Source organism: Pseudomonas laurentiana (assembly GCF_014648275.1).
GTDB classification, from domain to species: Bacteria; Pseudomonadota; Gammaproteobacteria; order Pseudomonadales; family Pseudomonadaceae; genus Aquipseudomonas; species Aquipseudomonas laurentiana.
Genome location: NZ_BMQU01000018.1, coordinates 1 through 56,744 on the forward strand (window position 1 = coordinate 1; position 56,744 = coordinate 56,744).

Genomic DNA, 56,744 nt, shown 5'->3' on the forward strand with positions numbered 1-56,744 from the left:
GACGTACGTGTTCAAGCTCTGCCTGACTGGCTTCCTGATTCATGTTGCATCCTTGTCTAATTCCCTGTCCTTTTTGCAGGGGCAATAACCGGGCGCTCGCGTATCGCGAAACACCCCGAGTACAAAGGACTCGAACGCTAGCAGATGCACTTCTGGAGGGATGTAGGACGCTTCCGAAAGTTGTTACAAAGCCGGTGTCGGCAGCGCCGTCTCACATTGCCGGGCGAGAGTCGGAAGGGGAGCAAGCGCCAAGGTTACCGTCTGGGCAATGATTGAATGCGAGGCTCAAGCTGTTGCCGGGGGATGAGCTTGTACCCTGTCCGGTTGTTACCGGTATCCACTGAGGATGGGGTTTGCCGGTCACTGGCGCGGTCATCTTTGCCATAGTCATGGCAGGACGATCCACCCAATACAATGGCAAGGGCAATCATGACGAGCGGTAACGTAGGCTTGAGCATGGACAATCTCCCGCTCGATGAGATCAGAGGGCTGAGTCGCCGGGGCAGAGCATCGCCTGCCCCTTGTTGTCACTGAGCACGCCAGCACCCGCAGGTGCTCATCCCTGCAGAGTAGCGTACCCAGTGCGGTGTATCGGGAGAGGAAGACGAACCGACAAGGCGCTCAAGCGGCCTGTGCAGGATGATGTTTCCTAGAGCGGCTCCACGAGCCATTCGTTGGCCTTCGCGCTCGACGCTTAAAGCCTTTACATGACTATTTTGGGGCTGGCTATAGTGCGAATCGCTGAAAATCAATCATTCAGGCGAGAGCCTCGACAGGGCATTGCAGCTTTTACAGTACAGCGAAACCACATAGTAACCCTGTCGAAGCAGCACGACGCTATGCCATGCTGCCTTTCCCATGTGCAGGTGTGATGCCAATAGGACTACTTCAGGCGAACCTGCTCCGGCAGCATGCGCTTGAGGGTGTTGTCGCGGTTGACGTAGTGGTGGAACAACCCTGCCACGGCATGCAAGCCAATCAACCAGTAACCCGCGGAGCCTGCCAGTTCGTGCCACTCCTTGATTTCACCTGCCAGATCAGGGTTCTTGCCAATCAGGGGGGGCAATTCCAGGCCGAAGAACGGGATGGGTTTACCGGCAGCGCTCAACACCAGCCAGCCGGCCAGCGGTGCGCCGATCATCAATGCATACAGGGCCAGGTGCATGAGATGGGAGAGTGCCGTCTGCCATTGCGGCGGTCTCGGGGTGATTTTCGGTGTTGGGGCAATCAGGCGGCTGAGCAGGCGTATCCAGACCAGTGCAAAGATGCCAAGGCCCAGCATGAAGTGCCATTGTTTGAGCAACTCACGAGGCTCGCTGCCCTTGGGAAAGTTGCCTTTGAGTTCTATACAGGCGTATACGCCAACCATTAGCACCAGCATCAGCCAGTGCAGGGCAATGGTGAGGCGACCATAACGCTGTTCATTGTTGTTCCGCGTCATAACGATTCCCTAGTCTTGCGCGATTGTGGATGGATTCGCCGCAGACGGTAATCGGATGAGCTTAAGCATAGCTTAAGGCCAGGGGTGATCGGGTGGCGGCGGGAGGCCTCAACCCTAGCGCGGCATGTAGCGCAGTTGCCAGCGCCGAGGAATTTTCAACGAGATCAAGCCGAGGCTGAGTGTCAGTAACGCGCTGAACAGCATGGCGCCCAGGCCAAAGGTCGTTTCCAGCAGAGCGCCGATGACTGCGCCGACGAACATGCCGGTCCAGGGTACCAACTGCACGCGCCAACCGTGTCGACGCTCACCGAGCACCCGGCGGCCCAGGCCTCGGCCGAATCGCGACAGAGCGCCAGTGACATAGGTCAGCCCGATGGGGAGACCGTTCACTTCCTCGACGACGGTGTTCACCAGGCCCATGGCAACCACCGCGATGACCAGCCCCAGCAGTTGCAGGGACGCTGGCAAGAGGGCCGTCAGGCAGAGCAGGGCGGCAATCGTCAGCAGCAGTGGCCAGGGCCGACGACCGCTAAGGCGGGCGGCGATGACACCCAAGGCATTACCCAGCACGAAGGCCACGATCAGCAGCACGATACGCAGTGCCGGGCCAAACTGCTGTTCGCCCAGTGAAACGGCGAGGCGGGTCGTGTTGCCACTCATGAAGGAGACAAAGTCACCGGTGGCCATGAACCCGATGGCGTCTGTCATCCCGGCGAGTACCGACAGGCAGGCGACGAAATAGAGGCCCACACGGCCGCGCAACTTCGCTGCATGAACCGTTCGGGCTGATTTAAAGGTTGAACCTGGCAGCATTGTTCCCCCGAGTGAGCCTTGCGGATGAGTTGTGCCACGCAGATTACAAGGCACGTTTGCTAGATTGCGTGGCCATTTACACCTCTAGAGGGATCTAAGATGTTGATGCTCAAGCATGATGACCATGCCGATGTGCTGGAGCCTGGCACTGTTCATCGCACCGCTCGGGCTGGCCTACCTGTATTTCTACCACAGCCGCGCAGCCCAGGCGTAAGACCTTGGTCTATTGATTCGGCTCACCGAGCCGGTACGTCCCCCGTGCATGCCGCCCGTGGAACTTAAGCGGTAAATAATGATCGATTGGCTGGCTGATCATCTGCACGCGGGGAACACATGTTCAAAAAAATAGCGGCTTCCCTACTGGTGGCCGGGTCCATCCTGCTGGCGGGCTGTGGCAAAAGCATCGAGTTTCGCAATACCGAAATCGTCAATGGCGCCGTCTACGAAAAGGGTGCCAACCAGCCTTTGACCGGTGAAGTCACCAACTTTCCTGAGCGTTTGCTGGCCTTTCAGGTCGGGCACAATGACCTGTTCGATACGTTGAACCGGCTGTTGAGCCTGATCGGGAATACAACCGATGGCGTGCTCGGGCAAAACCTGCTGTGCACCATTACGGTCGACAAAGGCCGGCTTGATGGCCCGGTGACCTGTTTCACGCCGCGGTCCACGGTTGTGCGTTATCAGGCCCGGTATGCTGGCGGTACCTTCGAGGGCGAGACCACGGTTTTCAGCCAGGACGGTAAACGCACCCTTGCCATAGGTCATCTGAAGGGCGGCTTGCTCGACGGTGAATTGGAAGTGCTCCACCCGGAGACCGGCAAACCGCTGTACCGCGCGGACTACAAGGCCAACCAGACCGAAGGCACGATTGAGAGTTTCAGTGCCAAGACCGGCAAGCGGGTGCTGTCTGCAGGTTCGGTGGCGGGCAAGTATGACGGTCAGATGCAGCGTTACAGCGAGCAGGGCGAACTGATTTATCGCGGCACTTATGCCAGCGGGGTAAAGGTCGGCCTGCATGAAGAGTTCTACCCCGACAGCGGCAAGCCATCGGTTTCGGCCGAATGGGCCAACGGTCAGCTCAATGGCGTGGTCAAGCAGTGGAATGCCCAAGGCACGCTGGTGGAAGAGGCCACTTACAAGGACGGCGTCAAAGTCGTCGCTCGGCCAGAGCCTCGCACCGCCGGCAGTGATGATTGCGTCAGCAAGATGGCGGCTGAGTACCGTAAGGAAGCGGGTAAGGCGGCGGTGGTACGGGCTGGCATGCTGGATGAGTGGGCTGCCATGTGCCGTCAGCTGTGAGACCTGAAAATACCCCCTTCGGCGCTGACGTCGAAGGGCGCATTGCTCAGGCAGGCAGCGCCTAGCCAGGAAACAGGAAGGGATTCAGCGCACTGCGCCCGAACCCTTCACGCTCCAGTTCCGCATCCAGCCCCAGTGATGCCAGGTCATCGGCCACCAGCTCCAGGTCGCGGTCACGTTCTGGATAGAACACCTTGAGGTAGCTTTGGCAGTCGTCACAGCTCTCGGCCTTGATCGGTGCTTCCTTGTTCTCCAGCGACCAGTAGTCGAGTGCGCCGGTGGCTTCGCAGTTGCTGCATTTCAGGCGCACCATGTGCCAACGACTTTCGCACAGGCCGCATTGCAGGTAGCGCAGCCCGGCCTGGGCGCCGGTCATGATCACACTGGCGACTGGCGCGCTGGCGCACACCGGGCAATGCTGGCGTGCCTCACCCGGCAGGGCCTTGGCCGAGGCGGGCAGGTGCGCCGCCAACTGGGTGAAGTACAGCGACAACGCAGCCCAAAGGAATACAGCCTGGCCACTGTCGACCGCCGCGTAGTCCCCAGCGAGCAGGGCGCTGGCCTGCTGCTCCCGTTGCCCGGGCGTTTGCGTGCGCAAGGTCTCCAGGGCCGTCCTTACGGCCGGTGTGGCCTCGGCAGTCAGCAGATCGATCAGTTGCTCAAGCAGTGCTTGCCAATAAGGGTCGCGCGGGTAGTCATGGTACGCCAGCGGTGGTTGCGCGCGGCCCAAGCGTCCGGCCAGGTCGTTGATGCAGGCCGCCGGTAACGGTTGCTCGTCGAGTACACGTTGTTGGGCGGCAGCAACGTTGGCGGCGAAGCTCAGGTAATCGGCCATCGCATGCCCTTCAGCCAACTGACGCAGGCGCGCGGCGCGTTGAGCGTAGCGTTGCTTGAGGTGTGGCAGCAGTACGGCGGGGATCTCGGTGATGCCCGGCGAGCGCGGCTCGACCGGGGTCAGTTGAATGCTGCTCATTGCTTGCGACCGCTCCCTGGTTGCTTGTTGCTGATCTGTCGGTACCAGCGATCATGGTGGGTCTTGGCCCAGCGACGCGAGACATAACCGGTGACCATGCCACGGATCGAGCCTTTTACCCAGAACGCCAGGTAGGCGTGGCCGATGATCAGCAGGATCAGGCTGATGCCGGCCAGGGCATGGACGAACAGGCCGATGCGAATCATCGGGATCGAGAACAGCGGCGCGAAGTACGGTCGCCAGATCACCACGCCACTGATCAACAGCAGGGTAATCAGGGCCATGATGCCCCAGAACAGCACTTTCTGGCCGGCATTGTATTTACCGATCTGCAGCGCCGGCTCATGTTTCCCGGCCAGTACCTGCTTGATGTTCTTGAACCAGGTCAGGTCCTCGCGCTCCGGCAGGTTGTATTTGACGAAGCGGATGAACAGGAACATCAGCAACAAGAACACCACTACCCCGAAGAAAGGGTGCAGGATGCGCGCCAGTTGCGGTGTGCCAAACACCGCGTTCAGGCCGTTGAGCGACGGGAAGAACCACGACAGCCCCGACAGCGCTACGGCAAAGAAGCAGATGACCATGAACCAGTGGCTGGCACGCTCGATGAAACGGGTGCGCAGGATCAGTTTGTCCTTGTTCATGCGTGGGTGTCCTCTTCGTGCGTTTCGTCCTGTTCGTCCACCTCGTTCGGCCCGACGCCAACGTAGTGGAAGAGGGTGCCGGCCAGCGTGGCGAAGAACGCCACTGCGGCAGCAGGCTTGAGCCAGCCTTTCCAGCCATGAATGGCGCTGCTGATACGCGGGTCGGTCGGCAGCTTGTGGTACAGGTGCGGTTTGTCGGCATGTTGCAGCACATACATCACGTGGGTGCCGCCGACGCCTTGCGGGTCATAGAGACCGGCCCCGGCGAAGCCGCGCCCCTGCAACTCGACCACCCGTTCGCTGGCCAGGTGCTGCATGTCCTGCTTGCTGCCGAAGTTGATCGCACCGGTGGGGCAGGTCTTCACGCAGGCCGGCTCCTGGCCGACCGAGACGCGGTCGACGCACAGTGTGCACTTGTAGGCCTTGTTGTCCTTCTGGCTGATGCGCGGCACATCGAACGGGCAGCCGGCGATGCAATAGCCGCAACCGATGCAGTGTTCGGACTGGAAGTCGACGATGCCATTGGCGTACTGGATGATTGCCCCCGGCTGTGGGCAGGCCTTCAGGCAGCCCGGGTCGGCGCAGTGCATGCAACCGTCCTTGCGGATCAGCCACTCCAGCTTGCCGCTCTCGTCTTCGACTTCGTCGAAACGCATCAGCGTCCAGGTCTCAGCCGAGAGGTCGGCCGGGTTGTCGTAGACGCCGACGTTGTGGCCGACCTCGTCACGCAGGTCGTTCCACTCGTTGCAGGCGACCTGGCAGGCCTTGCAGCCGATGCAGATACTGACATCGATCAGCTTGGCCACTTCGGCCTGGTGATCGCGGGTATGTGGCGCCGGGGTCAGGGCGTTGGTGGCGGAGCGCCTGACGATGTCTTGGGATTGCATGGACATGGGTTCGCTCCGTTACACCTTTTCAATATTCACGAGAAACGCCTTGTACTCCGGCGTATGGGTATTCGACTCGCCGACACCCGGGGTCAGGGTGTTGGCCAGGAACCCCTTGCGTGTGCTGCCTTCGTAGCCCCAGTGGCAGGGGATGCCGATGGTGTCGACGTCCTGGCCGTCAATGGTCAGGCGGCGGATACGCTTGGTCACCACGGCCTTGGCCTTGATGTAACCGCGCTTGGTGCTGACCTTGACCGTATCGCCCTGAACGATGCCTTTGTCATTGGCCAGTCTTTCGCCGATTTCGATGAACTGCTCTGGTTGGACGATGGCATTCAGCCGTGAGTGTTTGGTCCAGTGACGGAACAGCTCGGTGATCGAGTAGGTGGTCGCCACGTAGGGGAACTCTTCACGGGTGCCCATGCGCTGGCGGTCGCTTTCGTACAGCCGTGCCGTTGGGCTGTAGGTGACGTTGGGGTGCAGCGGGTTTTTCGCCAGCGGGCTTTCGGTCGGCTCGTAGTGTTCCGGGAACGGTCCGTCGTTCATGGCACCGACCGAAAAGAGTCGGCCAAGGCCTTCGGGCAGCATGATGAACGGGTTGGTGTTGCTGCCCGGTGCGGCGGTAACGGCAAAGTCCGGCACGTCGACACCGCTCCAGCGTGTGCCGTCCCAACCGATCAGTTTGCGCTTGGCATCCCAAGGGTTGCCCTGCGGGTCAGCCGAGGCACGGTTATAGAGGATGCGGCGGTTCTGCGGCCACGCCCAGGCCCAGCCGGGCGTGCAACCGAGGCCACTGTCGGCATTGTCCCGTCGGGCCATCTGGTTGCCTTGCTCGGTCCAGGAGCCGGCAAAGATCCAGTTGAAGCAACTGGTGCTGCCGTCGTCGCGCAACTGCGAGAAGTCGTTGAGTAACTGGCCCTTGCGCAGGATCAGGTTGCCTTGGTCATCGTGCAGGTCAGCAAGGGCGCGACCGTTGGACTCCTTTGCCACCTCTTCGGGTTTCGGGTCCAACGGGTCGGCATAGTCCCAGGCCATGTTGAGAATCGGTGCCGGGTTGGCGCCGCCTTCCTTCTCGTACAGCTCGCGGATCTTGAGGAACAAGTGACCGAGAATCTTGCCGTCGTGCCAGGCTTCTCCGGGCGGTGCGGCACCGGCCCAGTGCCATTGCAACCAGCGTCCGGAGTTGACGATAGAGCCGTCTTCTTCGGCGAAGCAGGACGAGGGCAGGCGGAACACCTCGGTCTGGATCGAGGCGGTATCGACGTCATGCTGTTCGCCGTGGTTCTGCCAGAAACTTGAGGTTTCGGTGGCCAGCGGGTCGATGATTACCAGGAACTTCAGCTTGGCCAGGGCGGCCTGGGCCTTGTTCTTGTCCGGGAACGCCGCGACCGGGTTGAAGCCTTGGGCGATGTAGCCGTTGACCTTGCCTTCATACATGCGGTTGCTGAAGTTGAGCACGTCATAGCTGTCGTCCCACTTCGGCAACCAGTCAAAGCCCCAGCTGTTTTCCCGGGTCGCCTTGTCGCCCCAGAGGCTTTTCATCAGGCTGACGAAGAACTTCGGCGTGTGCTTGTAGTAGTTGACCTGATCAGGCAGCAGCGCCGTCGGGGTGATCTGCTTGAGGTAGGTGTCAAGGTCGGTTTGTGCGTCGGACGGCAGGTTCATGTAGCCGGGCAGGCGCAGCGAGAGCAGACCCAGGTCGGTGTAGCCCTGAATGTTGGAGTGGCCGCGCAAGGCGTTGACCCCACCACCGGCCATGCCAATGTTGCCCAGCAGCAACTGGATCATGCCCGAACCACGGATCATCTGCGCGCCGTTGGTGTGGTGAGTCCAGCCCAGGGCGTAGAGGAAGGTAGCGGTCTTGTCCGGGGCGCTGGTCTCGCCGAGGATCGCGCAAATCTTCAGGAAATCATCCTTCGGTGTGCCGCAAACCGTGGTGACCATCTCCGGGGTATAGCGGCTGACATGTGCCTTGAGCAGGTTCCATACGCACCGTGGGTGGCTCAGGGTCAGGTCGCGCTTGGCATAGCCCTGTGCGTCCAGTTCGTACGTCCAGGAACTGCGGTCGTAAGCCCGTTTCTGGGCGTCGTAGCCGCTGAACAGGCCATCGTCGAAGTGGTAGTCCTCGCGAACGATCAGGCTGGCGTTGGTGTAGGCGCGTACGTATTCATGCTGGATCTTGTCGTGGCTGATCAGGTAGTTGACCACCCCCATCAGGAAGGTCACGTCAGAGCCGGCGCGGATCGGAGAATAGATGTCGGCCACCGCGGCGCTGCGGTTGAACCGTGGGTCGACCACGATGACCTTGGCGCCATTGCGGATCTTCGCCTCGATGACCCACTTGAAGCCTACCGGGTGTGCTTCGGCAGGGTTGCCCCCCATGATCAGCACCACGTTGGCGTTCTTGATATCGACCCAGTTGTTGGTCATTGCGCCACGGCCAAAGGTCGGCGCCAGGGCCGATACGGTCGGGGCGTGGCAGACCCGCGCCTGGCTGTCGGTGCCGAGGATGCCCAAGGCGCGGGTGAAGCGCTGATCCAGCGAGCCGGTTTCGCTGCTGGCCGCCGAGGAGCAGAGCATGCCGGTACTCAGCCAACGGTTGACCGTGGTGCCCTTGGCATTCTTCTCGATGAAGTTGGCGTCGCGGTCGTCCTTCATCAGGCGGGCGATGCGCTCGATGGCGTGTTCCCAGGTGATACGCTGCCATTTGTCCGAGCCCGGTGCGCGGTACTCGGGGTAGAGCAGGCGTTGTTCGCTGTGGATGTAGTCCACCAGCCCGGCCCCTTTCGGGCACAACGAGCCGCGGCTGACCGGGTGGTCCGGGTCGCCTTCGATGTGGAAAATGCGGGCCTTGGCGTTTTTTGCGCCGTCACCCAGGCTGTACATGAGGACGCCGCAACCCACCGAGCAGTAGGTGCAGTTGTTGCGGGTTTCCTTGGCGCGCAGCAGCTTGTACTGCCGCGACTGGGTCGCTTGTGCTACGCCGGGGGCGAAGCCGAGGGTGGCACAAGTGGCGGTGGCAGCGCCGACGGTACAGAGCTTGAAGAACTGTCTTCTGCCAAGACCCATGGTTATCTCCTTATACAGACGACGTCAGGCATTGCAGGTCAGGGCTGAGCCCGACCGCAACGTGTCGATAGTGGTCTTCGGTTTACAGGCTGGAAATCAGAGGGTGCGCCGGCGCCCATTCTGTGCAGGGCTGAGTGCGCGCTTGCGGCGCAGTCTATTGCCTTACTAAATGTAAGACTAATCGACCTTGTTGATGGCGCCATCGACGCTGTCTATCAGTGGCGAATGTGCAGGGCAGGCAGGAGGTTTTGACTGGCAGCCACTCTCTTCGGCGCCCGGGCAGTGATACAGTCGCGTTTTCTCAAAGAGGATGGACCATGCGGGTAGTCATCGCGGTTGTTGCCGCAGCGTTGTTGGCGGGCTGTGCGTCCTCGACGATGGATGAAGCACGAAGCAAGACACCGGGCAAAACGTTTTCTTCAGCCAAATCGGCGGACGTCGTTGCCCAGTGCATTCAGTTTTCCTGGCAGGACGAAGCGGTGTTCGGTGTCGATGCCAGTGGTTACCTGGAGCCTGGCAAACCGGGCAGCTTTACTGTCTACACCCGGGGTGCGGAGTCGTTTGCGGACATCCAGAGCCAGGGGGCGGCCTCCCGCGTCAACTACTACGCGGTGAAGCCTGACGCGGTTGCCCAGCGTCGCATGGCCGCCTTGGCCACCTGCCTCTGAACGGGCTCAGCGTGTTGCCGCCAACTGGGTTTCCAGGTCGGCAATCCGTGCCTGCAGGCGAGCCTGCTCTTCGCGCTGGGCACTGATGTCTTCGAACACACTGATCAGTTGTTCCGGCTCACCGTTCTGGCGGCGTTGCAGGGCGGTACGCGCCCGTACCCAGACATAATGCCCGTCGTGATGGCGCACGCGCTTTTCCACGACATAGCGGTCGATCTCGCCGGCCAACAGGCGCTCTAGCAGTGCCAGGTTGGTCGCCAGGTCGTCGGGGTGGGTGAGTTGCTGGAAGGTCATGCCATAGAGCGCTTCGGCACGGTAGCCCAACAGCTCGCAGAAACTGCTGTTGACCCGCTTCCAGGTGCCGTCCAGATCAATGTAGGCGAGGGCGCCCCAGGCCAGCTCGAAGATCGCCCGAAAGCGTTCTTCACTGTTGCGCAACGCTTCTTCGGCAACCTTGCGATCCGTGTTGTCCATGCTGATGCCGACCATCCTGATCGAGCGTCCGGCGCTGTCGCGGACCACCGTGGCACGGGACGAGATCCAACGCATCTCGCCGTCGGGTTGGTAGATACGGAAGTCACACTCGCAGCCCGTGCCTTCAGCCACCGCCTGGGCGTACATGGCCTGCATGTTGAGGACATCCTCTTCGGGCAGGTGAACCCAGAAGTCCTCGTTGCGATTGACTTGCCAGCCGTAGACCACTTCGACGTTGGGTGAATAGGTGACTTCGTCGCTGATCAGGTTCCATTCCCAGGTCACGATACGGGCGCCTTCCTGGGCCAGCTTCATGCGGGTTTCGCTTTCCATGATCTCGGCGGTGTAGCGACGACGCAGATCGGTCATCGGCAGTTCGACTACCTGGGTGGTCTGCACATCCTGCAGCGCGTCCTCGCCGTAACGCAGCCAGATCCAGTTGACCTTGAGGAAGGCCGCCAGCTTGCGCAGGTTGTCGTAATCGATTTCACCGCCACGGGTCCATTTGTGTACCGCCGTACGCGAAATGCCCAATGCCGTACCCACCGCCTGCAAGGTGAGTTTGTGGTGCTCAAGCAATTCTTTCAGGCGAAACGCGAAGCTGTTTTCCATCATGCGCAGGGGTGTCCTGGTCAGGTACAGAGCCCGCAGTATACCTAAGCTGTCAACTTGAGGTTGACGGTGTGCGCCAGTGCCAGTCGCGGTGGGGGGCTTGCATCGCCGGCACGCCAGCCCCCTGCATCACAGGATCGGGCTGGCGTGCCGGTGAGGCAGTGTTACAGGTCCAGCACCAGGCGTGCCGATTTGGCCCGCGATACACAGACCATCAGGCTCTGCTGGGCGGCTTTTTCTTCATCGCTCAGGTACTGGTCGAAGTGCTCGGCCTCGCCGTCGATGATCCGCGTTTCGCAGGTACCGCATACGCCTTCGCGGCACAGGCACTCGACGTTGGCGGCCTTGGACTTCTGGATGGCCTGGAGGATGCTCATGCCTTCTTCCACCAGCAGCTCCTGACCGGAACGGGCCAGTACCACGGTGAATGCCGCGCCGGTAACCGGGGTGGCGGCAAATTGTTCCCAATGCACGCGCTGCTCGGCGATCCCGGCCTTGGCGGCAGTGGCGATCACGGCATCGATCAGAGGCTTGGGTCCGCAGACATAGAGGTGGGCGTCTTCCGCCAGGTCGGCGCAGAGTGCGACCAGGTCGAGTTTGCGCGCCAGGCTGTCAATGTAGAACCGGGTGCGCCCGGCATGGGGCCCGGCCGAAAGGTCATCCTGAAAGGCGCCGTGCTCTGGGCTGCGGAAGGCGTAGTGCAGTTCGTAGTCGGTGTCGCCACCTTCCAGTTCATGCAGTTGTGCCAGGAATGGTGTGATGCCGATACCGCCGGCAATCAGCACGTGGCGTCCGGCTGTCGGGTCCAGGGCGAACAGGTTGTTCGGGCTGGAGATGGTCAAGGTGCTGCCGACCTCGACCTGCTGGTGCATGAACGCCGAACCACCCTTGGACTGCTCTTCCAGGCGTACGCCGATCTGGTAGCTGCGGGTGTCGCGCGGGTCGCTCATCAGCGAGTAGGCATTGCTGAACTGGCTGCCGTCGGCACCCTGCATTTGTACGATGATGTGGCTACCACCGGTGAAGGCCGGCATCGCTGCGCCATCGTCGCGCGCCAGGGTGAAGCGCTTGATCAGTGGTGTTGCTTGTTCTACCGCGGTTACCCGCACGTTGAACATTTCATATGTGTTGGCCATGGTTCACCTCGACTGCAGCAACGCGCGGCAGGCCCTGCCGCACGCTGTAACTCAATGCCCGGTTAAACGGCCAGGCACAGGTACTTGATTTCCAGATAATCCTCGATGCCGTACTTCGAGCCTTCGCGGCCCAGGCCGGATTGCTTGACCCCGCCAAAGGGGGCGACTTCGTTGGAGATCAGCCCGGTATTGACCCCGACCATGCCGTACTCCAGGCGTTCGGCCACCTTGAAGACCCGCGCCAGGTCGCGGCTGTAGAAGTACGCCGCCAGGCCATACAGGGTGTCATTGGCCAGGGTGATGACTTCGTCATCACTGGAAAAACGCACCAGTGCTGCCACCGGGCCGAAGATTTCCTCGTCCAGCAGCTCCATGCCCGGGCCGATGTTGGCCAGCACGGTCGGCTCGAAGAAGTTTCCGCCCAGGGCATGGGCCTTGCCACCAAGCACTACCTCGGCGCCTTTGCTCACCGCGTCGTCGATCAGGCTCTGGACCTTGGCCACCGCCTTGTCGCTGATCAGCGGGCCGACCTGCGTGCCTTCGCTTTGGCCATGGCCGACGCCCAGGGCGCGCACGCGCTCGACGAAGCGTTCGGTGAATTGCGCATACACACGGTCATGCACATAGAAGCGGTTCACGCAGACGCAGGTTTGCCCGGCGTTGCGGTACTTGGCGATCAGGGCACCTTCCACGGCGGCATCGATGTCGGCATCTTCAAACACAATGAACGGCGCGTTGCCGCCCAGTTCGAGTGACACCTTCTTGATGGTTTCGGCGCATTGGCCCATCAGCAGGCGACCAACCGGGGTCGAACCGGTGAAGCTGAGCTTGCGCACGGACGGGTGACCGGTCAGTTGCGCGCCGATGGCTGGCGCATCACCGGTGACCACGCTGAACACACCCGCCGGTACGCCCGCACGCTCGGCCAGTTCGGCCAGGGCCAAAGCCGAGAAGGGGGTTTCGTTGGCCGGCTTGACCACGATGGTGCAGCCTGCAGCCAGTGCCGGGGCGACTTTGCGCGTGATCATCGCCGCCGGGAAGTTCCACGGGGTGATGGCGGCACAGACACCGATGCCTTGCTTGATCACCAGCAGACGCTTGTCGCTGGCCGGGCTTGGAATGACGTCGCCATAGACGCGTTTGCCTTCCTCGGCGAACCACTCGACAAACGAGGCCGCGTAGCGAATTTCACCCAGGGCTTCGTGCAGCGGCTTGCCTTGTTCCAGAGTCATCAACCGGGCCAGGTCTTGCTCATGCTCGAGCAATAGCTCGAACCAGCGGCGCAGCACCTGTGCGCGGTCCTTGGCGGTGCGTCCGCGCCAGCCGTCCAGTGCGGCTTCAGCGGCTTCGATGGCCCGCACCGCTTCGGCGCCGCCCATCAGCGGTACATGGCCGAGCACGTTGCCATTGGCCGGATCAGTCACGGCCAGGTGGCGACCGTCATCGGCCTCGCACCAGGCGCCAGCGATATAGGCTTGCTGGCGGAACAGTTTGGAATCGTTAAGTTTCACGCAAGGCACTCCGTATACCGCCGCCGACCCGTAGGCCGGCGGCTGGCAGGGTCAGTCGTTGATATGGGCGACGGCGATCAGGTTGTGGAAGTGGGCAATGCCGTGCTCGCTCATGCCGCTGCGCTGACGGTCGGCCATGATCCGGCCCTGGCCACGGTAGCCACGGGACTTCAGGCCCTTCTGCACGCTTTCCACCAGACGCAGGTCTTCAGGGCGGAACACTTCGCGGTACCAGTCGATCAGCTTCTGCTGCTCTTCGGTGATGTCCTTGTTCAGGAAGTAGATGTCGTAATGCTGCAGCGTGGTCTCGGCATCGACCGGGAACTCATAGATCACGGTCATGAAGTTCGCGCCTGGCGGTACGTTGAACATGGTGCATGGCCAGGTCCAGAAACCGGCGAAGGATGGGTCTTTCACCGACTCATCGAACGTGAAGGACTGCTCCGAGGGTTTGGCCAGGCCGTACTGCAAGGTCCAGTTACCAAAGGTGGTATGGGTGTACTGGCCCACGTCTACCGAATCGGCGAAGCCTGGGTGGGCCGGCGCGCAGTGGTAGCACTCCAGGTAGTTGTCGACGATCGACTTCCAGTTGGCCGGGGTGTCGCTGACGAAGCGGGCGGCCAGGTGCAAGTCATCGATCACTGCACAGGCTTGACGCATGCGCGCTTCCAGGCCCGGCAGCTGTTCTTCAACGGTGCCGGCCTCCATGTCCATGTTGATGAAGATGAAGCCGGCGTATTCCTCGACGCGCAACTGCACCAGGGTGGAGTTTTCCTTGTCGAAGTTCACCACGTTTTCGCAGTTACGGGCATGGGCCAGCTCGCCATCGAGCTTGAAGGTCCAGGCGTGGTAAGGGCAGGTGATGACGTTCTTGGCCTTGCCGCTGCCACTGAGCAGCTGATGACCACGGTGTGGGCAGACGTTGTAGAAGGCGCGCAGCACGCTGTCACGACCACGAACAACGATGATGCTTTCGCCGATCACTTCACGGGTGATGTAAGCGTTGTTCTCGGCGACTTCACTGCGGTGGCCTACACAGATCCAGCTATGGGCGAAGATCGCTTCTTTCTCATGTTCAAACACCGATTGCTGGGTGTAGAAATTCGCCGGAATGGTAAAGGCTTCATCGGCGTTGCTGCAGAAGTCGGCGGGCAGACGTTTGAAATCATTCATGGTGTTTTCCTCTTACAGGCACGGACGCGTCAGCGGCGTACTTTTTACTTATTGGTTAACGAGTATCTGTTGGTTAACAGCCTGGGCAAAAAAATAGCCTGCCGCCTCGATCCCTGAGGGCGAGCAGACAGTTGCCGTGGTTATGGCGTTGCGACTGCCGCAGGCGCTGGGGCTTTTTCTTCAGGTGATTCGCCTGCCAGTCGTGCTGCTTCTTCTTCGATGCGGTACGCCGGCACGTGGCTGTAGTCCTGAAGCATCCATTTGAAGAAGCCGTAGATCTTCACCAGCAGGATCAGCATGAAAGGGATCGCAGTGAGCACGACGGCGGTTTTCATGGTCGACAGCGAGGCCTTGGCGAACAGCATGGCCAGTGGCACCAGGGTCAACACCAGGCACCAGAACAGACGGTGAGTTGGCGTTGGGTCTTCACCTTCGCGCAGGTTCGGGGTACTGGTGGCCGCGACGGCATAGGCGGCGGCGTCCATGTGCGAGGCGCAGAACACGGCCATGATGAACAGGTACACGGCGAGGAATACCTTGCCCAGCGGCAGGGCGGTCAGCAGCGCACTCACCGCGCTTTCACCACCTTGTTCCGTGAGGATCTTCGGTACGTCAATGGCGCCTGTGATGAACTGGTGCATGCTGTAGCTTTCCAGTGCGCCGAAGAAGAACCAGCACCCGAAGCTGCCACCCAGCAGCAGGGCGAAGACCACTTCCTTGATCTGCCGACCACGGGAAACGCGGGTCACGAACATGGCCACGCCCGGAGCGTAGGACACCCACCACAACCAGTAGAACACCGTCCAGTTGCGGGTGAAGGCACCGTCACCGGCAGGGTCGGTGAACAGGCTCATGTGCACGTAGTTCTGAATCATGACGCCGACGGCATTGGCCGTGTTGTTGATGGTGAACTGCGTTGGGCCGACCAGCAGTACCACCCCGGCAAACACCAGCGCACCGATGCAGACCATCTTGCTCAGGCGCTGCAGGCCGCCGTCGATACCGATGTAGGAACTGAGCGAGAACAGCACCGCCACGCCACCGATCACCATCAGTTGCACGGTAAAGGTGTTGGGCGTGCCCGCCAGGTCAGACAGGCCACGGGTCAGGGTCGAGGCGGTCAGGGCCAGGGATACGGTCAGTGCGCCCATCATGGTCAGCAGGAAGATCAGGTCCACGGTGCGGCCGACCGGGCCGGTGGCCTTGAAGCCGGTTACCGCTTCAACGATCGAGGCCAGGTTCAGGCCGCTCTTCTTGCGGACATGGAAGTGGTAGGCCATGGCCAGGGAGGCCAGCGCGTAGATCGACCAGGCGCTGATGCCCCAGTGGAAGAACGAGTAGCTGACGCTGTATTCCAGTGCCTGGCGCGACTGCGGAACGATGTTCAAGCCCGGCGTCTGGTAGTAGTAGGCCCATTCCATGACGCCCCAGTAGAGGGTCGAAGAGCCCATGCCGGCGCAGATGAACATGAACACCCACGTGGTCGTGGAGTATTCCGGTTTACCACTGCCGAAGCGGATGTTGCCGTACTTGCTGAATGCCAGGTACAGCACCGCCAGAGAGCTGATGAACACCAGCAACTGCACGCTGGTACCGAAGGTGCGGGTAGAAAACTCGAACAACTGGTTGGCCGTGGTTTCGGCCTGGGTGGGGAACAAGGCTAACCCGATGACAGTGAGCAGCACGGCTATAAGGCTCACGGTAATCAGAAACACATCAATCTTTTTATTTTTGTGGGACATCATCGTCTCCTGGACGTTGGCGTACGTAGTGCTTGGCCCGGTGCAAGTCCGGGGTACTGCGGTACCTCTACTCTCCTTGTCGTTAACCGAAAGTTAACATGAATCTTTCGGTTAACAGTTTGCATAGAATCGTCGTGGACTGCAAGCACGCGAAAGCCGGTTGTCGGACAATCCTGACAACCGGCCCTGGGTGATCAGGCCCCGATCAGTTCGGCGATGGCCTTGCCAACCTGTTGGGTGGACGCGCTGCCGCCCATGTCGCGGGTGGTGTCACCGTCGGCGATGACCTGTTCGATGGCCTTGAGGATGTCGTCGTGTGCAGCGCGATAGCGCCGGTCGGCACCGTCGTTGCCGAGGAATTCCAGCATCAGTGCACCGGACCAGATCATGGCGATCGGGTTGGCGATGTTCTGCCCGAAGATGTCTGGCGCCGAACCGTGTACCGGCTCGAACAGTGACGGGAACGTGCGCTCCGGGTTGAGGTTGGCCGACGGCGCGATACCGATGGTGCCGGCACAGGCCGGGCCCAGGTCGGAGAGAATGTCGCCGAACAGGTTAGAGGCTACGACCACGTCGAAGCGCTCGGGTTGCAGTACGAAGCGTGCACAGAGGATGTCGATGTGCTGCTTGTCCCAACTCACCTCGGGGTAGTGCGCAGCCATGGCGGCGGTGCGCTCGTCCCAGTACGGCATGCTGACCGCCATGCCATTGGATTTGGTCGCCGAAGTCAGGTGCTTGCGCTCGCGGGTCTGGGCCAGGTCGAAGGCGTACTTGAGGATACGGTCGACGCCACGGCGGGTGAACACCGACTCCTGCAGGACGAACTCATTCTCGGTGCCTTCGAACATCCGTCCACCCAGCGACGAGTATTCGCCTTCGGTGTTTTCGCGGATCACCACGAAGTCGATATCGCCTGGCTGGCGTCCGGCCAGCGGGCACGGCACGCCAGGGAACAGGCGAACCGGGCGGATGTTCACGTACTGGTCGAAGTCGCGGCGGAACTTGAGCAGCGAACCCCACAGGGAAATATGGTCCGGTACTTTGTCCGGCCAGCCGACCGCGCCGAAGTACAGTGCATCGAACCCTTTGAGCTGCTCGAACCAGTCGTCCGGCATCATCTTGCCGTGGGCCAGGTAGTAATCGCAGCTGGCCCACTCGAAGAATTCGAACTCAAGGTTCAGGCCGTGTTTTCGCGCAGCCGCCTCGACCACACGAATACCTTCTGGGAGAACTTCGTTACCGATGCCATCGCCAGGGATTGCGGCGATACGGAATGTCTTGCTCATGGGGGGCACACTCGTTGTCTAGGGAACAGGTGCGGACCATGCTATAAGGGCTGTGTTCAGAGATAATCTCGTCAATCATGGATTCTTAGTGCACGTATCGTGAATAATATGCCCAGCCTTGAAGACCTGACGATTTTTGTCCAGGTCGCCAAACGTGCCAGCTTTGCGGCGGTTGCCGATGAGTTGGGAATGTCAGCCGCGTTCATCAGCAAGCGCATTCGCGTGCTTGAACAAAACCTGGGCGTGCGCTTGCTGCACCGCACCACCCGGCGCGTGTCGGTGAGCGAAGAGGGCGAGCGCGTGTACCGGTGGGCACTGCATATCTTTGACGCGGTGCAGCGTATGGGGGACGACATCAGTGCCCAGCACCGTGAGCCGGTAGGGCAGCTGCGTATTGCCAGCAGCCTGGGGCTGGGCAGGCGCTTCGTTGCCCCGGCCTTGTCGGAGCTGGCCGAACGTTACCCGAAGCTGGATATCCGTCTGGACGTGCATGACCGGCTGGTTGACTTGATCGATGAAGGGGTCGACCTGGATATCCGCGTGGGCAACACCATCGCCCCCAACCTGATCGCCAAACCGCTGGCGAAGAACCGCCGTGTGCTCTGTGCCTCCCCAGACTACCTTGAGCGCTGTGGCACCCCCCGGACCCTGGCGGAGTTGGCCAGCCATGACTGCCTGGTGATCAAGGAGCGCGACCACCCGTTCGGGATCTGGCAACTGGAAGGCCAGCAGGGCGAGGAGAGCGTGCGTGTGACCGGTACATTGTCGACCAACCATGGTGAAGTGGCCCACCAGTGGTGCCTGGATGGTCGGGGGATACTGCTGCGCTCCTGGTGGGACCTGCACGACAGCCTGGCGGCAGGGCGGTTGGTGCAGGTGCTGAGCGACTACCATCAGCCCGCAGATATCTGGGCGGTGTATGCCTCGCCACTGGCCAGTTCGGCGAAGGTTCGCGTTGCGGTGGAGTTTTTCCGTCAATACTTTGCCGAACGCTACACCTTGCCTGCGTAGCCCTTGTGTTCTCACGCTTCATGCGCGGCGCCGGGACCACCAGTAAGGCTGGGGTTCCCTATCGACGCCGTAGCAGGGCGATGAAGAACACTCCGCCAATCGCTGCCGTGGCGATGCCGATGGGCAAGTCTTGCGGTGCGATCAGTGTACGGGCGGCGACGTCCACCCAGACCAGAAACAAACCGCCGAGCAAGGCGCTGACCGGCAACAGTCGCCGGTGTTCGGCGCCCACCAGACGCCGGGCCAGGTGGGGCAGCATCAAGCCGACAAAGCCAATCGCCCCGGACAACGCTACCAGCACCCCGGTCAGCAATGCGGTGCAGACGAACACCTGCACGCGCACGGCCTGGACATTGAACCCCAGGCTCACTGCCGTGTGTTCTCCGCTCATCAATGCGTTCAAACCACGGGCCAGAGCCAACAAGGCGAGCAGGCCGAGTAGCAGGCACAAGGCCGGTAACCAGAGTATCTCCCAGCGCGCCAGGCCAAGCCCGCCGAGCATCCAGAACATCACCGAATTGCTGGCGTGTTGGTCGCCGGTGTACAGCAGCAGGTTGACCAGTGCCATCAGCACGAACGACACCGCCACCCCAGCCAGCAATAACCGTTCGCTGCTCAACCGGCCTTGTTGATTGGCCACCGCCAGCACCAGGGTCATGCTGCCCAAGGCACCGATGAAGGCGGCCAGGGGCAGGCTGAACACCCCGGCAAAATCGCCGAGGAACAGCACCACCAGCACGGCGCCCAGCGCCGCACCGGAACTGACGCCAAGCAGGTGCGGGTCGGCCAGCGGGTTGCGGGTCACGGCCTGCAGGGCGGTGCCGACCAGGGCCAGGCCCGCGCCAACCAGTGCGCCCAGTAACACCCGTGGCGCACGAATCAACCAGACGATGCGCGACTGGCCCTGTGTCCAGTCACCGCCACTGCGTAACCCCAACTGCTCGCCAACAATTCCCCAGACGTTCGACACGGGCACGCTCGCCGGGCCAAAGGCCAACGCCGTCATGCACGACACCAGCAGCACGCCCAGTAATCCAAGCACCAACAGGCGGTACGCCGCCACGCTACGGATCGGCATCACTGACCTGCCTGCGCCAGGGGCTGTGGATGCAGGGCATTGGCGATGGTTTCGATGGCCTCGGCGTTGTCCACGGACGGTGTCACTGCCACATAAGGCAGCACGATAAAGCGCTGCTCGCGGATTGCACGCACGCCCTGTAGCGCCGGGTGCTGCAGCAGGAAATCACGCTTCTGTTGCCAGGTGCGTGGGCCGTAGTCGACGATCAGGATGACCTCGGGGTCGCGCTCGACCACACTTTCCCAGTTGACCTGGGTCCAACTGGCGGCGATATCGTCCATGACGTTGTGGCCACCCGCCGTCGTCAACAGCGCTTGCGGTATACCGAGTCGTCCAGAGGTCATGGGGCGGTCTTCGCCGCTGTCATAGAGGAATACGCGCGGTGTTTCGTGTGTTGCCGCCAGCCTCGTCTGAACCCGGGCGATACGTTGGCGCAGGGTGTTGATCAACGTTTCGGCGCGGGCTTCGACCGAGAAAATCCGCCCGAGATTGGCCAGGTCGCGGTACAGGTCGTCAAGGCTGGCCTCGCGTTGCGGCATGATCCGCGAGCAGGACTCGCTCAGTTCATAGACCTTGATCCCCAGCGGCTCCAGGCTGGCCGGGGTGACCGGGCCGCCAATCCGCATGCCATAGCCCCAGCCGGCGAAAAAAAAGTCGGCGCCCGCGTTCAGCAGGTTCTCTTCGCTGGCGTAGTGGCTGGCGAGCTCTGGCACACCGTCGAGGGCCGTGCTGAGTTTCGGGTCAAGGGTTTTCCAGCCGCTGATGCCGGTGTAGCCGACCATATGTTCGCGCAGGCCGAGGGCAAGCAACATTCCGGTCAGGTTGATGTCGTGGCTGACCACATGCTGTGGCGCCTGTTCGAACGTGACCTGGCGGTTGCAACTCTGCACACCAAGCGGGTAGGTGCTGGCATGGGTCGAGAGGGCCGGCAGCAGCGCAAGCCAGGCCAGGTAGGGACGTTGTCGTTTCATGGTTCGGTGATCCAGGTAATGCGCGGGTAGCCGGCCAGTGGGTGAGTGTCGACCAGTGCGTGCACACCGAACACCTGATGCAGGCGCTCGGCAGTCAGCACTTCAGCGGGTGTCCCGCTGGCGACAAGGCAGCCGTTGTCGATGACGTAGAGGCGGTCGCAGAATGCCGCAGCCAGGTTCAGGTCGTGGAAACTGGCCAGGGTGCTCAAACCCAGGCGGCGCAAGTGGCCCAGTAGTTCCAGTTGGTAGCGAGGGTCGAGGTGGTTGGTCGGTTCGTCGAGTATCAGCAGGCGGGGTTGCTGCACCAATGCACGGGCCAGCAGCACGCGCTGCTTCTCGCCGCCGGACAGGGTGGCGAAATCATGCTGATGAACGTCCCCCAGGCCAACGGCGTCGAGGGTCTGCTCGATCAACTGGCGGTCTGCCTCGTTGTCGCCGGCAAACATCCCCTGGTGGGGCGTGCGGCCCATGGCCACGACATCGGCCACGGTGAGGCCGAAGGCTTGAGGAAATTCCTGCAGGACCACGGCGATGCGTTGCGCACTCCAGCGCGGACGTTGCTGCCAAAGGTCATTGCCGTCCAGGCTGACCTGACCGGCCAAGGGTGGGTTGAAGCGGTAGGCACAGCGCAACAGGCTGGTCTTGCCACTGCCATTGGGACCGATCAGGCCGACGAACTCACCGGCGGCCACGTGCAGGTCGATGCCGTTCAGCAACCAGTGCTGACGACGCTCGAGTGCTGTCGGCGTCCAGCGCAGTTGGTGGATAGTCAATGCGGTCATGATCGGCGGTTCCTTGTGCCTTAGAAGCGGTAATCGAGGGTGGCGAAGTACGAGCGCGGCGCCCCCATCAGCCATTGCTCAGCGCTATGGGCGGTGACGGCATAGCGGCGATCGAGCAGGTTGTTCACCTGCAGGCCCAAACGCACCTCCGGTAGCAGTTGCCAGCCGAGATTCCCATCGACCACGGTGTAGCCCGGTACCGTCGCCTGGTTGGCCGTGTCGGCATAGCGCGCATCAACGTAACGCAGGCCAAGGCCGGCATCCAGGTCATTGCGCAGGGCCTTGCGGAGCCAGAGGTTGGCGGTGCGCCGTGGCACATTGATCGGTCGGTTGCCCACGCGGGACACGATAGTGCCGGCAACCACCTCGTCGAAATCATCATACGCCGCACGCACTACCGAGGCGTTTGCCGAGACGTGCCACTGTTGCGCGAGGGCCAGCTCAAGGGTTGCCTCCAGGCCTTCGGAGGACTGCTGGCCGACTTGCTGGGTGAGTCGCGTGTGGCTGTCGGTGACCACCGGCAGCTTCTTCTTCACGATCTGATAAGCCGCCAGTGTCCACTCGCCACGGCCGTTCCAGAACTGCTGCTTGAGGCCGAGCTCGGTTTGCTTCGACTCGGTCAGGTCCATCTGCTGCGCGGCCGGGCTGAGGCTGATCAGGTCGCCAACCCCATCTTCACTGGTGGAGTACTGGCCGTACAGCGACAGCTGCTCGGTGACTGCGTACACCAGCCCGGCACGCCAGTTGCCACCGTCGAGGCTGCGGTCGCTGTGCGTGCCGTCGACCCGGTTGTCACGGTCGATGTGGTTCTGGTCACGGCGAATACCGGTGACCAACGACCAGCGCTCTGACAATTGTGTGCGGTTTTCCGCAAACAGGGCAAAGGTCTGGGTGGTGCTGTGGGTTTGCGGGCGGGTGGGGTCCTGGCTGCCGAAGTAACCCGGGGCCGGTTGCCACGGGTCGATGTAGTCGCCGCCGTTGTCGGTGTAGGGCGCGTTGCTGTCGACGTCGAAACGAATCCGGTTGTACTCGGCACCGACCACGGTCTTGCTCGTCAGGCCGAACAGCCCATGGTCGAGGGTGAAGCTTTGCCGGTCGCCGATTTGCTCCTGGTCATGCTTGATGTGCAGGTAGCTCTGGCGCAGCAGCTGGTCGCGGCCGCTGTCCCAGCTATAGTCCTCGGCATTGCGCCAGTGTCGGCGGCTCTTGATGTAGTAGAGCTGGTTGCTGGCGGTCAGGTTTTCGTTGATCGTCCAGTCGCTGTTCAGTCGTGTCCACTCATCGTGGTAGCGCTGTACCGCGTCGTGGAGGTTGTAGTTCTTTTTGCGCAGGCTGTCGCGGTAGCGGCCGTCGATCAGCGGGGTGCCGAAGTCGTTCATCGGCTCACTGTCACCACGTTCGTGGGCGAGGGTGAAGCTCAGGTCATCGCTGGCATCCCAGCGCAGCGCTGCACTCAGGCTGAGGTTTTCTGAGTCGCCGCGATCAATCCAGCCGTTGCTTTGCTCACGGTTGAGGGTAAGCCGGTAGCTCAGCCGCTCGCTTAACGAACCGCCGCTGTCCAGGCCCAATTGCTGGCGGTCATACGAGCCGTAGCCCAGGCGCAGGTGGTTTCGAATCTCTCCGGCAAAGGGCTTCTTCGGGATCACGTTGATCACCGCCCCGGTTGCTCCCTCGCCATACAGCACCGAGGCCGGGCCGCGAAGGATGTCGATGCGCTCGACCATCCACGGGTCTACCGGGAAGCTCTGGGTGCCCGCACCGGTGTACAACCGCGAGCCGTCGAACAGGGTCATCACCGAGCTGTGACCGCTGAAGCCTCGGGCAGAGAGGGCCGTGTTGCCGTTGCCCGGGGTGCCCACGGAGGTGATGCCCGGTGAGCGGCTGACCGCCTCCTGCACACTGCGGTTGTTGCGCCCGTCGATGGCCTCGGCATCGAGGCTGCTGGTGCTGGCGGGTGTCTCCAGTGCACTGAGGTTCAGTCGGGAACCGGCCGGCAGTGGTGTCGCCAGAGTGATGGCTTCTCGCTCGCTATCAAGGTCGCCAGTGATGGCGGTCGAGGGCAGGGCAAGGATGTGTTCGGTGTCGTCAGTGGCCAGTGACGGCAGTGAAAGCGAGAGGCAAGCAGAGGACACAAGGGTGTGAAACAGGTAAGTGCGGGACATGTCGTTCCAGGCTGAAACAGGAATGAATGAATCCCGGGGGAATAACGCATAGAGGCATGACGAGCACGCAGGCGCCCGCCAACCGGCCTGCGCCCGCCCACCGCGGGGTTGCCAAACAAGGCTTCAGGCCGGTCTCCGGGCTTGCGAGGGTCATGAGGCCTTCACCTTCCCATGCCATGGCACAGTGGTCTGTCGAAGGCCTCGCTCGCTTACCGTTGCGGGGGCAGCGCCGGACTGGTCAAAAGACGCACCGGCTTCCCGTTTCACCCTGCGCACGGCGGCGCAGGACACCTGAAACTGGCGCGCATCTGAACATCGAACGCCAGCTCAGTCAATCACTTAGCCGCGTTGCGCGGCGGCAGGGGCGGGTGTTGCCGTGGCCGATTTACGCACCAGGCTGATCATCAGGACGATGCCGGCCACGGCTGCGGTCATCAGGGTTTCATAGCGATACGCGGCGCTGAACAACATGTAGCCGAGCACGCTGCAGATCAAGGCGATGACGAACCAGGTCAGCCATGGGAACAGCCACATCCGGAATACCGGGGTCTGGCCTTTTTGCTCCAGCTGTTTACGCATGCGCAGTTGTGACACCGCGATCACCAGGTACACCAGCAGGGCGATGGCGCCGGTGGTCGAGAGCAGGAAGCCAAAGACCTTGCCCGGCAACAGGTAGTTGATCAGGCAGCCGACGAAGCCTGCCAGGGTGGACATCAGCACGGCCACGGTCGGCACGCCGCTGCGCGAAATGTAGCGGGTTGCAGTCGGTGCTTCGCCGCGTGCACCCAGCGAGTACAGCATGCGCGAGGCGGTGTACAGGCCCGAGTTCATGCAACTGGTCACGGCGACGAACACTACCAGGTCAACGATCAGTTTCGCCCCTGGCACGTTGAGCACTTCCAGTGCGCGCTGGAACGAGCCGACTTGCAGCAACCGTGGGTCGTTCCAGGCAACCAGCGAGACGATGAAGAAAATCGAGAAGATGTAGAAGATCGCAATGCGGTAGATCACCAGGTTGGTGGCGCGGCGGATCTTCTCTTTGGGGTTCTCGGTTTCGTCGGCGGCGATGGTGACGATTTCGGCGCCGAAGAACGAGAAGATGGTCACCAGAATACCGCCCAGCACCGCACCAAAGCCATTCGGCATGAAGCCGCCATTGCTCAGCAGTTGGCCGACACCCGAGACTTCAGCCAGCGGCCAGTAGCCCAGCACGGCCGCGCTGCATACGCCGATGAAGGCCAGGATGGCGATGATCTTGATCAGGGCGAACCAGTACTCGAAGGTGCCGAAATTGCGCACGCTGATCAGGTTGGTGGCCGACAGGGTGATCATGATCAGGAAGGTGAAGGCCCAGGACGGGATGGCGGGGTACCAGGCATGCAGGATGTCGGCACCGGCGATGGCTTCCACCGGGATGATCAACACCCAGAACCACCAGTACAGCCAACCGATGGTGAAGCCGGCCCAAGGGCCAATGGCCTCGCCGGCGTAGGTGGAGAACGAGCCGCTGTTCGGGTTTGCGACGGCCATTTCGCCGAGCATGCGCATCACCAACAGCACCAGCAGACCGGTCAGTGCGTAGGAGATCAGGATGGCCGGGCCAGCGGTGGCGATGGCGTTGGAGGAGCCGATGAACAAGCCTGCACCGATGATGCCCGCGATGGAAATCATCGAGACCTGGCGTGTGGTCAGACCATGCTTGAGCGAGCGTTGCCCGCGGTTGTTATTGTTTGAAGTCATGCATCAACCCTCGGTTCAGCAGTCCCTTGGCTCACAGGTCCGAACGGGGGTGAGCCGGCGCTGAACAATCGTTAGTAAGGAAACCTTCCGTGTCGGTACCGCATCTGAGTCCTGGTTATTGATCCAGATCAGTATTGGTCGACCCGCGGCGCATCAACAAACGAGCAATACTCAGAACATCATTCCGTGGAGGAATCCAGTGTTTGCCTGGGACGGTCGTGCGAGGTCTTAAGGGAAACCTTCTTACGGTATTGCCTGTAGTGGGTAACGTTGGATTCGATAATTTTAGGAATGACAGTAGAATTTTTATTCGCTTGTGCCAGGCCACCGTCACTCGCTTAGATAGCCGCCATACACGACCCTCAAGACACGGGAGCGGCGCTTTTCATGCCTGCGCAAACCATTAGCAAGTCCATCGCAATTGTTCACCCGATCGAGCTCGACCACGGCCGTAATGCCGAGGTCTGGGATGTCGATGGCAAGCGTTACATCGACTTTGTCGGCGGTATCGGCGTGCTCAACCTGGGCCATTGCAACCCGGCGGTGGTGGCGGCGATTCAGGCGCAAGCGACACGCTTGACCCACTCGGCATTCAACGCTGTACCGCACACGCCTTACGTTCAGTTGATGGAGCGGCTTGTGGCGTTCGTCGGCCTGAGCTACCCGGCCAGTGGCATGCTCACCAACAGCGGTGCCGAAGCGGCCGAGAATGCCCTGAAAATCGCCCGTGGCGTCACCCGGCGCACTGCGGTGGTGGCGTTCGATGGTGGTTTTCATGGGCGTACCCTGGCCACCCTGAACCTCAATGGCAAGGTTGCCCCCTACAAACAGGGCATTGGTGTGTTGCCGGGGCCGGTCTATCACTTGCCGTACCCCAGCCCGGACAACAACGTCACTGTCGACGAGGCGCTGAAGGCCATGGAGCGCCTGTTCAGTGTCGAAATCGACGTCAACGAGGTGGCCTGCTTCATCCTGGAGCCGGTTCAGGGCGAGGGGGGGTTCCTGGCGCTGGAGCCTGCGTTTGCCCAGCACCTGCGTCAGTTCTGCGATGAACGCGGGATCTTGCTGATTGTCGATGAAATTCAGTCTGGTTTCGGCCGCACGGGCCAACGTTTCGGCTTTGCTCGCCTGGGTATCGAGCCGGACCTGCTGCTGCTCGGCAAGAGCATTGCTGGCGGGGTGCCGCTGGGCGCAGTGGTGGGCCGTCGGCAATTGATGGACACGCTGCAGCGCGGCGCATTGGGGGGGACCTATTCGGGTAACCCGATTGCCTGTGCGGCGGCGTTGGCCAGCCTGGAGCAAATGAGCGACACCAACCTTTCTACCTGGGGCGAGCGGCAGGAGCGGGCGATTGTCGAGCGTTATCAGCGCTGGAAAGCGTCCGGTCTGTCCGCTCATTTGGGGCGCTTGACCGGCACGGGCGCCATGCGGGGCATCGAGTTGGTAAATGCGGACGGCTCGCCAGCGCCTCAGCTGCTGGCCACGTTGTTGCAAACCACCCGCGAGGCAGGGCTGTTGATCATGCCGAGTGGCAAATACCGGCATATCGTGCGTCTGCTTGCGCCGCTGACCATCGAGCCAGACGTGTTCGAGGAAGGCCTGGATATTTTCGAACGTTGCCTGGCTGGACTCCGCGCCTGACATCACTCCCCGCCTGACTGCTCACAGCGGCCCTCGGGCCGCTGTACCACGACGCGACGACCCCAAGGCCCTGATCCGGCGGGTGCCCCCGTCGGTTTTGTAAAAATGCCCTTCGCCCCATGAACCTTGTGCAGCCGCTCCAGTCTTAGGCCCTGCCTTGGCGTGTCATGCCTTGGCTGCGTTACTGCCTTTTCTGTCGTCCTCTCTTCAGAGCTGTCTGCCTCATGCGCCAAGCCGTTCGCTGTTCCCGCGTTGCCTCGCTCTGCCTCATGCCCTTGTTGCCTTTGTTCGCTGGCCCTGCCGAGGCGGGTGGAGAACGGCAGTTGGCAGAGGCGATCAACGACTACCGTGCCCACCCCCAGCGTTGCAACAGAAGCGCCGGCCGTGCCTTACCGCCACTGGCGTTGAAGTCGAGCCTGGCATTGCCGATTCGCTATCGCGGTGAAATGCGCGAGGCGTTGAAGGACTCCGGCTATCGAGCCGTTGCAGTGCGGAGCATTCGATTGGTGGGTGCCTACGATGCCGAAGAGGCGTTTGATCAATTGCAGAGTGATTACTGCGCAGCCTTGCTTGATAACCAGTACACCGATATAGGCGTCCGTCGCGACGACGGTGAGTGGCGAGTCGTGCTGGCGCGCCCCTTGTTCGAGGGTCACCTGGAGGATCGGCGTGCGGCGGGTACGACCTTGCTGGCACAGGTCAACGCGGCGCGGGCAAAGCCGCGCCTCTGTGGTCGTAAACGTTTTGCCGCCGCCCGGCCGCTCACGTGGAGCAGCGCCCTGGGCGCCGCAGCCCAAGGGCATAGCCGGTCGATGGCCAGCGGCAGCTACCTGTCCCATCGCGACCTTGAGGGCGATATGCCCGCTGATCGGGCATGGGCGGCCGGCTACCGCGGCCGGCAGATTGGCGAGAACATCGCCGCCGGGCAGGGCTCGGCGAACAAGGCATTGGCGGGCTGGCTGGCCAGCCCAGGCCACTGCGCCAACCTGATGAACCCGATGTTTACTCAGGTTGGCGCAGCCTATGCGACAAACGCGCGCAGCGATGCCGGGGTCTACTGGACGATGCTGTTTGGTGCACCTTGAGTAAAGCCCTTGTGCCGTAGGGGGGGATTTCGCGCATTATTAGCACCATCAGTAAAAGGGAGAGTTACATGCGCGTCCTATCATTCGCTATGGGTGTTGCCGCGGTGTCTGCGGGGCTGGTGTCGGTTGCTGCCGCTGCAGCAACCGAGGAGACGCAACTGGTCGAGTCGATCAATGCCTACCGCGGCCAGGTGCAGCGCTGTGCGGGGCAGGCTTCGCAGGAGTTGCCACCGCTTGCAGCCGATCCGCGTCTGGTGTTGTCCGCCAGTGGTGTTGGCGACCTGCAGCAGGCGCTGGCCCGAGCGTCCTACCCGATGGTCAATGTACAGGCGATCAGCTTGTCCGGGCCGCGTGATGCGCAGGCCGCGATGAAGGCGGTGCAGGAGAGTTTCTGCCAGATCGTGCTGGACCCGCAGTTCGTCGATATCGGTGTCAGCCGGGAGGACCGTGCCTGGCGCATCGTGCTGGCTCGACCGCTGTTGGCCGGTCGACTGGGCGACTGGCAGGCCGAGGGCCAGAAGCTCCTTGAACAGGTCAATAGCGCACGTGGTCAGGCCCGCCAGTGCGGCACTCAGCCCTTTAGCGCGACAACGCCGTTGGCCTGGAATGTGACACTGGCGACAGCGGCTGAGGGCCATACCCGCTCCATGGCCAACCACAACTTCTTCGATCACAAGGACCGCGAGGGTCGTACACCGGGTGACCGGGCTGAACTGGCAGGTTACAGCGGCCAACTGATTGGCGAGAACATTGCCGCCGGGCAAGACACCGTACGCAAGGTGGTCGACGGCTGGCTGGCCAGCCCTGGCCACTGTGCCAACCTGATGAACCCGCGGTTCCGCGAACTGGGCGCAGCCTATGCGGTTGACCCCAAGAGTGATGCAGGCATCTACTGGACGGCGATGTTCGGTACGCCGTGAATGCCTGAAACGCTCAACACGGCAACCGCTGCGGTCTTATGGGGTTTCTGTGGGATGCAGGCTTGCCAGCGATGGCGTCGGCGTGGGTGTCAGTGCCTGCGCGGCGCTTGCATCGTTGGCTTGAAAGCGAAGGCCACTCAAGAGCGTTTCTTTTGCAGGCCTTTCAGGCGCTGGGTTGCGCGCTGTACGGCGGCCATCTTTTCCGGTCGCTTCATGCGCTTCCATTTCTTGATCTCCTCCTTGCTGCGACCACAACTCAGGCACAGGTCACCGCTGAGTTGGCAGACGGAGATACACGGGTTCTCGATATCCTTGGCCATGCTTCAACCCCGCGCCAGACGCTGCTGCCAGTTTCCCGCATGGGTGCGCTGGCATTGTTCTTCCGTGTCGTAGTGCACATGTGTCGACACCGGGCTGAGGGCGATCCCGGCTTCGACCAGCGCCGCTGCAGTCAGCTCAACCATGCGCGCGCCTTGCCCGCTGGCCAAAGCTTGTTGCTTGTGGGTCAGGGTATCGAAGACCCAGGTAACCCTCAGGCTGGAGGGGAACGCCCTGTAATCCACTGTGTGGGTCAGCCAGCAGAATCCGACGATTTCCGCTTTTGCTGTCTCGCAGGCCTCAGTCAGGGTCGCCACCAGGCGGCGTTCGGTATGCGCCTGGTCGCGTTTGTTGAGCAACATGGGGTGATCCTTGTGTGTGTCGTAGAACGGCCTCGTTGGTGAAACGATTTTTGCACCAATGGGTGACTTGTTCCGTTTGGCCGTCATCTCTGCATGCATCATAAGCGATGTCCTGATGCCACGAGCACAGGATGCGTATGCTTTGGGTGGGCCGAGGAGTGTAGGCCGGTTGCTCTCGCGCAGAGCATTTCAACTTGGAAGTGGACTTTCCGTTTGGTGCATACGTGAAACGTGATATTCGCCTGGCTGTATTGCTGCTGTTCGTTGTGTGCTTTTCCTTGGCGTTGCTGACGGTCTGGAAGGTGTGGTCGTCTCGCGAACGGGCGTTGAATGAGGTCAATTTCCATAGCCTCAACCTGACTCAAGCACTGGATACCTACGCTGAAGGCATCATCAACCAGAGTTCAATGTTGCTGCTTGGCTTGGTGGAGCGCCTGGAGATCGATGGGAGCGGGCCGCAGCAGATCGAGCGGTTGCGTGCGTTGGTCAGTAACCAGCAGTACCTGCTGAGCCAACTGAGCGGCATCACGATCTACAACCAGGCGGGCGATTGGCTCATGTCCTCGAACAGGCCCGTCAAGGTTGGCGCCAACAGCAGTGACCGGGCGTTTTTCATTCATCACCGGGAAAATCCATCCCGTGAGATTTTCATCGGTCTACCCATCCGAAGCCGTTCCACCCACGAATGGGTGATTACGGTCAGCAGACGTTTTGATCACAGTGATGGGCGGTTCGCGGGTGTCGTTGCAGTGACCCTGGGTATCGAAAACTTCCTGAATGTGTTCGGCAAGCTAGACCTTGGACAGGAGGGTGCCATTGGCTTGTCGTATGCTGATGGCCAACTGCTGGTTCGTTACCCGTTTCGTGAGCAGGACATGGGGCGCAACTTCTCCACGTCACCCATCTACACCCGGTACCTCGTTGACCGCTCTGTCGGGACGGCGTCCTTTGCCTCAAGCCTTGACGGGGTCGAGCGACTCTATGCGTTCCGCAAGAATGAGCATTTGCCGTTGGTCACCACCGTGGCGATGGGCAAGAACGAAGCCCTTGCGACCTGGCGCATGGAGGCCTGCCTCTCGGCGGGTGTTGTGTTGACCTTGTTGTTTGTGATCGGCGGGATAGGGTTGCGCCTGATCCGCGATATCAACCGCAGGGCCGAGGCAGAAGCCCAACTGGTGATTGCCCGTGAGGCGCTGTTGCAAACCAACGAACGCCTGGAACTGCTGGCTTCCATGGATCAGTTGACCGGACTGGCTAATCGCAGGCGTTTCGAGGAGGTACTTGGCACAGAGGTGAAGCGCGCTAACCGAGAGCGCACGCCGCTTTCTCTGTTGCTGATCGATATCGATTACTTCAAGTTGTTCAACGATACCTATGGGCATGTTGCCGGGGACGAGGGCCTGAGAGTGGTCAGCCGCGTGCTTCAGCAGTGTGTCAAGCGGCCCTCCGATCTGGCTGCGCGCTACGGAGGAGAAGAGTTGGCGGTGATTCTGCCGAACACCACGGAGGCCGGAGCAGTTGCCGTTGCCGAGCGTGTACTTGAGCGCCTGAGCCACTCGAACATTGCCCACCGCAGCAGCCCGTATGGTCGGCTGACCGTGAGCATCGGTGTTGCCGTGATGCCGGTCGCGCAAGCGCAGGACGCCGCGCTTGCGCTGGTTGAGGCTGCGGACCAGGCGTTGTATGAGGCAAAAGCCGAAGGCCGCAATCGAGTGGCTGTTTACTTGGCGCTACAGCAGGAGCAGCAGCCCCCCGGCTGCCAGGCCTAGCAGGAAGCACAGGCTTTCCAGGCCTGTTTTGCGCGGTGCCAGGGTGAAGGCATAGATACCTTTGACCAGGTTGTTGCTGGAGGTTGCAACGATAATGGCAGAGGCCGCGACCGACAGCGGCGTACTGCTCGCGGCAGACTGCGTCATGCCGAGAATGAACGGGTCTACATCGGTGACGCCCATCACCGTTGCCAGCGAGTAGATGCCCACGGCCCCCAAGTATTCGATCGCCAGGTGTGTCGCCACCAGCATGCCCACAAACAGAAATGCAAACAGCAGCGCGGCACTGATCTCCAGCGGGTTTTTGGGTTCAAGTGGCTTCATCGTCGCCGCCCCGGCATATCCTCTTCGTGACCATAGCCAACCGACGAGTATCGCCAGACCGCCCAGGACAATGAAGGGAAGTGCCAGGCGGCTCATAAGATCGCGGTTGAACAGGGCCAGGAGGACCGCCAGGCGCAAGTACATCGCGCCAGACGCAATCAGGATGGCGCCAGAATAGAGGTGCGTCTGTTCTTCCTGTTGCGAGCGCCTGGCGAGTACCACCGTCGTCACGGTCGACGAATAGGCGCCGCCCACGAGTGCCGACATCAGCACGCTGCTCTGGTTTTTGGTTACCCGCTGCAGCACATAGCTGCCGTACGACAGGGCGCTCACCGCAACCACGACAAGCCAACTGGTGAAGGGGTTGATCTTGAACGGGGTGAGCGGGGTGTTCGGCAACAGCGGCAAGATCACCGCAGATAACAGAAGGAATTTTGCGAAGGTCAGAATGTCCGTGGCTTGAATGCGCTTTGCCAGGTTTTCCAGCTGTGTCTTCAGTTCCAGCAGGATGATGCTGGAGACGGTCAGTGCGGTAGCCAGCCAGAACATCTCGTGATAGATCAGGGCGCCCACCAGGTAGGTGGCCAGCCCGGACATTTCCGAGGTGATGCCGGGCGCCCCTGTAGAGGAAAGCCGGTGCCAGTAGGCCAGCAACAGGAAGGCCGCCACCACGGCAAAACCCAGCGCCTGCGGTAGCACTTCACCGCTGTTCAGCACCGCAATGGAATAGCCGATGAGCCCTATCAACGGATAGGTACGCACGCCGCCAAAGGCATACGGTTCATTGTTGGTCTTATGTTCTTCACGCTCCAGCCCGATGAGAAAAGACAGGAACAGTACAAAGAAAAGGTGGATGGCGTCGGTGGGTAGCCAGTCAAAGATGTTCATCGGATCCCATCAAGGCAGGTGGCAAGAAACCCTCACACTATAGTCTCAACCGAGTGCACCGTGTTGGTGCATTGCATGCTGTTCAAAGTGGATAGATCAAACCTCGACAGCTCGCCCAAGATAGCCCTCAACGCGTTAAAGGGGACGTCATGCACCCCGTGATGCGTAGAGGGCGCCATTCCTGGTGCTACCCAAAACAACAACGAGGTTTTTATGAATACCCCTTTCGATCAGCTGTCCGCCTGGCTGAAAGAACACAAGATTACTGAAGTGGAGTGCGTGGTCAGCGATTTGACCGGGATTGCCCGTGGCAAGATCGCGCCCACCAACAAGTTCCTGCATGAACGGGGCATGCGCCTGCCGGAAAGTGTGTTGCTGCAGACGGTGACCGGCGATTTCGTCGACGACGATATCTACTACGACCTGCTCGACCCGGCGGATATCGACATGATCTGCCGGCCAGACTCAACGGCCATCTATGCCGTGCCGTGGGCCATCGAGCCGACCGCCATTGTGATTCACGACACCTTCGACAAGTCTGGCAATCCGATCGAGCTGTCGCCGCGCAACGTCCTGAAGAACGTCTTGAAGCTGTATGCCGACAAAGGCTGGCAGCCCATTGTCGCGCCCGAGATGGAGTTCTACCTGACCCAGCGTTGTGACGACCCCGATCTGCCGCTGCAAGCGCCACTGGGGCGTTCGGGCCGTGCCGAGAGTGGTCGGCAGTCGTTTTCAATCGATGCTGCAAACGAATTCGACCCGCTGTTTGAAGACGTCTATGACTGGTGCGAAGCCCAAGGCCTGGACCTCGACACACTGATCCATGAAGACGGCCCGGCACAGATGGAAATCAACTTCCGTCATGGCGATGCGCTGGACCTGGCCGACCAGATCACCGTGTTCAAGCGCACGATGCGCGAGGCTGCGCTCAAGCACAACGTCACCGCCACGTTCATGGCCAAGCCGGTAGGGGATGAGCCAGGCAGTGCGATGCACCTGCACCAGAGCGTGGTGGACATCGCCAGCGGAAAACCGATCTTCGTCGATGCCGACGGGAAGATGAGCGAACTGTTCCTCCATCACATTGGCGGCTTGCAGAAGTACATCCCGAAAGTGCTGCCAATGTTCGCGCCCAACGTCAACTCGTTCCGCCGCTTCCTGCCGGACACCTCGGCGCCAGTGAATGTGGAGTGGGGCGAAGAGAACCGCACAGTGGGCCTGCGTGTGCCGACCTCCAGCCCCGAAGCCATGCGTGTGGAGAACCGCCTGCCGGGGGCCGATGCCAACCCGTACCTGGCCATTGCCGCCAGCTTGCTCTGTGGCTATCTGGGCATGGTCGAGCAGATCACCCCGAGCGCCGCCGTTCAGGGCCGGGCCTACGAGCGCCGCAACCTGCGCCTGCCGATCACCATCGAGGACGCGCTGGCACACATGGAGGACTGCCCGACCATCGAGCGCTACCTGGGTAGCAAGTTCGTGCGCGGTTATGTCGCGGTGAAACGTGCCGAGCATGAGAACTTCAAGCGGGTCATCAGCTCATGGGAGCGTGAATTCCTGTTGCTCAGCGTCTGATTTCGGCCACGTCATACCCATCGATAAAACAATACAAAAGGTGTCGATATGCGTCTTATGAAAACCGTCGTTCCTGCTGGTCTTGCCTTGCTGTTCAGTGCGTTTGCCCAGGCTCAGCCGAGTGTCAGCGTCTACAACTGGACCGACTACATCGGTGAAACCACGCTCGCGGACTTTCAGGAAAAAACCGGTATCAAGGTGATCTACGACGTATTCGACTCCAATGAAACCCTGGAGGGCAAACTGTTGGCTGGGCGGACCGGGTATGACGTCGTGGTCCCGTCCAACCACTTCCTGGCACGCCAGATCAATGCCGGTGCGTTCCTGAAACTGGACCGCGCCGAGTTGCCCAACTGGAAGAACCTTGATCCGGCACTGCTCAAACTGTTGGAAAAGAACGACCGTGGTAACGCGCACTCGGTGCCCTACCTGTGGGGCACCAACGGCATCGGCTATAACGTCGACAAGGTCAAGCAGGTGCTGGGCGTCGACCACATCGACTCCTGGGCCGTGTTGTTCGAGCCCGAGAACCTGAAAAAGCTCAGCCAGTGCGGAGTGTCGATGATGGACTCGGCCGATGAACTGTTCCCGGCGGTACTCAACTACATGGGCATGGACCCGAACAGTACCAACCCTGAAGACTTCAAGAAGGCCGAAGCCAAGCTGATGACCTTGCGGCCTTACATCACCTATTTTCACTCATCCAAGTACGTGACAGACCTGGCCAACGGCGATATCTGTGTGGCGATGGGTTACTCGGGGGATGTGTTCCAGGCCGCCAACCGTGCCAAGGACGCCAACAATGGCGTTCACATTGCCTACGCAATTCCCAAGGAAGGCAGCAACCTGTGGTTTGACCTGCTGGCGATTCCTGCCGATGCGAAAAACACCACGCAAGCCCATGCCTTCATCAACTACCTGCTTGAGCCGCAGGTGATTGCCAGCGTCAGCAGCACCGTGGGTTACGCCAACCCGACCCCGGCGTCCAAGGTGTACATGGATGCCGAGCTTGCCAGCAACCCGGAGGTCTACCCACCGCAAGCCGTGCTGGACAAGCTGTACATCTCATTAACCCCGCCACCGGCGATCATGCGCTTGATGACCCGCGCCTGGAGCAAAGTGAAGTCCAACCAATGAGTCGAGTACGCACCATGGCAATGTCGTCGGAACATGTCCGTTCGTACTACTACGCAACGGCGAAACACATGGCGGTCTATCCCACCCTGGCATCGGATGTCGTGGCCGATGTTTGTGTGATTGGCGGCGGCTTCACCGGAGTCAACACCGCGATTGAGCTGGCCCAACGTGGGCTATCGGTGGTCCTGCTCGAAGGCCACCGAGTCGGGTGGGGCGCCAGTGGGCGCAACGGCGGCCAATTGATTCGCGGTATCGGTCACGATGTTTCAGGCTTTGCCCGCTATGTCGGCCAGGAGGGCGTGAGCTATCTGCAGCGTGCGGGTATCGAATCAGTCGAAGTGGTCGGCAACCGGATCCGTCAACACGCGATTGATTGCGACCTGCGCTGGGGGTTCTGCGAGCTGGCCAATACGCCTGCGCAGTTCGCCGCCTTTACGGCGGAGCAGGAAGGTCTCGCCGCCTTGGGGTACTGGCATGAAACCCGACTGATCAAGCCAGAGCACATGCGTCAGGTCGTGGCGTCCGATGCCTATGCCGGTGGCTTTCTGGACATGGGGTCGGGCCACCTTCATCCCCTGGACCTGGTGTTGGCTGAAGCACGGTTGGCCGAATCGCTGGGCGTACGTATCTACGAGCAAAGCCCGGTCCTGGAGCTGATCCACGGCGACACGGTACAGGTGCGTTGCGCCACGGGCATGGTCAAGGCGGGCAGCCTGGTGCTGGCGTGCAACGCTCACCTGGACGACCTGGAGCCGCGCCTGAGTGGCAAAGTTCTGCCAGCCGGCAGCTACATCATCACCACCGAACCGCTGGCGCCCGCCGTGGCCAATGAGCTGATCCCGCAAAACCTGGCCCTGTGTGATCAGAAAGTCGGCCTGGACTATTACCGCCTGACCGCTGACCGGCGCCTACTGTTCGGCGGCGCCTGTCACTACTCCGGGCGCGACCCAGCGGATATCGCCAGCTACATGCGACCGAAAATGCTCAAGGTGTTCCCGCACCTGGCCGACGTGCGCATCGACTTCCAGTGGGGCGGCAAGATCGGCATCACGGCCAACCGTTTTCCCCAGGTCGGGCGTTTGCAACAGCACCCGAACGTATTCTATGCCCAGGGCTACTCAGGCCATGGCCTGAATGTCACCCACTGGACCGCGAAACTGCTGGCAGAAGCGATTCACGTCGGGCACAGCCATGGCCTGGACATCTTCAGCAAAGTGCCGCACATGACCTTCCCTGGCGGTCCGGCCTTGCGCTCACCGCTGCTGGCGCTGGGGATGCTGTGGTATCGAATGCGGGAGTTGCTGGGGTAGGCCCTTTACGTTGTCGGCCATTTCAGATCACCTCTGTCGTGGGCTTGATCAGTGGCGCTTTGGGATTGACCTCGAAGCGCACTTCAGCGACCCGAATCGTGTCGGTGAGCGGCAGGCTGATGCGGTGAGTGAGCGACACGGTCAGCGCATCGGTGTCGATACACAGGGTGTCGGTGAGCAGGGGCAGCGGCAGGAGCGCGCCGCTGCGAAGGCGCAGCAGCACAAAGGGGCGATGGCCAGGCAGCTCGATGCACGCGCGACCGTTCCGGCTGAGCGCAGGTGCTATCAGGTTGAACAGCTCAATCTGCAGGTCTGGCGGCGCAAACGGGATCTGTTGATCTGCCGGGGCAGCATTCCAGTAACCAAAATCGAAGTCCTTCGGAGGGCTGGGCCAGCGCTCTCGCATCCAGGTCTCGTCATAGGTGCCAGCCAGCACCAGGCGTGGCGCCCAGGCGCGGCCAACAATACCGAAGCCGGCTGGTGTGTAGCGGTAGGTTGCCGCTACCTGCGCGATCTGGCGTGCGTCCAACGTAGCGCTTGGGTGATCCCCTATGCTCAGGCGCTCTATGGGGTCGCTCAGGTGCTCAATCTGCGGGGCCGGTAGCTGGTGCAATGAGGTATCGAGCTGCCAGGCCAGCTGTTCATGGCGTTTCTCGATCCAGCCACAACCCAGCGGGTTGCTGAAACAGACTTCGTTGAGTAGATACGCCGGGGCGGTTTGATCGTGCGCGTGTTCCGGGTTCTTCACGACACTGCTGCCACCGAAGGCGTGTTCCCAGCGCAGGGGTACGCGCAAGGCCGGTTCCGGCTCGCTCAGTTGCCAGCCCAGCAGGCCGCGCCTGAAGTGTCGCGGCCCGGTGAAACGCAGGTGTTTTTCGAGCAATACCTGCCGGGTAGGGGCATCGCGATGTTGCCGCGCGGCATGCTCACGCGCCGCTTGCCCGTCCCTCAGTTGCTGTTCTGTCAGGCACTCGCCGGGAGGCAGCGGTGCATGAACCACAGGGCGAGCCGGGATGCTCAGCCGCACGCCGGCTTCCCAACAGGCTGTCGGCTGCCCGAACGGGGCATGGGCATGCCCCATCACCAGCACATCGCAGCGGGGTTTGAAGGGTACAAGGTCACTCTCGGCCCGGACACTGCTCTGGCCTTCCTCGCCGTAATAGTCATCGGCATAGGTCAGCGAAATCGGGTCGCTATCCATCACTTCAGCATTGAATGTGCCGGGTGCCTGGGTCATCGGCCTCAACCGATAGGCGACTTTCATGGCTATGATCGAGTGTTCCACGTCATGCAGGTCAAGTGCGCTGAAGCACAGGGCATGGAACGGGGTCAGGTTACGAAATTCCATTTCAATCTCATCAGTTGATATCGACATCCTTGCCGTGTGGTGGTGCAGGGTGTGTGCTGATGTGAAGCAGGGCTTCGATAGATGCTTAGCGTATGCCTCTGAACGGAAGCGTGCGTGGCGCGGCTAAATTGTTGATATAGGAAATTTCCTATAGAGAAGAGGGAATTGTCTCTTTCTGCTTAAATCGACGGGCGACTTGATCAGGTGCCGCACTCAGGGGCGTTTACTCGGCCGCAACCACCTGATTGCGACCGAGGGCCTTGGCGCGGTACATGGCTTTGTCGGCACTGTTGAGCAGATCGTGCAGGTCCATATCCTCGGCACTGGCCGACGCCACACCCAGGCTGGCGGTCATGCGCTGGGGCTGTGTGTTGCCGAGCACCAACGGCATTTCGGCAATCGACTGGCCAAGCTGTTCAGCAATGCGCAGGGCCGCCTCCATCGAGGTGTCCGCCAGCAGCACGGCGAACTCTTCACCCCCCAGCCTGCCGTAGACGTCCGACTCACGGAAAGACGCTCGGATCACTGCCCCTATCTGGCGCAGTACCTCATCACCGGCCTGATGGCCGTACGTGTCGTTGATGCGCTTGAAGTGGTCGATGTCCAGCACCAGGGCGCAGAGGGGGCGCTGATTGCGCTTGCAGTAGCTGTAGAGTTGTTGGGCGTGCTCGAAAAATGCTCGGCGATTTTTCAGGCCGGTCAGTTCGTCGGTCTGCGCGGCGTAGCTGGCAATGCTGTGTGCATGTTCCATTTCATGGGTTAAGCGAAAGGCTTTCTCCAGCGCCTCGGAGAGTTCGCGTGTTGCCCGCACGATGGATGCCGAGAACAGCAGGGCGGCGATGGCCATGCCGACCTGCATCGCCGATGGCTGAAACAGTAGCCAGAGCGTGCATGGCAGCAAGACCAGGGCCATGGCCGACAAGGTCATGGATCGATACGCCGAGTAACAGGACACCGCGCTGCCGGCCATGCCGACGGTAAACAGCAGTACGATCGCCTGTGCCAGGAGGTCATCGCTGGGCATTACGGCCAGTGCGCCGAGCCCCCAGAGGCCGGCAGAGAGCACCAGGGTGATCCAGTATTTGCCTTCCCAGCGGTTAGGAATGCGTTCGCGTTCATGGCTGCGAAAGTAGGCCAGGAACAAGCCGATGCGCAGCAGCGTCGCACCACCCAGCAGCGATATCCATAACAAGATGACGGATTGATCCGCACGCTCCCAGCACAGCCAGCAGAGCAGACAGGCGGCAATGAAGCTGCCGACTACCGCCGTTACAGACTGACGAAAGAGTAAATGCAAGCGGTCGGTGCGTACTTGCTCGGCAATGAGCACATTTTGGTCATGCTGTAGTGCAAAAGGATTCATTCGCGCCGCCCAATCATGACACTGCTCCGTCAGCGCAGTCGGGGGAGGGTTGACGGCCATCCACCCAGGCGCGCGAGTACTAAAAACCTTACGATTATGAAGGATAACCCAGAGAAGTAACTATGCAATCCCGGGACCAGTTGCAAAATGCCAGCCTGGCGTCAGGTATAAGCCTCTATCACCCATTTCACCTTCATCAGCGCTTCGCCAAGGGTGTCCATGTCCACAGAGCCTAGTGCCAATCGAATGGCATGTGGTACATGAACTGAGGTTGAAAAAGGTTCGGCGGTGGATACCAGGATGTGCTCGCGCATCAAGGCCATGGCGATCTGGTCTGCCCGTGCATCTTCCGACAAGGGTAGCCAAAGAAAGTAGGCGCACGGATGACCAATGTATCCAAGCCCCGCCAGCAGTTTGCGAGCCATGGCTTGCCTTGCCTGTGCGTCGGCGCGCTTTTGCGTTTCCAGTGCGTTGACGGTCCCGTCGTCGAGCCAGGTGCTGGCAATCGCCGTCATTACCCCGGGTGTGTTCCAGGTGGTTGCCCTGATCGTGCGCTCCAGCGCCGGTATCCATTGAGCGGGGGCGGCGATAAATCCGACCCGCAACCCGGTGGCCACACTTTTGGATAAGCCTGACACATACACCGTCCGTTCGGGTGCCAGTTCAGCCAACGGCGGCGGGGCTTCTTTTGCCAGAAAGGCGTACGCGGCATCCTCAATGATATGCAGTGCATGCTTGCGTGCGATCGACACGAGCTGGTCACGTTGATCTGCACTCATCACCCAGCCTAACGGATTATGCAGTGTCGGCATTGAATAGATGGCACGTACCGGTCTATCCCGGCACAGCCTTTCCAGGGCATCGAGATCGGGTCCATTGCTTGTGGTGGGAATCGGCACGAGTTCAAGGTGCAGTGTTTCCGCCAACACCTTGAAGCCTGGGTAGGTCAGTGCGTCAGCGGCGACCACGTCTCCGGGTTTCAACAGCGCCATCATGGCCACCGCCAGGCCTTGTTGAGCACCGTTGACGATCAGCACCTGTTCGGCATGCACGGTCAGTCCACGGCTCAGCAGGTGGCGTGCTACCGCTGCACGTTCATGCGGGCGCCCGCCATGAGGCTGGTAGCGCAGCAGCGACTCAAGGTCGCCAGACAGCGCCAGTTGACGCAGCGCATTGCGCAACAACTCTGCTTGCCCCGGCAAGGAAGGGTAGTTGAAGTTGAGATCGATCATACCCGTAGCAACGGCGTGCTGGTCGATGCCCAGGCCAGGGGGAAGCGAGGTTTCCCTCACGAAGGTACCGCGCCCTGTTTCCCCGCTGACCAGTCCCATGGCTTCGAGCTCCGCATAGACCCGGCTTGCCGTGACCAAGGCCAGGCCTTGCGAGGCGGCAAGTTGGCGGTGTGTCGGCAGGCGTGTACCCGGTTGCAAACGCCCTGAGCGGATATCGGCTGCAAACGTATCGACCAGTGACTTGTAGCGAGAGCGGGGCATGTCGAGATGTATCCATGACAATTTTTTGATTGTATCAATCGTCGGCCATACGATGGCTTCACGCAACCTTAAGTGTGAAGGGGGCGCCAAACCCTCAAGACAATCCGTTGAGTGTGACCGAAATGGAACGTGCATCGAAGTTGAGCGACTCGGCGATGGAAAACACCACCCGAGGCTGGATCAATGGCTTTATCGGCGTGTTGATCTTCAGTGGCTCGTTGCCCGCGACCCGGGTGGCGGTTCTGGCGTTCGACCCGGTGTTCCTGACGGTAGCCCGGGCAAGTATTGCCGGTGTGCTTGCCCTGTGTGTGCTCTTGCTCTTCAAAGAGCGACGTCCTGCCCGGCACCAGCTTCTGCCCTTGCTCGTCGTGGCGCTGGGCGTTGTTGCCGGGTTTCCGTTACTGACAGCCCTGGCACTTCAGTACGTGACGTCGGCACATTCGATTGTCTTTCTCGGCATGCTACCGCTGGCGACTGCTGTGTTTGCGGTCATGCGCGGTGGTGAGCGCCCGCGGCCGGCGTTCTGGTGTTTTTCGGTCTTGGGCAGCCTGCTGGTGGTGGGGTTCGCCATCAGGCAGGGGCTGACCGCATCCCCTCAAGGCGACATCCTGATGCTGCTGGCAATCCTGGCCTGTGGTCTGGGTTATGCCGAAGGGGCGAAGCTATCCAGAACCCTGGGTGGTTGGCAGGTGATCTCCTGGGCATTGGTGCTGTCGTTGCCGGTCATGGTGCCGCTGGCCTGGCTGTTGATGCCGCTGTCGTTTTCACAGGTCAGCACGCCGGCATGGCTGGGCCTGGCTTACGTCTCGCTCTTCAGCATGCTGATCGGTTTCGTGTTCTGGTATCGCGGGCTTGCCCAAGGGGGGATTGCCGCCGTTGGCCAGCTTCAGCTTCTCCAGCCTTTCTTCGGGTTGGCACTGGCAGCCACCGTGCTGCATGAGCAGGTCAGCATGGGCATGCTTGGGGTAACCGTTGCAGTAATCCTGTGCGTTGTTGGCGCGAGAAAGTGCGCGAAGTAGCCGCTCGTTTGCGCACCCTCAGTAATCCGGGAAGTCACTCAGGTAGCAGGTCGGTGAACTCGCACTGGCGTATCGATCAAGCGCTTCCTCCAGCCAATGGGCGAGGACCACGGCATTGTTTGCCTGCGGATCCTTGGCTGCGAACACCAGGGTAAGCGTACCCTTTTCGGCATAGGGCAAGAGCGTTTGCCAGTACTCCGGATGTGCGGCCAGCTCTTGCCGATACGCTGCGGTGAACTGGGTAAAATCCAGTTCACCGGACTTGAATGCCTTGCGTAAGTGAGTAGAGGGTGCCACGTCTTGCAACCATGCGTTCAGCGAAAGCTGGTCTTTCCGACAATTTCGTGGCCACAGCCGGTCAACCAGGACGCGATACCCGTCTTCCCTGGTTGCGGGGGTGTAGGCGCGCTTGCACTGAATCATGGTGAGCAGGCTATCGTCGATCGACCGAGTATTTGCCAGCGCCTGTCACGCTGAGCAGCAACAAGCCTCCCATGATGCTGATGTTCTTGTAGAACTGGATCATGTTAGCGGCCTTGTCGGGCTCAGGCATGCTCCAGAAGTGATGGCCAATGAGTGCTGTCCCCAGCACAAACAGCGCCATCAATGCCGCCAGTGGCCGGGTAAAAAAACCGACGACAAGGGCAATGCCGACGAAGAACTCCATCAGTATTGCAATCCCGGCCGCCAGGCTCGGCATCGGTGCACCAAGGGAGGCGAGATAGCCTGCAGTACCTGCGAAGTTTGTCAGTTTGCTCCAGCCAGACATGACAAACAGGGTCATCAGCAAAAGGCGTGCGATGAGGATGATCAAGTCTTTCTGATGCTCAAACAGGGTGTAACGCATGGTCTTGACCCTTTGCTGATGTGCGCTGACGTTGGCAACACGCTCGTCTTGATAGTGAGCCATTTTACGTTCGTAGCCATCACGACCCGATGCTGAACGTAATGCGCTAAGTCTAGACACTGCATGGCCGGGTGCCAGTGCGCGCCAAGTCCAACGGGATCTCCTCCAGTCAGCCCGTTACCGCGCCTCGAAGCAGTTCGCTGCGTTGAACAGGCGCTGTACCTGGTCGGCCGGCCGTGGCTGGCTGAACCAAAAGCCTTGGGCATAATGGCAGCCTTCACCGAGCACAAAGTCGAGTTGTGCCGGGGTTTCGATGCCCTCAGCGACGACTTCCAGGCCGAGGTTACGGCCAAGGCCTATGATCGCCTGGCTGATCATGCCCTGCTTGCTATCGAGGGGGATACCGCCGATAAAGCTCTTGTCCAGTTTGAGAATGTGCAACGGAAAGCGCGTGAGGTAGCCCAGTGACGAGTATCCGGTGCCAAAGTCGTCCAGCGCCAGCAACACGCCCAGGCTGGCCAGTTCGTTCAGGCAGGCCAGGGTGTTCAAGTCGTCATTGATCAATTGGCTTTCAGTAATTTCCAGGATCAGGCTGGCGGGTGGCAGGCCGCTTTGCTGCAGGATGTCGATCAGCCTGGGGGTAAAGTCGGCTTGCTGCAGTTGAAGGCTGGAGATGTTTACCGAACAGCGTATGTGCTCATGTCCCGACAGTTGCCAGGCGCGGGTTTGTTGGCAGGCCTGGCGCAGTACCCATTCGCCAACGGGGATGATTTCCCCTGATTCCTCCAGCGCGGGAATGAACTCCAGGGGTGAGATCAAGCGATCACCCTGGCGCCAACGTAACAGCGCTTCAACGCCGCACACCTGGTGTGTCCCTTCGTTGAGACGATAGATCGGTTGGTAGTGCAGTTCGAATTCACCTTGCCGGAGCGCCTGGCCCAGGGCGGACTCCAGTTCCAGGTGGTGTTGCGCGTCGTCTTGCAAGGTTTCACTGTAGTGCGCGAACCGTGCCTTGCCGGCAGATTTGGCGCTGTAGAGTGCAAGATCGGCAGCCTGCACGACATCCAGCGCCTTGCCATCCTTGTGCATCGGGGCGATACCGATGCTGGCACTGACAACCAAGGTGTGACCGTCCACGTGCAGGGGTTGATGCAGGCTGTCCAGGATGCGTTGGGATATGTGCTCGGCGTCCAGGCCGCTGGTGAGGTCATTGAGCAAGACGATGAATTCGTCTCCTCCGAAGCGAAACAGCTGATCGCTGGGGCGCAGCGCGTTTCTCAGCCGCTGTGCCACTTCGACCAGGACACGATCTCCAACGCTGTGGCCGAGGCTATCGTTGATCAGCTTGAAGCGGTCGAGGTCGATGAACAGCAGCGCTTCGTGAGCACCGCCCTTGCGCTCTTTCAGGATGGTTTTTTGCATTTGCTCATCAAGACGCATGCGGTTGGCCAGGCCGGTCAGCGGGTCATGGTGGGCGGCATGCATCAGGCGTTGCTCTGCGTCCTTGCGGGCACTGATATCGGACTGCGAGCCGGCCATGCGTAGCTGGCCCGGTGTCGTGACTTCGGCGATCCCCCGTACCAGCACCCAGGTATAGTCACCGTCTCTTTGGCGAATGCGGTACTCATGGTGTACGAACGGTGTGCGCCCTTGCAGGTGGGCATCGAGGGCTTGGCGAAAGTCTGGCAGGTCGTCCGGGTGAACACGGCTGAACCAACTGGCGCTGCTCTCACCGATGCTGTCGCGACTGAGGCCGAGCATGCTGGCCCAGCGTTCGGACACATACAGCCGATCCTGATCCACATGCCAGTCCCAGATGCCGTCGTTGGCGCCGCGCAGCGCCCGTGCGAAGCGGGCTTCGCTGTCCTCCAGTGCTTTGTGTTGCGCGGCACTGTACGTGTCGATGGCCAGGGTCATGTCGAAGAACACGGCCTTCAGCAGGCTTGAGTAAAGCGCGGTCTGCTCGCTGTCACCAAACACCTTTGCAACCATATCGTCGAGGTACAGGCGGTAAGTGCCAAGGTACCATTTCAACTCCAGGCCGACCTGCTGGTGAATGACACCAATGCGCAGGCGGCTGTTGATATAGGCATCGTCGTAATCAGCGGCCCACAAGCGTTGGTAGTACTCTGCCTGGCTGTGTTTCAGACGGGTAGTGATCTCAGGCGTACGCAGCAGTGCCGATGGGGTGGAAAATTGTTCCAGGTGGCAATAAAGCCGATTGATGAACGTCGGCTGAGCAGGGGCCATAGCTGCTGCGGCTGCGCTGAGACGCTCGGCATCTTCGGCACTCCAGTCGAGAAAGCGGAAGCGCTCAGCGATTTCCGCCCGGTCAAGTCGGATACGTTTGAGCAACTCCGTCAGATCTGCGGTCACCTTCATTCACATGGCCCTGTACTTTTACAGATACGTTTCTGCTGAAAAAAAAAAGCGCCGTGACAACGCGCTCTGTTCAAGAACGCATTGTCACGGCGCTTCGTCTTTCAGGCCCAATGTCCTGCTCGGCAAAGCCGGTTCCCGCCTATCGCGGAACCTACTAATGGCATAATTACATCATTCTGGATTGTCTTACAACTTTTCCAGCAGCCCCACCAGGCGTCGCCTTAGCAGCCCCAGTTCGCGGGACTTGAAGGCATGTCGTGTCTGCTCCAGAACCTCGGTTGTCTCGATCAAGGCCGCGTGTATTTGTCCTGTCGACCCCAAATGCGCATCGCCCAGCCAGCGGCAAAGGGGGGCTGAGCTGCAATCACTCGGTACAACCAGCACCTGGCAATCCGGAGCGATGTTAGCCAACAGCGGACGCAGTTGGTCAGCCAGCACCTGGTCGTTGCAAATAATTCGGGCGGCCTGATTGGATTCGTACATGGCACTGCATCCCTACAAGGTGGACGGGCTATTTACAGCAGTGCCTTTAGTCGTTCACTGACGTGGATCAACATTTAAATCGGCCATGCTGAATCGCTGCCGCTTTGCATGTACGACTGCCGTATGGTTGATAAGGGAATTGAATACTTGGATGATGGCTGATTGATGTCAATGCGGCGTCAGCGCGACGCATTTAAAATCCACCGATGCGATCAAGGTGCACCCACTCAGGCCCGCGTTTTGATTACTGACACCATGACGGTTGGCACACGGGTGCCTAGGAGCGGTTGCGATGTTTAGTGCTAAATGGCGAACGCGAGTTGCCGAGCAAGACCACGATCTGCTTGCACTGCGTAGAGAAAATGAGGCGTTGCGGCAGGAAAACCGGCAACTGGCCGATCTGGTCGCCCAGACCCAGGCCGAACAGGCTGTGCTTAACGGTTATAGCCGTTACCAGAATGAGCTGCATGGCAAGTTGGGCATGTTCGACGACTCCATGAAGCAGACCCGTGATGGCGTTGTCCATCAGGCAGAGGTCTTGCGTGGCGAAGTGGATCACCTCAAGGCCAACAGTGGCGTGTTTGCGCAAACCTCCGAATTGCTGTCCTCGTTCTCCAGTTCACTTACCGGCATGGCGGAGCAGGGCGTTAGCAGCGTGGAGAGCGTCAGCCAACTCAAGACCCGCGTCAGTGAAATCAGCAACATCGTTGGCTTGATCAAGGCGATTTCTGACCAGACCAACTTGCTGGCCCTGAACGCGGCCATCGAGGCCGCACGTGCCGGAGAACAGGGCCGTGGTTTTGCGGTGGTTGCCGATGAGGTTCGTGCGTTGGCACAGCGCACCCATCAGGCGACCCAGGACATCAGCGTCCTGGTGGATGGCATCAACACGGACACGGCGGCGGCCAGTGCCTCTATTGGCAACCTGTCCACCGAGGCAACCCGCCTGGCCAGCGATGTATCGTCATCGGCGCAGACCTTGGATGAAATGGTGGTGATGGGCGACCACATGACCGGTCTGATCGAGAACATCGCGCTCAGTTCCTTCTGCGAAGCGGTCAAGCTCGATCACCTGTTGTTCAAGTTGATGGTCTACCTGCGCCTGTTCAATCAAGACCAAAATCTTGAACTCTCCGACCACAAGAACTGCCGTCTCGGGAAGTGGTACCTCACCTCTGAAACCCAGGAAGCCTACAAGAATGATCGGGCATTCAGCCAGCTCGATGATCCGCACCGTCTCTGCCACGAATCGGCCAGCGAAGCGCTACACAAGGCTCAGCACAAGGACTGGAATGCCGTGGTGCAGTCGTTGAACAACATGGAAGTCGCCAGCTTGAAGGTTAACCAGGTTCTGGTTGCATTGGCTAACCGGGACGCTTAGCAGAGGATTGCCTCATACGGGTCGCACTCATGCTAATAGTATGAACATGCGGCGGTTAAGGAGCCTGGCATGATTGCGATACGTGAAGCGTGGAAGGCCGGTTTGCTCGGGCGCGAACACTGGATTGGCAATCTGGTGTCCGGAGTGATTGTCGGGGTGGTTGCATTGCCGTTGGCCATGGCATTTGCCATCGCCTCGGGTGTCAAACCCGAGCAAGGTATCTACACCGCAATCATTGGCGGCCTGCTCGTGTCGCTCTTTGGCGGCAGTCGGCTGCAGATTGCCGGGCCGACGGGGGCATTCATCGTCATCCTGGCAGGGGTTACCGCGACCCACGGTGTCGAGGGCCTGCACATTGCCACGATGATGGCGGGCGTCATCCTGCTGTTGCTCGGCATCACCCGCCTGGGTGCAATCATCAAGTTCATCCCGGACCCGGTGATCGTCGGTTTTACCGCAGGCATCGGCGTGATCATCTGGGTTGGTCAGTGGAAGGATTTCTTCGGCTTGCCGACCATTACCGGCGAGTATTTCCACGAGAAATTCTGGCATTTGCTGCTGGCGCTGCCGCACCTGCACCTGGCGACGACGTCGTTGGCTTTGCTCAGTCTGTTTCTGGTGCTGGTCACCTCTAGAATTGCACTGCTCAAACGCTTTCCCGGGCCACTGGTGGCCATGGTGGTCGCGACGTTGGTGCAGTCGCTGTTCCACTTCGATGGCGTCGCCACGATTGGCAGTGCCTTTGGCGGCATCCCTCAGGGTTTTCCCGACTTCAATCCGCCGCAGATCACGCTGTCACGTGTCATTGACCTGATTGGGCCGGCATTCGCGATCGCCATGCTGGGGGCCATCGAATCACTGCTTTCCGCCGTGGTCGCCGATGGAATGGCCGGCACTCGGCATGACTCCAATCAGGAGCTGATCGGCCAGGGTATCGCCAACCTGGCAACCCCTCTGTTTGGTGGATTCGCTGCGACCGGTGCGATTGCCCGTACGGCGACCAATATCCGCAATGGTGGTACAAGCCCGCTGGCCGGCATTGCCCATGCCATTACCCTGGTCTTGATCATTCTGTTCCTGGCGCCCCTCGCCTCGAACATTCCACTGTGCGCCCTGGCGGCGATCCTGTTCGTCGTCGCCTACAACATGAGCGAGTTGAAGCACTTCAAACGCATGGTCCAACGTGCCCCGCGTGCCGATGTGGCGATTCTGCTCATCACGTTTATCCTTACCGTGTTCAGCGATCTGGTGATTGCCGTGAACATCGGCGTGATTCTGGCGATGCTGCAGTTTATGCGCCGTATGGCGTCGTCCGTCGAGGTGCAGCAGGTCGTCGAGCACGAGCTTGAACATGAGTTGCGCCAGAATGGTCACCAGCACCTGCCGCCTGGCGTATTGATCTACACCGTCGAGGGGCCGCTGTTCTTTGGTGCGGCGGAAACCTTTGAGCGTGCCCTGGCCCAGACGCATACCGATCCCGTGGTGCTGGTCCTGCGCCTCAAACATGTGCCGTTCATGGACATCACCGGCCTGCAAATGCTGGAGGAAGTCATCCAGCAACTGCACAAGCGGCACATCGTCGTAAAGCTCTGTGAAGCCAATGCCAAGGTGTTGGGTAAGCTCGGCAAGGTCGGCATCCTGCACACCATCGGCACCCAGCATTACCATGCAGCGTTCAGTGATGCACTTGCCGACGCCGCCGAGCTTGTGCGCTGACCTCGGGCACAGGACCCTGCGCTTACTGCGTCATTTTTGTATCTACATGGGGGAAGCGCCACACAAGGCACAGCACAAGGATTGGAATGCCGTGGTGCAGTCGTTGAACAACATGGAAGTCGCCAGCTTGAAGGTTAACCAGGTTCTGGTTGCATTGGCTAACCGGGATGCCTGGCTCAAGCTCCCGGTCGACCGCTTTCTGGGATGCGCGTCAACGTGCTCACGGGTGCAGCCCTGCCTAGTCCCGCTGCAATAATCCGTTCTGGATCCTGACACGGTCGCCAACTTTCAGACCGCCCGTCGAGCTTTGGTTCAGGGTCTGGTAGGAGCCGTTGTCCATGCGGATGGTAATCGCGTAGCTGGCAGGTTGCTGATTACGCTGTTCCAGTTGGTGTCCAACGTAGGCGCCGCCTGCTGTGCCCGCGACCATTGCAACCGTTTTGCCGGTGCCTGACCCTACTTGGCTGCCGGCAAGGCCACCGGCGAGGGCACCGATCAGTGTCCCTAGCCCGTAACCCGTACCCGCCAAGCCCTGGTAGCCCTGATTGGCTGGGACAATGGATTGCACGACACCACGGCCAGAATAGGCTGATGTTGTCTGGGTGACTTCTGGGCTGTTGTAGATCGGGGTTGAGGTGTTGTTTGGGGGATAGAGTTCAGCGCATGCGCTGAGAGTCAAGCCGCAGACCAGGCCAACGATGGCGTTGAACGTGTTCAGGGTACTCACTTCACATCTCCTCTTGTGTTGATTGCTGAGCGCGTAGGGCGTACAGAAAGGGCTTGGAATACGCGACCACACGCCATTCAACGACTGTGATCAACATTGCGCTCAATACCCGGAAACGTCGGTGCGGTAGCGCACAATTCGGGAAGGTGTTGAGTGCCTTGGGCGGACAGATAGCGCTACGCTTGTACAGCGCTTGTGTTCTGCATAGGGAGTCACTCATGAGGCACATTGAAGTCCATAAAACTCACCGTACCGGGTGGCTGCGTGCTGCAGTGCTTGGTGCCAATGACGGTATCGTCTCCACCGCCAGCCTGATCCTGGGTGTGGCGGCGGCCGGCGGCAGCGCCGCAAGTATTCTGGTCGCCGGTGTGGCGGGTCTTGTTGCCGGTGCGATGTCGATGGCCGCAGGTGAGTATGTGTCGGTCAGTTCGCAGGCGGATACCGAGCGTTCCGACCTGGAGAGGGAACGTAAAGAGCTGGCGGCGGATCCTGCACATGAACACGCCGAGCTGACTGATATCTATGTTGGCCGTGGGCTCGATAAGGAACTGGCCAGTCGCGTCGCTACACAGTTGATGGCGCACGATGCGCTGGGTGCGCATGGTCGCGACGAACTGGGTATCTCCGAGACATTGGCCGCGCGACCGGTGCAAGCTGCCCTGGCCTCGGCAGGTACGTTTGCAGTCGGTGCAGCATTGCCATTGTTGACCGTTCTGTGGGCACCGGAGTCGCTGTTGATGTATGCCGTGGCAGGCAGTTCGCTGCTGTTCCTGATGCTTCTGGGGGTGCTGGCAGGCTACACCGGCGGTGCCTCTGTGGTGACGGCCGCTGCCCGCGTGACCTTTTGGGGCGCTCTGGCCATGGGCTTGACGGCGGGCGTTGGCGTTTTGTTTGGCGTCACGGCCTGACGCGCGTGCGCCAGGCTATGGGGCAGCCGTAATCAACGGCCGCGACGTCGAGACACCACCGCTTCGATATTCTTGCGGCCAATCAGCTTTGGCTGTTCATGCAGCACGCGCTCACCCAGCCATTTGTACATCACCAGGCAGTCGACCAGGCCCAGGCGCGCGTGCTGGTACGCCTTGGGCAGGCGCCCGACGACCTCGAAGCCAAGCCGTTGCCAGAGGGCCACGGCCACTTCGTTGCTCGACACCACCGAGTTGAACTGCATCGCCATAAAGCCGCTATCGCGGGCCAGTTGCTGGGAGTGTTCGCACAGTGCCCGTGCTACGCCTTTACCCCGTGCTGCCTCGGTGACCATGTAGCCGCAATTGCACACATGGGCGCCTGGGCCGGCGGCGTTGGCCTTCAGGTAGTAGGAGCCAAGCAGCTCGCCGTTCTCCTCCGCTACGAGGGTATGCAAGGGCATTTCCAACCACAGTTGGCGTGCCTGCTCGTACGTGATGGCGGGGTCGAAGGCATAGGTTTCGCGGGCGCTGACGATGGCCTTGAAGGTCGGCCAGAAGTGCTCGAAGTCGGCGGCGGTCATGGGGCGGATGTGAATCATGCTGTTCTCGGCGGGGGCGTGCGGGTGGGCTGGCTGCAACTGACGTGCGCGCCAGCCTGGCGATGCCGGGATTATTGCTCGACCTTGCCTACCGCATCCAGTGCCCGTGCCGAGTAAACCAGTGCGGCACCCGCGTTCATCGCGACGGCAACACCCAGCGCTTCGGCAATTTCTTCCCGGGTGGCACCGTGTTTCACGGCCTGAGCCGAATGCACGGCGATGCAGCCATCGCAACGGGTCGTGACGGCCACGGCCAGCGAGATCAGTTCACGGGTTTTGGCGTCGAGGTGGTTGGTTTTTTCGCCGGCAGCGCTGGCGGTCAGGTAGCCGCTGACCGTGTCCGGGGAGAGTTGCTTGAGGTCGCGAATGCCGGCCGTCAGCTGTTTACGGTACTCGTTCCAGTCCAACATGGTGTTCACCTTGTGTGTTTCGACAAAATGAACAGTGAAGCTAGTTTTTCGGCCGTTGCTGTGCCGTTGGTCGATAGGCGCAGGGCAGGGACGTAGGTCGTCATGGCAAGGCGCGGCACAACCTGAGGGCGCCGGCCATGCCGACACCCCCGCAACGGGTCAGATGTAAATGAAGATCAGCGCCAACACGGCCACTACCGCCCATTTCTCGGCGTAGTAACGTGCGCGGTTGCGCTTCTTCAGCGCTTTGCCGCGCTCGCGGATCTTGTAGATGCGGGTGAACAGGCGGTTGATACCGCCGGTCTTGTCCCCGTCAGCATTTGGCGCAGCAGCGGCGGCCATGACATTGCGGCTGAACCAGCGGTTGAACGCCGTGGCCCAGCGGTACTTCAGGGGCCGCTCGATGTCGCAGAACAGGATGATACGGTTTTGATCCGTCTGGTTGGCGGCATAGTGGATATAGGTTTCATCGAACACGACACCTTCGCCATCACGCCAGTGGTACTTCTCACCGTCCACGTCGATATAGCAGTCCGGGCTGTTGGGGGTGTCCAGGCCCAGGTGATAACGGTAAGAGCCGGCATACGGGTCGCGGTGGCGAACCAGTTTAGAGCCTGGCGGCAGGGTGGCGAACATGGCCGCTTTGACCGTGCCGATACCTTGCAGCAGTTCTGTGGTACGCGGGCACAGCTTCATGGCCGAAGGGTGGCTCTCGCCGTACCACTTCAGGTAGAAGCGTTTCCAGCCACTTTTGAAAAAGGAGTTGAAACCCACATCGTCATAGCGCTGCGAACTTTTGATTTCGCCGACATTCAGGAGTTGTTGGGCCTCTTCGCGGATGGCTTCCCAGTTGTCCTGCAGGGGCTTGAGCTCGGGAAATGAGTCTGTGCTGAGGTAGGGCCGGGCGGGCAGCCTGGAGAACAGGTAGAGGAAAACGTTGACGGGCGCGAGGAAGCTGGAGTGGTCGCCCAACTGGCGGGTCAGTTTGTGCCGAACACGGCCGCGCAGGTGAACATAGGCAATCGAAAAGACGAACAGAAGAACGAGAAATAGTTTCATGCGGGCTTACTTGTCGGTGTGGCTATGAGCCATGGCGTAAGCGCGCCAGCATAAACAATCGCATCTTGTCTTTGAACAAATTGTTACCGTTTGGCAGGTCGACTTATGTGCAATACCCAGTCGGGATTTACCCGATAGTCCTGCGCATTCGACGATGCCTGAACCCACTTTCGAGCGCCGTACTGCGTGTGGCAAATCAGTCATTGGAGAAGCCCGCTTGCCGGCGATGCTATCGCCGGCAAGTCCCCAGGACGTCATGCCGCGCCGTTCAACCACCAGCGAAAGACGAAGAAAAACACCATGCTCAACAGCATGCTGATCAAGGTATTGCGGGTCAGTAGCACCAGCACGACCGCCACCAACGAACCCAACAGGTACGGGTTGGCAGGGTTCAGGTCAAGCTGATGCTCGGGCATGAAGATAATCGGCCCGCAGATAGCGGTGAGCATGCCGGGTACCGCAAAACCAAGGAACTGCCGGGCATTGGAGCTCAAGCGCAGCGGCAGGCGGGGTTCGAGAAAGGCGTAGCGGTTGAGAAACACCACCAGCCCCATGCCGACGATCAGCAGGAACATCATGCGCGACCTCCGCTCAGTTTCTGGCAGATAAACCCGGCGCTCATGCCCAGCAGGCCGGCCAGCACCAGTGCGGTCTCCCAGTGCCAGAAACTGAACAGTACCGAACTGAACAGCGAAACTGCGACGCACACCACCGTTGGCAGGTTACGTACCAGTGGCGCAATCAAGGCCACGAAGGTGGCGACGATGGAAAAATCCAGGCCCAGCTTGTCCAGGTGCGGAATGTTCTGGCCCAGCACGATGCCGGCCAGGGTGAACAGGTTCCAGGCCACATAGAAGGTCAGGCCTACGCCCAGTGCGTACCAGCGGTTGAACTGTTGTTTGTCGTACTGGCTGGTGAGGGCGAAGAATTCGTCGGTGAGCAGAAAGCCCAGGCCCAGCCGCCAGCGCGCAGGCAGATCGGAAATCACGGGGCGCATCGACAGGCCGTAAAGCAGGTGCTGTGAGGTCAGCAGCAGGGTGGTCAGAATGATCGAGAACAGATTCGCGCCGCCCTTGAGCATACCGATGGCGACCAGTTGTGCCGCACCGGCGAAGACGATTGCCGAGAGGCCTTGACCTTCAAGCGGTGTCAGGTTGGCTTCGATGGCCATCGAGCCGGCCAGCAGGCCCCAGGGGGCAACTGCCAATGACAACGGCAGGATGGCAATGGCGCCATGGATAAATGCCTGGCGGGGGAGGTGTGGGTGAGTCATGGTCTACAAACGCGACGTGAAAGGGGGGCATAGCATGCCAGAGAGCCTGCCCCACGGGTTGAATGATGTTGCCAGGGCGCAAGGTGACTGCCGAGCGCCTGCTCAGCGTTGGCTGGTCAGGCGATGCTGGGCGGTTGCGCAGCCATTGGCATCGACTGCCTTGCGGTACCACATCTGGCGCTGCGGTCGGTCGACGGCGCCGAGCAGTCGATAGACCTCGGCCTGGAAGTCACGTTGCTGGCCCCATTGCAGGGTCAGGCCCTGATTGCCTTGGGGACGGCACTCCAGGCGCACGGCAGGTTGCGGGTAGTAGGTGGCATAGCGCGTGGCATCCTGTACGGTTTTCTTCAGGGCCGCCCGATAGGCACTGCTGTCGCGGTACTCGGTACACAGCGAGTTGATCTGCAGCGAGGCCGGTGCGAAACCCTGGCTAAGGCTGGCTGCCAGTAACGGGCAGGCCAGTGCCGGCACCTCGTCGGGGCTCAGGTAGGTCATGTAGTAGAGCGCCAGTCGGTACTCGGCGACCGGGTGATCGAGGGCAACGGCTTTGCGCAGCAGTTCCACACCCGGTGCCAGGGTTTGCACCAGTGCCGTGCCCTGGCGAAGCAGGTCGTCCTTGGTCGTGCTGGCTTGTGGGCTGAACGTACTGGCCTCAGTGTCAGCCTGTTCCAGAAACGGCAGGGCCTGGCGATACAGCAGGTCGGCGTGAGGGTCGATAGGGGCATCGGCCCAAGCCACGCAGGGTGCCAATGCCGAATACACCGTCAGCACACGTAGGCAACGTTTCACTGGGCTGAACCTGTGATCAGGAGGACGTGGTCCACTGGGGCAGGCCAGAGCAGGGTAGAAGAGCTGATGACGGTGTGCATGGTTCGATCCGGTGGTCCCGCAGGGAAAAGGATGTTTCCTGACGGCGCTATTCTAGCGGTTGCAGCCTGGCAGCTGAAGTGATGGCTCAAGCCTTGGACGCGATGTTGTCGGGATCGGGGTACCGGAATACGACGGTGCAGGTGGCCGCTCGGGTAGAATCGACGCTTACGAGTCCGTTCGGGGGTTGCAGTGGTGGATGTACAACAGGGCTTCGTCCTGACCCGGCATTGGCGGGATACGCCTGACGGTACCCTGGTGGAATTCTGGCTGGCGACCGATGCCGGCCCCCGACATGTACGCCTGCCGGTGCAGACGTCGGTGGCCTTTGTCCCGGCCGAGCAGCGGGCCCGGGTCGAGGCCTTGCTGGCTGGCGAGCGTGATGTCGAACTGCGCCCGCTGGGCCTCTGTGATTTCCAGCACCGCCCGGTACTGGGCCTGTATTGCCGCCAGCACCGTCAGTTGATGCAACTGGACAAGCGTTTGCGGGCGGCCGGCATCGAGCTGCTGGAGGCTGATGTCCGCCCGCCCGAGCGCTACCTGATGGAGCGCTTCATCACCGCCCCGGTGAGTTTCACCGGGCGAGTCGACGCCAGCGGTGTATGGCTGGATGCTCAGCTCAGGCCCGAATCGGACTATCGCCCGCCGTTGAAGCTGGTATCGCTGGACATCGAAACCACCGAGCGCGGTGAGTTGTACTCCATTGCCCTGGAAGGCTGTGGCCAGCGCCAGGTGTACATGCTGGGGCCGGCCAACGGCGATGACCAGGCCGTGGATTTTGACTTGGAGTACTGTGCCAGCCGTGCGCAATTGCTTGAGCGGCTGAATACCTGGTTGGCCCGTCACGACCCGGACGCGATCATTGGCTGGAACCTGGTGCAGTTCGACCTGCGGGTGCTCCATGAGCATGCCCAGCGGCTGAAGGTTCCTTTGATCCTCGGGCGAGGCGGCGAGCCGATGGAGTGGCGCGAGCATGGCAGTCGTTCTCATTTTTTTGCCGGTGCCGCCGGGCGGTTGATCATCGACGGCATCGAAGCGCTGCGCTCGGCCACCTGGAGTTTTCCGTCGTTCAGCCTGGAAAACGTTGCCCAGACCTTGCTCGGCGAGGGCAAGGCAATCGACACGCCCTACCAGCGTATGGATGAAATCAATCGCATGTTTGCCGAGGATAAGCCGGCCCTGGCCCGCTATAACCTCAAGGACTGCGAACTGGTGACGCGGATTTTCGCCAAGACCGAACTGCTGACCTTCCTGCTGGAGCGCGCCAGCGTTACCGGCTTGCCCGCTGACCGCAGTGGTGGTTCGGTGGCGGCGTTCTGTCACCTGTACATGCCACTGATGCACCGTCAGGGCTTTGTGGCGCCCAATCTCGGCGGCCGTCCGGACGAAGCCAGCCCAGGGGGCTTTGTCATGGACTCGCGGCCCGGCCTGTACGAGTCAGTACTGGTGCTGGATTACAAGAGCCTGTACCCATCGATCATCCGGACCTTCCTGATCGACCCGATCGGGTTGGTCGAGGGCCTGCGCGAACCAGGCGATGCCACGTCGGTGGCAGGTTTTCGGGGGGCGCGGTTTTCGCGTACCCGGCACTGCCTGCCCTCGATTGTCGAACGGGTGTGGCAGGGGCGTGAAGCGGCCAAGCGAGAACGCAATGCCCCGTTGTCCCAAGCCTTGAAGATCATCATGAACGCGTTCTACGGGGTACTCGGTTCCAGCGGTTGCCGGTTCTTCGACCCACGGCTGGCATCGTCGATCACGATGCGCGGCCACGAAATCATGCGTCGTACCCGCGAACTGATCGAGGCTCAAGGGTATGAAGTGATCTATGGCGATACCGACTCGACCTTCGTCTGGCTCAAACGTACCCACAGTGAAGACGATGCAACGGCCATCGGCCGACGCCTGGTGCAGCAGGTCAACCTGTGGTGGCAAGCACATCTGCAGGCGGAGTATGGGCTGACAAGTGCATTGGAATTACAGTTTGAAACCCACTACCAACGCTTTCTGATGCCAACCATTCGTGGTGCCGAGGAGGGCAGCAAGAAGCGTTATGCAGGCTTGGTGCGCCGTG

Annotated in this window: 49 protein-coding genes, 1 pseudogene and 1 riboswitch (1 of these 51 running past the window's edge); of the genes and pseudogenes, 16 read left to right on the top strand and 34 right to left on the bottom strand. The window is 60.8% G+C overall.

Annotated features, from left to right (window positions below):
• Nucleotides 1-883 precede the first annotated feature (883 nt).
• On the bottom strand, nt 884-1,441 hold the full coding sequence (locus tag IE038_RS17940; RefSeq protein ID WP_163939663.1) for a cytochrome b: 558 nt from the start codon (nt 1,439-1,441) through the stop codon (nt 884-886).
• 114 nt (nt 1,442-1,555) lie between these two features.
• Nucleotides 1,556-2,254, bottom strand: a complete 699-nt coding sequence (locus IE038_RS17945; protein ID WP_163939664.1) for a YoaK family protein — start codon at nt 2,252-2,254, stop codon at nt 1,556-1,558.
• A 333-nt stretch (nt 2,255-2,587) separates the two neighbouring features.
• On the opposite strand from IE038_RS17945, the gene IE038_RS17950 reads away from it, so the two are divergent.
• Entirely contained in the window at nt 2,588-3,553 is a 966-nt protein-coding gene (locus IE038_RS17950; RefSeq protein WP_189396038.1) for a toxin-antitoxin system YwqK family antitoxin, read from the top strand.
• Nucleotides 3,554-3,614: 61 nt separating this feature from the next.
• On the opposite strand, the gene fdhE is transcribed toward IE038_RS17950, so the two are convergent.
• Genes fdhE through fdnG form a run of 4 tightly spaced genes read right to left on the bottom strand, consistent with a single transcriptional unit; the run spans nt 3,615 to nt 9,126 of the window.
• Nucleotides 3,615-4,526, bottom strand: coding sequence for a formate dehydrogenase accessory protein FdhE (fdhE, locus tag IE038_RS17955; protein ID WP_189396039.1), 912 nt, complete (start codon nt 4,524-4,526; stop codon nt 3,615-3,617).
• Nucleotides 4,523-5,170, bottom strand: a complete 648-nt coding sequence (locus IE038_RS17960; protein ID WP_163936313.1) for a formate dehydrogenase subunit gamma — start codon at nt 5,168-5,170, stop codon at nt 4,523-4,525. Before IE038_RS17960 ends, fdhE begins: the two co-directional genes overlap by 4 nt.
• Nucleotides 5,167-6,057 carry a formate dehydrogenase subunit beta gene (gene fdxH / locus IE038_RS17965; RefSeq protein WP_308425295.1) on the bottom strand — a complete coding sequence of 297 codons (891 nt, stop codon included), beginning with the start codon at nt 6,055-6,057 and terminating at the stop codon, nt 5,167-5,169. The genes IE038_RS17960 and fdxH overlap by 4 nt, the downstream gene beginning before the upstream one ends.
• Nucleotides 6,058-6,075: 18 nt before the next feature.
• Complete coding sequence (gene fdnG, locus IE038_RS17970) at nt 6,076-9,126, bottom strand: formate dehydrogenase-N subunit alpha (RefSeq protein ID WP_189396040.1); 3,051 nt, start codon at nt 9,124-9,126, stop codon at nt 6,076-6,078.
• Between the two features lie 317 nt (nt 9,127-9,443).
• Between fdnG and IE038_RS17975 the strand changes: the two genes are divergently transcribed.
• Nucleotides 9,444-9,794: a hypothetical protein gene (locus IE038_RS17975; RefSeq protein WP_163936319.1), complete on the top strand. Its 351-nt coding sequence runs from the start codon at nt 9,444-9,446 to the stop codon at nt 9,792-9,794.
• A 6-nt stretch (nt 9,795-9,800) separates the two neighbouring features.
• Here the strand turns inward: IE038_RS17975 and IE038_RS17980 are convergent, their stop codons facing one another.
• The 6 genes from IE038_RS17980 to IE038_RS18005 form a co-directional block, all read right to left on the bottom strand.
• The gene (locus IE038_RS17980) at nt 9,801-10,883 is read right to left on the bottom strand and encodes a PAS domain S-box protein (RefSeq protein ID WP_163936322.1); all 1,083 of its coding nucleotides are present in this window, start codon (nt 10,881-10,883) and stop codon (nt 9,801-9,803) included.
• Nucleotides 10,884-11,044: 161 nt separating this feature from the next.
• Nucleotides 11,045-12,016, bottom strand: a complete 972-nt coding sequence (locus IE038_RS17985; RefSeq protein WP_163936325.1) for a PDR/VanB family oxidoreductase — start codon at nt 12,014-12,016, stop codon at nt 11,045-11,047.
• A 62-nt stretch (nt 12,017-12,078) separates the two neighbouring features.
• On the bottom strand, nt 12,079-13,527 hold the full coding sequence (locus IE038_RS17990) for an NAD-dependent succinate-semialdehyde dehydrogenase (RefSeq protein ID WP_189396041.1): 1,449 nt from the start codon (nt 13,525-13,527) through the stop codon (nt 12,079-12,081).
• 51 nt (nt 13,528-13,578) lie between these two features.
• Complete coding sequence (locus tag IE038_RS17995; RefSeq protein WP_163936328.1) at nt 13,579-14,700, bottom strand: aromatic ring-hydroxylating oxygenase subunit alpha; 1,122 nt, start codon at nt 14,698-14,700, stop codon at nt 13,579-13,581.
• Between the two features lie 140 nt (nt 14,701-14,840).
• A complete protein-coding gene (locus IE038_RS18000) occupies nt 14,841-16,442 on the bottom strand; it encodes a BCCT family transporter (RefSeq protein ID WP_163936332.1) in 1,602 nt (533 codons plus the stop codon).
• A 194-nt stretch (nt 16,443-16,636) separates the two neighbouring features.
• A complete protein-coding gene (locus tag IE038_RS18005; RefSeq protein WP_189396042.1) occupies nt 16,637-17,728 on the bottom strand; it encodes a tartrate dehydrogenase in 1,092 nt (363 codons plus the stop codon).
• 108 nt (nt 17,729-17,836) lie between these two features.
• Here IE038_RS18005 and IE038_RS18010 point away from each other — a divergent pair, with 108 nt between their 5' ends.
• Nucleotides 17,837-18,739, top strand: coding sequence for a LysR substrate-binding domain-containing protein (locus IE038_RS18010; RefSeq protein ID WP_167524056.1), 903 nt, complete (start codon nt 17,837-17,839; stop codon nt 18,737-18,739).
• Between the two features lie 58 nt (nt 18,740-18,797).
• On the opposite strand, the gene IE038_RS18015 is transcribed toward IE038_RS18010, so the two are convergent.
• The 5 genes from IE038_RS18015 to IE038_RS18035 all read right to left on the bottom strand — a co-directional run bounded on the left by IE038_RS18015 (nt 18,798) and on the right by IE038_RS18035 (nt 25,472).
• Nucleotides 18,798-19,817 carry a FecCD family ABC transporter permease gene (locus tag IE038_RS18015; protein ID WP_167524053.1) on the bottom strand — a complete coding sequence of 340 codons (1,020 nt, stop codon included), beginning with the start codon at nt 19,815-19,817 and terminating at the stop codon, nt 18,798-18,800.
• Nucleotides 19,817-20,788, bottom strand: a complete 972-nt coding sequence (locus IE038_RS18020; protein ID WP_163936338.1) for an ABC transporter substrate-binding protein — start codon at nt 20,786-20,788, stop codon at nt 19,817-19,819. Before IE038_RS18020 ends, IE038_RS18015 begins: the two co-directional genes overlap by 1 nt.
• Nucleotides 20,785-21,570 (bottom strand): ABC transporter ATP-binding protein, encoded by a 786-nt coding sequence (locus tag IE038_RS18025; protein ID WP_163936341.1) that lies wholly within the window; start codon nt 21,568-21,570, stop codon nt 20,785-20,787. Before IE038_RS18025 ends, IE038_RS18020 begins: the two co-directional genes overlap by 4 nt.
• A 20-nt stretch (nt 21,571-21,590) precedes the next feature.
• On the bottom strand, nt 21,591-23,732 hold the full coding sequence (locus IE038_RS18030) for a TonB-dependent receptor (protein ID WP_189396043.1): 2,142 nt from the start codon (nt 23,730-23,732) through the stop codon (nt 21,591-21,593).
• A 109-nt stretch (nt 23,733-23,841) separates the two neighbouring features.
• Nucleotides 23,842-24,041, bottom strand: a riboswitch (cobalamin riboswitch).
• Nucleotides 24,042-24,071: 30 nt separating this feature from the next.
• A complete protein-coding gene (locus IE038_RS18035) occupies nt 24,072-25,472 on the bottom strand; it encodes an amino acid permease (RefSeq protein WP_163936343.1) in 1,401 nt (466 codons plus the stop codon).
• A 387-nt stretch (nt 25,473-25,859) separates the two neighbouring features.
• On the opposite strand from IE038_RS18035, the gene IE038_RS18040 reads away from it, so the two are divergent.
• The 3 genes from IE038_RS18040 (at nt 25,860) to IE038_RS18050 (ending at nt 29,118) form a co-directional block, all read left to right on the top strand.
• Nucleotides 25,860-27,113, top strand: coding sequence for a 2-aminoadipate transaminase (locus IE038_RS18040; RefSeq protein WP_189396044.1), 1,254 nt, complete (start codon nt 25,860-25,862; stop codon nt 27,111-27,113).
• A 224-nt stretch (nt 27,114-27,337) separates the two neighbouring features.
• Entirely contained in the window at nt 27,338-28,198 is an 861-nt protein-coding gene (locus tag IE038_RS18045) for a CAP domain-containing protein (RefSeq protein WP_189396045.1), read from the top strand.
• A gap of 89 nt (nt 28,199-28,287) precedes the next feature.
• Nucleotides 28,288-29,118 (top strand): CAP domain-containing protein, encoded by an 831-nt coding sequence (locus IE038_RS18050; protein WP_407682241.1) that lies wholly within the window; start codon nt 28,288-28,290, stop codon nt 29,116-29,118.
• 137 nt (nt 29,119-29,255) lie between these two features.
• Here IE038_RS18050 and IE038_RS18055 read toward each other — a convergent pair whose 3' ends face one another.
• Together IE038_RS18055 and IE038_RS18060 are read right to left on the bottom strand one after the other, a co-directional pair.
• Nucleotides 29,256-29,438: a DUF1289 domain-containing protein gene (locus IE038_RS18055; RefSeq protein ID WP_163936346.1), complete on the bottom strand. Its 183-nt coding sequence runs from the start codon at nt 29,436-29,438 to the stop codon at nt 29,256-29,258.
• Between the two features lie 3 nt (nt 29,439-29,441).
• Nucleotides 29,442-29,798, bottom strand: a complete 357-nt coding sequence (locus IE038_RS18060; protein ID WP_163936349.1) for a hypothetical protein — start codon at nt 29,796-29,798, stop codon at nt 29,442-29,444.
• A 224-nt stretch (nt 29,799-30,022) separates the two neighbouring features.
• On the opposite strand from IE038_RS18060, the gene IE038_RS18065 reads away from it, so the two are divergent.
• The gene (locus tag IE038_RS18065) at nt 30,023-31,567 is read left to right on the top strand and encodes a sensor domain-containing diguanylate cyclase (RefSeq protein WP_163936352.1); all 1,545 of its coding nucleotides are present in this window, start codon (nt 30,023-30,025) and stop codon (nt 31,565-31,567) included.
• Here IE038_RS18065 and IE038_RS18070 read toward each other — a convergent pair.
• Nucleotides 31,529-32,779: an MgtC/SapB family protein gene (locus IE038_RS18070; protein WP_167524055.1), complete on the bottom strand. Its 1,251-nt coding sequence runs from the start codon at nt 32,777-32,779 to the stop codon at nt 31,529-31,531. The genes IE038_RS18065 and IE038_RS18070 overlap by 39 nt on opposite strands.
• Before the next feature lie 213 nt (nt 32,780-32,992).
• On the opposite strand from IE038_RS18070, the gene IE038_RS18075 reads away from it, so the two are divergent.
• Genes IE038_RS18075 through IE038_RS18085 form a run of 3 tightly spaced genes read left to right on the top strand, consistent with a single transcriptional unit; the run spans nt 32,993 to nt 36,798 of the window.
• Nucleotides 32,993-34,351: a glutamine synthetase family protein gene (locus IE038_RS18075; RefSeq protein ID WP_189396047.1), complete on the top strand. Its 1,359-nt coding sequence runs from the start codon at nt 32,993-32,995 to the stop codon at nt 34,349-34,351.
• A 48-nt stretch (nt 34,352-34,399) separates the two neighbouring features.
• On the top strand, nt 34,400-35,488 hold the full coding sequence (locus IE038_RS18080; protein WP_163936356.1) for a polyamine ABC transporter substrate-binding protein: 1,089 nt from the start codon (nt 34,400-34,402) through the stop codon (nt 35,486-35,488).
• On the top strand, nt 35,485-36,798 hold the full coding sequence (locus tag IE038_RS18085; protein ID WP_163936359.1) for an NAD(P)/FAD-dependent oxidoreductase: 1,314 nt from the start codon (nt 35,485-35,487) through the stop codon (nt 36,796-36,798). Before IE038_RS18080 ends, IE038_RS18085 begins: the two co-directional genes overlap by 4 nt.
• Nucleotides 36,799-36,820: 22 nt before the next feature.
• On the opposite strand, the gene IE038_RS18090 is transcribed toward IE038_RS18085, so the two are convergent.
• The 3 genes from IE038_RS18090 to IE038_RS18100 form a co-directional block, all read right to left on the bottom strand.
• Nucleotides 36,821-38,146, bottom strand: a complete 1,326-nt coding sequence (locus IE038_RS18090) for a DUF2169 family type VI secretion system accessory protein (RefSeq protein WP_189396048.1) — start codon at nt 38,144-38,146, stop codon at nt 36,821-36,823.
• 223 nt (nt 38,147-38,369) lie between these two features.
• Entirely contained in the window at nt 38,370-39,509 is a 1,140-nt protein-coding gene (locus IE038_RS18095) for a GGDEF domain-containing protein (protein WP_163936361.1), read from the bottom strand.
• Between the two features lie 161 nt (nt 39,510-39,670).
• Nucleotides 39,671-41,002 carry an aminotransferase-like domain-containing protein gene (locus IE038_RS18100; protein WP_189396049.1) on the bottom strand — a complete coding sequence of 444 codons (1,332 nt, stop codon included), beginning with the start codon at nt 41,000-41,002 and terminating at the stop codon, nt 39,671-39,673.
• A 122-nt stretch (nt 41,003-41,124) separates the two neighbouring features.
• On the opposite strand from IE038_RS18100, the gene IE038_RS18105 reads away from it, so the two are divergent.
• Nucleotides 41,125-42,021 (top strand): DMT family transporter, encoded by an 897-nt coding sequence (locus IE038_RS18105; protein WP_163936377.1) that lies wholly within the window; start codon nt 41,125-41,127, stop codon nt 42,019-42,021.
• Nucleotides 42,022-42,039: 18 nt separating this feature from the next.
• Here IE038_RS18105 and IE038_RS18110 read toward each other — a convergent pair whose 3' ends face one another.
• The 4 genes from IE038_RS18110 to IE038_RS18125 form a co-directional block, all read right to left on the bottom strand.
• Complete coding sequence (locus IE038_RS18110) at nt 42,040-42,444, bottom strand: DUF488 domain-containing protein (protein ID WP_163936365.1); 405 nt, start codon at nt 42,442-42,444, stop codon at nt 42,040-42,042.
• A gap of 10 nt (nt 42,445-42,454) precedes the next feature.
• Nucleotides 42,455-42,868 carry a DoxX family protein gene (locus IE038_RS18115; RefSeq protein ID WP_163936380.1) on the bottom strand — a complete coding sequence of 138 codons (414 nt, stop codon included), beginning with the start codon at nt 42,866-42,868 and terminating at the stop codon, nt 42,455-42,457.
• 177 nt (nt 42,869-43,045) lie between these two features.
• Nucleotides 43,046-45,250, bottom strand: coding sequence for a putative bifunctional diguanylate cyclase/phosphodiesterase (locus IE038_RS18120; protein WP_189396050.1), 2,205 nt, complete (start codon nt 45,248-45,250; stop codon nt 43,046-43,048).
• A 186-nt stretch (nt 45,251-45,436) separates the two neighbouring features.
• Nucleotides 45,437-45,733, bottom strand: coding sequence for a hypothetical protein (locus tag IE038_RS18125; RefSeq protein WP_163939580.1), 297 nt, complete (start codon nt 45,731-45,733; stop codon nt 45,437-45,439).
• 709 nt (nt 45,734-46,442) lie between these two features.
• On the opposite strand from IE038_RS18125, the pseudogene IE038_RS25355 reads away from it, so the two are divergent.
• The 3 genes and pseudogenes from IE038_RS25355 to IE038_RS18135 all read left to right on the top strand — a co-directional run.
• Nucleotides 46,443-46,718: pseudogene (locus IE038_RS25355) on the top strand (methyl-accepting chemotaxis protein); the annotation flags it as partial.
• Between the two features lie 24 nt (nt 46,719-46,742).
• Nucleotides 46,743-47,114 carry a CZB domain-containing protein gene (locus IE038_RS25360; RefSeq protein WP_268244581.1) on the top strand — a complete coding sequence of 124 codons (372 nt, stop codon included), beginning with the start codon at nt 46,743-46,745 and terminating at the stop codon, nt 47,112-47,114.
• A gap of 69 nt (nt 47,115-47,183) precedes the next feature.
• Nucleotides 47,184-48,830 carry a SulP family inorganic anion transporter gene (locus IE038_RS18135; protein ID WP_163931540.1) on the top strand — a complete coding sequence of 549 codons (1,647 nt, stop codon included), beginning with the start codon at nt 47,184-47,186 and terminating at the stop codon, nt 48,828-48,830.
• A 238-nt stretch (nt 48,831-49,068) separates the two neighbouring features.
• Here the strand turns inward: IE038_RS18135 and IE038_RS18140 are convergent, their stop codons facing one another.
• Nucleotides 49,069-49,557 (bottom strand): outer membrane lipoprotein, encoded by a 489-nt coding sequence (locus IE038_RS18140; protein WP_189396052.1) that lies wholly within the window; start codon nt 49,555-49,557, stop codon nt 49,069-49,071.
• Between the two features lie 218 nt (nt 49,558-49,775).
• Here IE038_RS18140 and IE038_RS18145 point away from each other — a divergent pair, with 218 nt between their 5' ends.
• A complete protein-coding gene (locus IE038_RS18145) occupies nt 49,776-50,465 on the top strand; it encodes a VIT1/CCC1 transporter family protein (RefSeq protein WP_163931533.1) in 690 nt (229 codons plus the stop codon).
• Nucleotides 50,466-50,497: 32 nt separating this feature from the next.
• On the opposite strand, the gene IE038_RS18150 is transcribed toward IE038_RS18145, so the two are convergent.
• From IE038_RS18150 to IE038_RS18175, 6 genes are all read right to left on the bottom strand, one after another.
• Nucleotides 50,498-51,064 (bottom strand): GNAT family N-acetyltransferase, encoded by a 567-nt coding sequence (locus IE038_RS18150; protein ID WP_189396053.1) that lies wholly within the window; start codon nt 51,062-51,064, stop codon nt 50,498-50,500.
• Nucleotides 51,065-51,135: 71 nt separating this feature from the next.
• Entirely contained in the window at nt 51,136-51,474 is a 339-nt protein-coding gene (locus IE038_RS18155; RefSeq protein WP_189396054.1) for a carboxymuconolactone decarboxylase family protein, read from the bottom strand.
• 159 nt (nt 51,475-51,633) lie between these two features.
• Nucleotides 51,634-52,533, bottom strand: coding sequence for a lipid A hydroxylase LpxO (gene lpxO, locus IE038_RS18160; protein WP_065758656.1), 900 nt, complete (start codon nt 52,531-52,533; stop codon nt 51,634-51,636).
• Nucleotides 52,534-52,787: 254 nt separating this feature from the next.
• Nucleotides 52,788-53,111, bottom strand: coding sequence for an AzlD domain-containing protein (locus tag IE038_RS18165; RefSeq protein ID WP_163931530.1), 324 nt, complete (start codon nt 53,109-53,111; stop codon nt 52,788-52,790).
• Entirely contained in the window at nt 53,108-53,806 is a 699-nt protein-coding gene (locus IE038_RS18170; protein ID WP_163931527.1) for an AzlC family ABC transporter permease, read from the bottom strand. The genes IE038_RS18165 and IE038_RS18170 overlap by 4 nt, the downstream gene beginning before the upstream one ends.
• Nucleotides 53,807-53,908: 102 nt before the next feature.
• Nucleotides 53,909-54,595: a sel1 repeat family protein gene (locus tag IE038_RS18175; RefSeq protein ID WP_163931524.1), complete on the bottom strand. Its 687-nt coding sequence runs from the start codon at nt 54,593-54,595 to the stop codon at nt 53,909-53,911.
• A gap of 273 nt (nt 54,596-54,868) precedes the next feature.
• Here IE038_RS18175 and IE038_RS18180 point away from each other — a divergent pair, with 273 nt between their 5' ends.
• Nucleotides 54,869-56,744, top strand: partial view of a DNA polymerase II gene (locus IE038_RS18180; protein ID WP_189396055.1) — the 5' portion only. Its footprint extends 485 nt past the window's final position; 1,876 of the gene's 2,361 nt are visible here — the first part of the coding sequence; the start codon lies at nt 54,869-54,871; its stop codon lies beyond the right edge, outside the window.

Bases quoted from the DNA above. Each gene is read 5' to 3' on its own strand.
- IE038_RS17940 (WP_163939663.1), bottom strand. From the start codon at position 1,441: ATGACGCGGAACAACAATGAACAGCGTTATGGTCGCCTCACCATTGCC.
- IE038_RS17945 (WP_163939664.1), bottom strand. From the start codon at position 2,254: ATGCTGCCAGGTTCAACCTTTAAATCAGCCCGAACGGTTCATGCAGCG.
- IE038_RS17950 (WP_189396038.1), top strand. From the start codon at position 2,588: ATGTTCAAAAAAATAGCGGCTTCCCTACTGGTGGCCGGGTCCATCCTG.
- fdhE (WP_189396039.1), bottom strand. From the start codon at position 4,526: ATGAGCAGCATTCAACTGACCCCGGTCGAGCCGCGCTCGCCGGGCATC.
- IE038_RS17960 (WP_163936313.1), bottom strand. From the start codon at position 5,170: ATGAACAAGGACAAACTGATCCTGCGCACCCGTTTCATCGAGCGTGCC.
- fdxH (WP_308425295.1), bottom strand. From the start codon at position 6,057: ATGCAATCCCAAGACATCGTCAGGCGCTCCGCCACCAACGCCCTGACC.
- fdnG (WP_189396040.1), bottom strand. From the start codon at position 9,126: ATGGGTCTTGGCAGAAGACAGTTCTTCAAGCTCTGTACCGTCGGCGCT.
- IE038_RS17975 (WP_163936319.1), top strand. From the start codon at position 9,444: ATGCGGGTAGTCATCGCGGTTGTTGCCGCAGCGTTGTTGGCGGGCTGT.
- IE038_RS17980 (WP_163936322.1), bottom strand. From the start codon at position 10,883: ATGATGGAAAACAGCTTCGCGTTTCGCCTGAAAGAATTGCTTGAGCAC.
- IE038_RS17985 (WP_163936325.1), bottom strand. From the start codon at position 12,016: ATGGCCAACACATATGAAATGTTCAACGTGCGGGTAACCGCGGTAGAA.
- IE038_RS17995 (WP_163936328.1), bottom strand. From the start codon at position 14,700: ATGAATGATTTCAAACGTCTGCCCGCCGACTTCTGCAGCAACGCCGAT.
- IE038_RS18000 (WP_163936332.1), bottom strand. From the start codon at position 16,442: ATGTCCCACAAAAATAAAAAGATTGATGTGTTTCTGATTACCGTGAGC.
- IE038_RS18005 (WP_189396042.1), bottom strand. From the start codon at position 17,728: ATGAGCAAGACATTCCGTATCGCCGCAATCCCTGGCGATGGCATCGGT.
- IE038_RS18010 (WP_167524056.1), top strand. From the start codon at position 17,837: ATGCCCAGCCTTGAAGACCTGACGATTTTTGTCCAGGTCGCCAAACGT.
- IE038_RS18015 (WP_167524053.1), bottom strand. From the start codon at position 19,817: ATGCCGATCCGTAGCGTGGCGGCGTACCGCCTGTTGGTGCTTGGATTA.
- IE038_RS18020 (WP_163936338.1), bottom strand. From the start codon at position 20,788: ATGAAACGACAACGTCCCTACCTGGCCTGGCTTGCGCTGCTGCCGGCC.
- IE038_RS18025 (WP_163936341.1), bottom strand. From the start codon at position 21,570: ATGACCGCATTGACTATCCACCAACTGCGCTGGACGCCGACAGCACTC.
- IE038_RS18030 (WP_189396043.1), bottom strand. From the start codon at position 23,732: ATGTCCCGCACTTACCTGTTTCACACCCTTGTGTCCTCTGCTTGCCTC.
- IE038_RS18035 (WP_163936343.1), bottom strand. From the start codon at position 25,472: ATGACTTCAAACAATAACAACCGCGGGCAACGCTCGCTCAAGCATGGT.
- IE038_RS18040 (WP_189396044.1), top strand. From the start codon at position 25,860: ATGCCTGCGCAAACCATTAGCAAGTCCATCGCAATTGTTCACCCGATC.
- IE038_RS18045 (WP_189396045.1), top strand. From the start codon at position 27,338: ATGCGCCAAGCCGTTCGCTGTTCCCGCGTTGCCTCGCTCTGCCTCATG.
- IE038_RS18050 (WP_407682241.1), top strand. From the start codon at position 28,288: ATGGGTGTTGCCGCGGTGTCTGCGGGGCTGGTGTCGGTTGCTGCCGCT.
- IE038_RS18055 (WP_163936346.1), bottom strand. From the start codon at position 29,438: ATGGCCAAGGATATCGAGAACCCGTGTATCTCCGTCTGCCAACTCAGC.
- IE038_RS18060 (WP_163936349.1), bottom strand. From the start codon at position 29,798: ATGTTGCTCAACAAACGCGACCAGGCGCATACCGAACGCCGCCTGGTG.
- IE038_RS18070 (WP_167524055.1), bottom strand. From the start codon at position 32,779: ATGAACATCTTTGACTGGCTACCCACCGACGCCATCCACCTTTTCTTT.
- IE038_RS18075 (WP_189396047.1), top strand. From the start codon at position 32,993: ATGAATACCCCTTTCGATCAGCTGTCCGCCTGGCTGAAAGAACACAAG.
- IE038_RS18080 (WP_163936356.1), top strand. From the start codon at position 34,400: ATGCGTCTTATGAAAACCGTCGTTCCTGCTGGTCTTGCCTTGCTGTTC.
- IE038_RS18085 (WP_163936359.1), top strand. From the start codon at position 35,485: ATGAGTCGAGTACGCACCATGGCAATGTCGTCGGAACATGTCCGTTCG.
- IE038_RS18090 (WP_189396048.1), bottom strand. From the start codon at position 38,146: ATGGAATTTCGTAACCTGACCCCGTTCCATGCCCTGTGCTTCAGCGCA.
- IE038_RS18095 (WP_163936361.1), bottom strand. From the start codon at position 39,509: ATGAATCCTTTTGCACTACAGCATGACCAAAATGTGCTCATTGCCGAG.
- IE038_RS18100 (WP_189396049.1), bottom strand. From the start codon at position 41,002: ATGCCCCGCTCTCGCTACAAGTCACTGGTCGATACGTTTGCAGCCGAT.
- IE038_RS18105 (WP_163936377.1), top strand. From the start codon at position 41,125: ATGGAACGTGCATCGAAGTTGAGCGACTCGGCGATGGAAAACACCACC.
- IE038_RS18110 (WP_163936365.1), bottom strand. From the start codon at position 42,444: ATGATTCAGTGCAAGCGCGCCTACACCCCCGCAACCAGGGAAGACGGG.
- IE038_RS18115 (WP_163936380.1), bottom strand. From the start codon at position 42,868: ATGCGTTACACCCTGTTTGAGCATCAGAAAGACTTGATCATCCTCATC.
- IE038_RS18120 (WP_189396050.1), bottom strand. From the start codon at position 45,250: ATGAAGGTGACCGCAGATCTGACGGAGTTGCTCAAACGTATCCGACTT.
- IE038_RS18125 (WP_163939580.1), bottom strand. From the start codon at position 45,733: ATGTACGAATCCAATCAGGCCGCCCGAATTATTTGCAACGACCAGGTG.
- IE038_RS25360 (WP_268244581.1), top strand. From the start codon at position 46,743: ATGACCGGTCTGATCGAGAACATCGCGCTCAGTTCCTTCTGCGAAGCG.
- IE038_RS18135 (WP_163931540.1), top strand. From the start codon at position 47,184: ATGATTGCGATACGTGAAGCGTGGAAGGCCGGTTTGCTCGGGCGCGAA.
- IE038_RS18145 (WP_163931533.1), top strand. From the start codon at position 49,776: ATGAGGCACATTGAAGTCCATAAAACTCACCGTACCGGGTGGCTGCGT.
- IE038_RS18150 (WP_189396053.1), bottom strand. From the start codon at position 51,064: ATGATTCACATCCGCCCCATGACCGCCGCCGACTTCGAGCACTTCTGG.
- IE038_RS18155 (WP_189396054.1), bottom strand. From the start codon at position 51,474: ATGTTGGACTGGAACGAGTACCGTAAACAGCTGACGGCCGGCATTCGC.
- lpxO (WP_065758656.1), bottom strand. From the start codon at position 52,533: ATGAAACTATTTCTCGTTCTTCTGTTCGTCTTTTCGATTGCCTATGTT.
- IE038_RS18165 (WP_163931530.1), bottom strand. From the start codon at position 53,111: ATGATGTTCCTGCTGATCGTCGGCATGGGGCTGGTGGTGTTTCTCAAC.
- IE038_RS18170 (WP_163931527.1), bottom strand. From the start codon at position 53,806: ATGACTCACCCACACCTCCCCCGCCAGGCATTTATCCATGGCGCCATT.